This is a genomic window from Arthrobacter sp. AQ5-05, assembly GCF_003287975.1.
GTDB lineage: Bacteria > Actinomycetota > Actinomycetes > Actinomycetales > Micrococcaceae > Paeniglutamicibacter.
Genome location: NZ_QMKQ01000001.1, coordinates 1 through 56,260 on the forward strand (window position 1 = coordinate 1; position 56,260 = coordinate 56,260).

At 64.9% G+C, this 56,260-nt stretch carries 55 protein-coding genes and 2 pseudogenes (1 of these 57 cut by a window edge); 22 read left to right on the forward strand and 35 right to left on the reverse strand.

Features of this window, described 5'->3' with window-relative positions; genetic code table 11:
- Positions 1-500, reverse strand: a 500-nt coding sequence (locus tag DQ353_RS00005) for a hypothetical protein (protein ID WP_146755154.1), incomplete at its 3' end; no start/stop codon positions are given.
- Between the two features lie 6 nt (positions 501-506).
- Here DQ353_RS00005 and DQ353_RS00010 point away from each other — a divergent pair.
- From DQ353_RS00010 to DQ353_RS00055, 10 genes are all read left to right on the forward strand, one after another.
- The gene (locus DQ353_RS00010) at positions 507-1,322 is read left to right on the forward strand and encodes a tetratricopeptide repeat protein (RefSeq protein WP_113760764.1); all 816 of its coding nucleotides are present in this window, start codon (positions 507-509) and stop codon (positions 1,320-1,322) included.
- Positions 1,323-1,337: 15 nt separating this feature from the next.
- A complete protein-coding gene (locus DQ353_RS00015) occupies positions 1,338-2,330 on the forward strand; it encodes an HAD-IIA family hydrolase (RefSeq protein ID WP_181578169.1) in 993 nt (330 codons plus the stop codon).
- Between the two features lie 14 nt (positions 2,331-2,344).
- The gene (locus DQ353_RS00020; protein ID WP_146755155.1) at positions 2,345-2,554 is read left to right on the forward strand and encodes a hypothetical protein; all 210 of its coding nucleotides are present in this window, start codon (positions 2,345-2,347) and stop codon (positions 2,552-2,554) included.
- Positions 2,551-3,357, forward strand: a complete 807-nt coding sequence (locus DQ353_RS00025; protein ID WP_113760766.1) for a TlyA family RNA methyltransferase — start codon at positions 2,551-2,553, stop codon at positions 3,355-3,357. The genes DQ353_RS00020 and DQ353_RS00025 overlap by 4 nt, the downstream gene beginning before the upstream one ends.
- A gap of 54 nt (positions 3,358-3,411) precedes the next feature.
- Positions 3,412-4,446 (forward strand): NAD kinase, encoded by a 1,035-nt coding sequence (locus DQ353_RS00030; RefSeq protein ID WP_113760767.1) that lies wholly within the window; start codon positions 3,412-3,414, stop codon positions 4,444-4,446.
- Positions 4,443-6,176, forward strand: a complete 1,734-nt coding sequence (gene recN / locus DQ353_RS00035; protein ID WP_113760768.1) for a DNA repair protein RecN — start codon at positions 4,443-4,445, stop codon at positions 6,174-6,176. The genes DQ353_RS00030 and recN overlap by 4 nt, the downstream gene beginning before the upstream one ends.
- Positions 6,177-6,261: 85 nt before the next feature.
- Positions 6,262-7,950: a CTP synthase gene (gene pyrG, locus DQ353_RS00040; protein WP_113760769.1), complete on the forward strand. Its 1,689-nt coding sequence runs from the start codon at positions 6,262-6,264 to the stop codon at positions 7,948-7,950.
- Positions 7,951-7,954: 4 nt separating this feature from the next.
- The gene (locus tag DQ353_RS00045) at positions 7,955-8,620 is read left to right on the forward strand and encodes an NUDIX domain-containing protein (RefSeq protein ID WP_113760770.1); all 666 of its coding nucleotides are present in this window, start codon (positions 7,955-7,957) and stop codon (positions 8,618-8,620) included.
- A gap of 17 nt (positions 8,621-8,637) precedes the next feature.
- Positions 8,638-9,759 (forward strand): site-specific tyrosine recombinase XerD, encoded by a 1,122-nt coding sequence (gene xerD / locus DQ353_RS00050; protein WP_113760771.1) that lies wholly within the window; start codon positions 8,638-8,640, stop codon positions 9,757-9,759.
- 15 nt (positions 9,760-9,774) lie between these two features.
- Positions 9,775-10,332 (forward strand): 8-oxo-dGTP diphosphatase, encoded by a 558-nt coding sequence (locus DQ353_RS00055; protein WP_113760772.1) that lies wholly within the window; start codon positions 9,775-9,777, stop codon positions 10,330-10,332.
- A 73-nt stretch (positions 10,333-10,405) separates the two neighbouring features.
- Here the strand turns inward: DQ353_RS00055 and DQ353_RS22090 are convergent, their stop codons facing one another.
- Positions 10,406-10,705: a hypothetical protein gene (locus DQ353_RS22090; RefSeq protein WP_286166523.1), complete on the reverse strand. Its 300-nt coding sequence runs from the start codon at positions 10,703-10,705 to the stop codon at positions 10,406-10,408.
- Between DQ353_RS22090 and DQ353_RS22475 the strand changes: the two are divergent.
- The 7 genes and pseudogenes from DQ353_RS22475 to DQ353_RS00090 form a co-directional block, all read left to right on the forward strand.
- Positions 10,613-10,834, forward strand: a pseudogene (locus DQ353_RS22475) (RNA polymerase sigma factor); the annotation flags it as partial. The gene DQ353_RS22090 and the pseudogene DQ353_RS22475 sit on opposite strands and share 93 nt — an antisense overlap.
- Before the next feature lie 61 nt (positions 10,835-10,895).
- Positions 10,896-12,260, forward strand: a complete 1,365-nt coding sequence (locus tag DQ353_RS00065; protein ID WP_286166524.1) for a hypothetical protein — start codon at positions 10,896-10,898, stop codon at positions 12,258-12,260.
- 94 nt (positions 12,261-12,354) lie between these two features.
- Positions 12,355-14,400 (forward strand): caspase family protein, encoded by a 2,046-nt coding sequence (locus DQ353_RS22095; protein WP_286166525.1) that lies wholly within the window; start codon positions 12,355-12,357, stop codon positions 14,398-14,400.
- 4 nt (positions 14,401-14,404) lie between these two features.
- On the forward strand, positions 14,405-16,030 hold the full coding sequence (locus tag DQ353_RS00075) for a gluzincin family metallopeptidase (protein WP_113760775.1): 1,626 nt from the start codon (positions 14,405-14,407) through the stop codon (positions 16,028-16,030).
- 93 nt (positions 16,031-16,123) lie between these two features.
- Positions 16,124-16,879: an AfsR/SARP family transcriptional regulator gene (locus tag DQ353_RS00080; protein ID WP_113760776.1), complete on the forward strand. Its 756-nt coding sequence runs from the start codon at positions 16,124-16,126 to the stop codon at positions 16,877-16,879.
- A gap of 208 nt (positions 16,880-17,087) precedes the next feature.
- The gene (locus tag DQ353_RS00085) at positions 17,088-17,972 is read left to right on the forward strand and encodes a hypothetical protein (RefSeq protein ID WP_113760777.1); all 885 of its coding nucleotides are present in this window, start codon (positions 17,088-17,090) and stop codon (positions 17,970-17,972) included.
- Between the two features lie 98 nt (positions 17,973-18,070).
- Positions 18,071-19,096 (forward strand): M12 family metallopeptidase, encoded by a 1,026-nt coding sequence (locus DQ353_RS00090; RefSeq protein WP_113761211.1) that lies wholly within the window; start codon positions 18,071-18,073, stop codon positions 19,094-19,096.
- A gap of 94 nt (positions 19,097-19,190) precedes the next feature.
- Here DQ353_RS00090 and DQ353_RS00095 read toward each other — a convergent pair whose 3' ends face one another.
- From DQ353_RS00095 to DQ353_RS00110, 4 genes are read right to left on the reverse strand one after another with little or no spacing between them, the layout of a single operon-like run.
- The gene (locus tag DQ353_RS00095; RefSeq protein WP_113760778.1) at positions 19,191-20,330 is read right to left on the reverse strand and encodes a bifunctional 2-methylcitrate synthase/citrate synthase; all 1,140 of its coding nucleotides are present in this window, start codon (positions 20,328-20,330) and stop codon (positions 19,191-19,193) included.
- 16 nt (positions 20,331-20,346) lie between these two features.
- Positions 20,347-21,276 (reverse strand): methylisocitrate lyase, encoded by a 930-nt coding sequence (gene prpB / locus DQ353_RS00100; protein ID WP_113760779.1) that lies wholly within the window; start codon positions 21,274-21,276, stop codon positions 20,347-20,349.
- Positions 21,277-22,794 (reverse strand): MmgE/PrpD family protein, encoded by a 1,518-nt coding sequence (locus DQ353_RS00105; RefSeq protein WP_113760780.1) that lies wholly within the window; start codon positions 22,792-22,794, stop codon positions 21,277-21,279.
- Entirely contained in the window at positions 22,795-23,439 is a 645-nt protein-coding gene (locus tag DQ353_RS00110; protein WP_113760781.1) for a GntR family transcriptional regulator, read from the reverse strand.
- Positions 23,440-23,602: 163 nt separating this feature from the next.
- Here DQ353_RS00110 and DQ353_RS00115 point away from each other — a divergent pair, with 163 nt between their 5' ends.
- On the forward strand, positions 23,603-25,504 hold the full coding sequence (locus DQ353_RS00115) for an AMP-binding protein (RefSeq protein ID WP_113760782.1): 1,902 nt from the start codon (positions 23,603-23,605) through the stop codon (positions 25,502-25,504).
- Positions 25,505-25,516: 12 nt separating this feature from the next.
- Here the strand turns inward: DQ353_RS00115 and DQ353_RS00120 are convergent, their stop codons facing one another.
- Both DQ353_RS00120 and DQ353_RS00125 read right to left on the reverse strand, forming a co-directional pair.
- Positions 25,517-26,227 (reverse strand): response regulator, encoded by a 711-nt coding sequence (locus tag DQ353_RS00120; protein WP_113760783.1) that lies wholly within the window; start codon positions 26,225-26,227, stop codon positions 25,517-25,519.
- 58 nt (positions 26,228-26,285) lie between these two features.
- Positions 26,286-28,007 (reverse strand): sensor histidine kinase, encoded by a 1,722-nt coding sequence (locus DQ353_RS00125; RefSeq protein ID WP_113760784.1) that lies wholly within the window; start codon positions 28,005-28,007, stop codon positions 26,286-26,288.
- 216 nt (positions 28,008-28,223) lie between these two features.
- Here DQ353_RS00125 and DQ353_RS00130 point away from each other — a divergent pair.
- A pseudogene (locus tag DQ353_RS00130) lies at positions 28,224-28,445 on the forward strand (cation:dicarboxylate symporter family transporter); the annotation flags it as partial.
- A 25-nt stretch (positions 28,446-28,470) separates the two neighbouring features.
- On the opposite strand, the gene DQ353_RS00135 reads toward DQ353_RS00130, so the two are convergent.
- The 7 genes from DQ353_RS00135 to DQ353_RS21235 form a co-directional block, all read right to left on the reverse strand.
- The gene (locus DQ353_RS00135) at positions 28,471-28,761 is read right to left on the reverse strand and encodes a hypothetical protein (RefSeq protein ID WP_113760785.1); all 291 of its coding nucleotides are present in this window, start codon (positions 28,759-28,761) and stop codon (positions 28,471-28,473) included.
- 56 nt (positions 28,762-28,817) lie between these two features.
- Positions 28,818-29,213 carry a hypothetical protein gene (locus DQ353_RS00140; RefSeq protein WP_113760786.1) on the reverse strand — a complete coding sequence of 132 codons (396 nt, stop codon included), beginning with the start codon at positions 29,211-29,213 and terminating at the stop codon, positions 28,818-28,820.
- A gap of 9 nt (positions 29,214-29,222) precedes the next feature.
- On the reverse strand, positions 29,223-30,131 hold the full coding sequence (locus DQ353_RS00145) for a VldE C-terminal domain-containing protein (protein WP_113760787.1): 909 nt from the start codon (positions 30,129-30,131) through the stop codon (positions 29,223-29,225).
- A gap of 66 nt (positions 30,132-30,197) precedes the next feature.
- The gene (locus DQ353_RS00150; RefSeq protein WP_113760788.1) at positions 30,198-30,485 is read right to left on the reverse strand and encodes a putative phage holin; all 288 of its coding nucleotides are present in this window, start codon (positions 30,483-30,485) and stop codon (positions 30,198-30,200) included.
- Positions 30,482-30,700, reverse strand: coding sequence for a DUF7620 family protein (locus DQ353_RS00155; RefSeq protein WP_502696366.1), 219 nt, complete (start codon positions 30,698-30,700; stop codon positions 30,482-30,484). Before DQ353_RS00155 ends, DQ353_RS00150 begins: the two co-directional genes overlap by 4 nt.
- Positions 30,701-30,702: 2 nt before the next feature.
- Complete coding sequence (locus tag DQ353_RS00160; RefSeq protein ID WP_113760790.1) at positions 30,703-30,996, reverse strand: hypothetical protein; 294 nt, start codon at positions 30,994-30,996, stop codon at positions 30,703-30,705.
- Between the two features lie 276 nt (positions 30,997-31,272).
- On the reverse strand, positions 31,273-31,998 hold the full coding sequence (locus DQ353_RS21235; protein WP_146755156.1) for a DUF6270 domain-containing protein: 726 nt from the start codon (positions 31,996-31,998) through the stop codon (positions 31,273-31,275).
- A 207-nt stretch (positions 31,999-32,205) separates the two neighbouring features.
- Between DQ353_RS21235 and DQ353_RS00165 the strand changes: the two genes are divergently transcribed.
- Positions 32,206-33,477, forward strand: coding sequence for a glycosyltransferase (locus DQ353_RS00165; protein ID WP_113760791.1), 1,272 nt, complete (start codon positions 32,206-32,208; stop codon positions 33,475-33,477).
- Here the strand turns inward: DQ353_RS00165 and DQ353_RS00170 are convergent.
- The 14 genes from DQ353_RS00170 to DQ353_RS00245 all read right to left on the reverse strand — a co-directional run bounded on the left by DQ353_RS00170 (position 33,474) and on the right by DQ353_RS00245 (position 49,530).
- Entirely contained in the window at positions 33,474-35,441 is a 1,968-nt protein-coding gene (locus DQ353_RS00170; protein WP_113760792.1) for a right-handed parallel beta-helix repeat-containing protein, read from the reverse strand. The two genes, DQ353_RS00165 and DQ353_RS00170, sit on opposite strands and share 4 nt — an antisense overlap.
- A gap of 85 nt (positions 35,442-35,526) precedes the next feature.
- Positions 35,527-37,731 carry a hypothetical protein gene (locus DQ353_RS00175; RefSeq protein WP_146755157.1) on the reverse strand — a complete coding sequence of 735 codons (2,205 nt, stop codon included), beginning with the start codon at positions 37,729-37,731 and terminating at the stop codon, positions 35,527-35,529.
- Positions 37,732-37,750: 19 nt separating this feature from the next.
- A complete protein-coding gene (locus tag DQ353_RS21240; protein WP_146755158.1) occupies positions 37,751-38,227 on the reverse strand; it encodes a hypothetical protein in 477 nt (158 codons plus the stop codon).
- Between the two features lie 386 nt (positions 38,228-38,613).
- Positions 38,614-43,053: a phage tail tape measure protein gene (locus DQ353_RS00185; RefSeq protein ID WP_113760795.1), complete on the reverse strand. Its 4,440-nt coding sequence runs from the start codon at positions 43,051-43,053 to the stop codon at positions 38,614-38,616.
- Positions 43,054-43,661: 608 nt separating this feature from the next.
- Positions 43,662-44,318, reverse strand: coding sequence for a hypothetical protein (locus DQ353_RS00200; protein WP_113760798.1), 657 nt, complete (start codon positions 44,316-44,318; stop codon positions 43,662-43,664).
- 104 nt (positions 44,319-44,422) lie between these two features.
- Positions 44,423-44,944 (reverse strand): phage tail tube protein, encoded by a 522-nt coding sequence (locus DQ353_RS00205; RefSeq protein ID WP_113760799.1) that lies wholly within the window; start codon positions 44,942-44,944, stop codon positions 44,423-44,425.
- Positions 44,945-44,946: 2 nt separating this feature from the next.
- Positions 44,947-45,159, reverse strand: a complete 213-nt coding sequence (locus tag DQ353_RS00210) for a hypothetical protein (protein WP_113760800.1) — start codon at positions 45,157-45,159, stop codon at positions 44,947-44,949.
- A 10-nt stretch (positions 45,160-45,169) separates the two neighbouring features.
- Positions 45,170-45,601 carry a hypothetical protein gene (locus DQ353_RS00215; RefSeq protein WP_146755159.1) on the reverse strand — a complete coding sequence of 144 codons (432 nt, stop codon included), beginning with the start codon at positions 45,599-45,601 and terminating at the stop codon, positions 45,170-45,172.
- Positions 45,601-45,945: an HK97-gp10 family putative phage morphogenesis protein gene (locus DQ353_RS00220; protein WP_113760802.1), complete on the reverse strand. Its 345-nt coding sequence runs from the start codon at positions 45,943-45,945 to the stop codon at positions 45,601-45,603. The genes DQ353_RS00215 and DQ353_RS00220 overlap by 1 nt, the downstream gene beginning before the upstream one ends.
- Before the next feature lie 38 nt (positions 45,946-45,983).
- On the reverse strand, positions 45,984-46,412 hold the full coding sequence (locus DQ353_RS00225) for a DUF6093 family protein (RefSeq protein WP_113760803.1): 429 nt from the start codon (positions 46,410-46,412) through the stop codon (positions 45,984-45,986).
- Positions 46,409-46,792 (reverse strand): hypothetical protein, encoded by a 384-nt coding sequence (locus DQ353_RS00230; RefSeq protein ID WP_113760804.1) that lies wholly within the window; start codon positions 46,790-46,792, stop codon positions 46,409-46,411. Before DQ353_RS00230 ends, DQ353_RS00225 begins: the two co-directional genes overlap by 4 nt.
- A gap of 86 nt (positions 46,793-46,878) precedes the next feature.
- A complete protein-coding gene (locus tag DQ353_RS00235) occupies positions 46,879-47,955 on the reverse strand; it encodes a phage major capsid protein (RefSeq protein WP_113760805.1) in 1,077 nt (358 codons plus the stop codon).
- A gap of 13 nt (positions 47,956-47,968) precedes the next feature.
- Complete coding sequence (locus tag DQ353_RS00240; protein WP_113760806.1) at positions 47,969-48,319, reverse strand: DUF2190 family protein; 351 nt, start codon at positions 48,317-48,319, stop codon at positions 47,969-47,971.
- Positions 48,320-48,321: 2 nt separating this feature from the next.
- The gene (locus DQ353_RS00245; RefSeq protein WP_113760807.1) at positions 48,322-49,530 is read right to left on the reverse strand and encodes a hypothetical protein; all 1,209 of its coding nucleotides are present in this window, start codon (positions 49,528-49,530) and stop codon (positions 48,322-48,324) included.
- A gap of 23 nt (positions 49,531-49,553) precedes the next feature.
- Here DQ353_RS00245 and DQ353_RS00250 point away from each other — a divergent pair, with 23 nt between their 5' ends.
- Positions 49,554-49,721: a 3-oxoacyl-ACP reductase gene (locus tag DQ353_RS00250; RefSeq protein WP_146755160.1), complete on the forward strand. Its 168-nt coding sequence runs from the start codon at positions 49,554-49,556 to the stop codon at positions 49,719-49,721.
- On the opposite strand, the gene DQ353_RS00255 is transcribed toward DQ353_RS00250, so the two are convergent.
- The 3 genes from DQ353_RS00255 to terL are packed head-to-tail and all read right to left on the reverse strand — an operon-like array spanning position 49,701 to position 53,814.
- A complete protein-coding gene (locus tag DQ353_RS00255) occupies positions 49,701-50,753 on the reverse strand; it encodes a phage minor head protein (protein ID WP_113761212.1) in 1,053 nt (350 codons plus the stop codon). The genes DQ353_RS00250 and DQ353_RS00255 overlap by 21 nt on opposite strands.
- Before the next feature lie 15 nt (positions 50,754-50,768).
- Positions 50,769-52,331 carry a hypothetical protein gene (locus DQ353_RS00260; protein ID WP_146755161.1) on the reverse strand — a complete coding sequence of 521 codons (1,563 nt, stop codon included), beginning with the start codon at positions 52,329-52,331 and terminating at the stop codon, positions 50,769-50,771.
- Between the two features lie 16 nt (positions 52,332-52,347).
- Positions 52,348-53,814, reverse strand: a complete 1,467-nt coding sequence (terL, locus tag DQ353_RS00265) for a phage terminase large subunit (RefSeq protein WP_113760810.1) — start codon at positions 53,812-53,814, stop codon at positions 52,348-52,350.
- Positions 53,815-53,876: 62 nt separating this feature from the next.
- Between terL and DQ353_RS00270 the strand changes: the two genes are divergently transcribed.
- The gene (locus tag DQ353_RS00270) at positions 53,877-54,179 is read left to right on the forward strand and encodes a hypothetical protein (protein ID WP_113760811.1); all 303 of its coding nucleotides are present in this window, start codon (positions 53,877-53,879) and stop codon (positions 54,177-54,179) included.
- Between the two features lie 773 nt (positions 54,180-54,952).
- Here the strand turns inward: DQ353_RS00270 and DQ353_RS00275 are convergent.
- The 3 genes from DQ353_RS00275 to DQ353_RS00285 form a co-directional block, all read right to left on the reverse strand.
- The gene (locus tag DQ353_RS00275) at positions 54,953-55,537 is read right to left on the reverse strand and encodes a hypothetical protein (protein ID WP_146755162.1); all 585 of its coding nucleotides are present in this window, start codon (positions 55,535-55,537) and stop codon (positions 54,953-54,955) included.
- Between the two features lie 206 nt (positions 55,538-55,743).
- Positions 55,744-55,950, reverse strand: coding sequence for a hypothetical protein (locus DQ353_RS00280; protein WP_113760813.1), 207 nt, complete (start codon positions 55,948-55,950; stop codon positions 55,744-55,746).
- Positions 55,947-56,260 carry the 3' portion of an HNH endonuclease signature motif containing protein gene (locus DQ353_RS00285; protein WP_181578171.1) on the reverse strand. It continues 274 nt past the right edge of the window, so the window shows 314 of its 588 coding nt (coding positions 275-588); the start codon falls outside the window, past its right edge; it ends in the stop codon at positions 55,947-55,949. Before DQ353_RS00285 ends, DQ353_RS00280 begins: the two co-directional genes overlap by 4 nt.

The following is a 56,260-nucleotide window of genomic DNA, read 5'->3' on the forward strand; positions in this document are numbered from 1 at the left end:
GTGGCTTCAAGCCCCGTGAAGACCGTGGCGGATTCCAGGGTGGAGATCGCCGTGAAGGCGGCTTCAAGCCCCGTGAAGACCGTGGCGGAGACCGTCGTGAAGGTGGCTTCAAGCCCCGTGAAGACCGCGGAGGATTCCGCGGCGGCAACGACCGCGGCGGATTCCAGGGTGGAGACCGTCGTGAAGGCGGCTTCAAGCCCCGTGAAGACCGTGGCGGATTCCAGGGTGGAGATCGCCGTGAAGGCGGCTTCAAGCCCCGTGAAGACCGTGGCGGATTCAAGCCGCGCACCGAGACCAGCACTGCTGATCTCGAGGCTCTGCGCGACGAAGAGGCCGCACGCCGTAACCACAACCCGGCGGACCTGCGTAGCTCGAACAGCCCGGAACGTGGCCGTTCCCCGGAAATCGATGATGACGTAACCGGCAAGGAACTTGACCGCATCACCCGTGCGGAACTGCGCTACCTTGACGATACGAACAACGAATGGGTTTCCAAGCACCTGGTCATGGCCGGCCGCTTGATCGACATCGATCCGCAGCTTGCCTACGAGCACACCATCGCAGCCAGCCGTCGTGGCGGCCGCGTGGCAGTGGTTCGCGAAGCAGTTGGCCTGGCCGCATATGCTGCCGGCGAGTTTGCCGAAGCCCTGCGCGAGTTCCGCACGCACCGCCGCATCAGCGGTTCCAACCTGCATCTTCCACTGATTGCCGACGCCGAACGCGGTATCGGTCGCCCGGAAAAGACGCTGGAAATCGCACACAGCGAAGTCGTTGAGACCCTGGATACCAACGGCAAGGTCGAAATGGCCATGGTTGCTGCGGGTGCCCAGCACGACTTGGGCAACCTCGAGGCCGCCTTGGCGGAACTCGAGATCCCGCAGCTGGACCTGAACCGCGCGTTCAGCTACAGCCCGCGCCTGTTCTCCGCATACGCGGACGCACTGGAGAACCTGGGCCGCGACGAGGAAGCCGCAACCTGGCGCAAGCAGATCTCGGTGGCAGAGGAGGCCCTCGGCACCGGCGAATTCGCCGAACCGGATATCATCGACCTCGGTGAAGACGACGAAACCGATGCACGCCGCCCGCGTGCCCGCGACATCGTGGAGCCGGAAACCGCCAAGGCAGAAGACGACGCGGAAACCCCGTCGGACGAAGCCGGCGAATCACTGGCCGATGAAGACGCCGTCGAGGTTGTCGAAGCTGAATCGCTCAACGATCCGGCCGAGGAATCGAACCCGGAACTCGACGAAGAAGCAACTGTCGCCGAGGAACCCAACGGAGCGTCCCCGGTCATCGACCAGGACGAAAACGACGAACGCTAGGAATTCGATCCACCCATGCTGATCACAGGTTTTGACGCGCTGCTCGCCGATCTTGACGGCGTCGTCTATGCCGGCAACGGTGCAATCCCCAAGGCCATCGAGGCCTTGAATCGATTGGAAGAAAACTCGGTTTCCTTGGCGTATGTCACCAACAACGCCTCCAGGTCACCGGGTGCCGTCGCCGAGCACCTGATTCAGCTGGGTGCCCCGGCGTCTGCAGAACAAGTATTTGGTTCTGCAGACGCCGGAGCCGAACTCCTTGCACAAGAACTACCCTTGGGCTCCAAGGTCCTTGTCGTGGGAAGCGCCTACTTGCGCGACTGCGTCAGCTCCTTCGGCATGGAAATCGTCGCCAGCCATCGTGACCTGCCCCAGGGCGTCATCCAAGGCTTCGACCCTTCCCTTGGCTGGAAGGACCTCGCCGAAGCGGCATTCGCCATCAATGGCGGTGCGATCTGGGTTGCCACCAACACCGACCGGACCATCCCGCGCGCCGAGGGCATCGCACCCGGCAACGGCTCACTGGTCGAAGCCGTCAGCGCCGCCACCAATGTGCAGCCGCTGGTGGCAGGCAAACCCGAACCACTGCTCTTCCGCCGCGCGGCCGAAACCTTCGAAGCCACCCGGCCGCTGGTGGTCGGGGACCGCCTCGACACCGACATCCTCGGCGGCAACAACGCCGGCTACAACACCGTCCTGGTGCTCACCGGGGTTGACTCGGCCCGCTCGGCCCTGGCCGCCCGCACCGCGGAGCGCCCCGACTACATCATCGCGGACCTCTCCGGGCTCTACGCGGATTACCCCGTGGTCGAGGCCACCGGCTTCGGCATCCGCTGCGGCGCGGCACTGGCCTCGGTCAACGGCGATGCCATCACCGTCAACGGCGACGAATCCGACCTGGATTCCTGGCGCGCGGCATGCGCGGCCTGGTGGCTGGCACACCCGCACCAGGAACACGCCGTCGAACCGATGCTCAATTTTTCCCAAACCGTCGCCGCCAAGCCATAGGCTCAAGGGTGATGATGAGCAACAACCACACACCACCTGCCAGCAGCCTCCCGGTCCCCGGACCGCGACCCGCCTCCCCGCCGGAAACCGCCCGGGAGGCAACCGACCTCGACGTCCTGGAAACCCTGGCCGAGGTCCCCGTCGCAGAGCACCTGGCCATCTTCGAGACCCTGCAGGCATCACTGGCCGCGGACCTTGAATCGACCTCGCAGGAGCACGCATGAGCCGACTCGACCAGGAACTGGTCACCCGTTCCCTGGCCCGCTCGCGCACCGACGCGGCCCGGCTCATCGCCGAACAACGCGTAAGCGTGGACGGGACCATCGCGGCCAAGGCCGCCAAGAGCGTCTCGGGCACCTCCGAAATCACCGTCAAGGCCCCCGCGGGCGAAGAATTCGTCAGCCGGGCCGGGCACAAGCTCGCCGGTGCCCTGGAAGCTTTCTCCCGGATCGAGGTCGCCGGAAGGCGTTGCCTCGATGCCGGTGCCTCCACTGGAGGCTTCACCGACGTGCTGCTGCGCCGCGGCGCCGACCACGTCGAGGCCGTGGATGTCGGACACGGCCAACTGGTTCCCGAACTGCGCAACGACCCCCGCGTGCATGTGCACGAAGGCATGAACGTGCGCTACCTCGACCCCGCTGACATCGGGGGAGTTGTGTCCCTGGTCGTGGCCGATCTGTCCTTCATTTCGCTGACCATGGTCATGCGGGCCCTGGCCGGGGCCACCGAACCGGCCGGGGACCTGGTGCTGATGGTCAAGCCCCAATTCGAGATCGGCCGCGAACAACTTTCCCGCACAGGGGTCGTTTCCAGCCCCACCCAGCGGCGCAAGGCGGTGGATGCGGTGATGGCCTCGGCAGCGACGGCAGGGCTTGAGGTGTTGGGCCTGGCCCGGAGTCCGCTGCCGGGCCAGGACGGCAACGTCGAGTTCTTCCTGTGGCTGGGCAAGGCCGCCGGTCAAAATCCCGACGCTTCTCCACATCGCCGCGTCGGCACCGACGTGTGGCCCGGTGTTGACTATTCTTAGACTGGCGGCATCAGAACAGATGTCCTAACCTTCGGTCCGCCGAGGAAGGAACCCATGCGCAGGATTTTGGTCCTCACCCACACCGGTCGCACCGACGCCCTCATGGCGGCCGTGGACACGTGCTCACGCCTGCGCCTGGCCGGGCTCATCCCGGTGATGCGGCGACTGGAAATGCAGGCCGTCCGCAATACCCCGGAGGGCGAGAACCTCGATGTGGAGGTCCTCGACGAAGACACCAGCCTCGAGGCCATCGACCTCGGCGTGGTGCTCGGGGGAGACGGCAGTGTGCTGCGCGCCGCGGAACTAGTCCGCAACGCCAGGGTCCCGCTGCTTGGCGTGAACCTGGGACATGTGGGCTTCCTGGCCGAAAGCGAACGCGCAGCCCTGCAGGAAACCGTGCAGTGGATTGTGGAACGCCGCTACACCGTCGAGGAACGCATGACCATCGACGTGCAGGTCTGGCTGGACAACCGGCGCATCGCCCACACCTGGGCACTGAACGAGGCCGCCATCGAAAAGGCCAACCGCGAACGCATGATCGAGGTGGTCATGGAGGTCGATGGCCGTCCGCTGAGCACCTTCGGCTGCGACGGCGTGGTCATGGCAACCCCGACCGGTTCCACCGCCTACGCATTCTCCGCCGGGGGACCGGTGGTCTGGCCCGAGGTCGAGGCCCTGGTGATGGTGCCCATCAGCGCGCATGCGCTCTTCGCCAAGCCCCTGGTCGTGGCCCCCACCTCGGTGCTGGCCATCGAGATCCTCACCCGCACCGACGCCGCGGCGGTGCTGTGGTGCGACGGGCGACGCACCATCGAACTTCCGCCGGGGGCCCGCATCGAGGTCACCCGCTCCACCAAGCCGGTGCGCCTGGCCCGGGTCAACCAGACGCCGTTCTCCGAGCGGCTGGTCAACAAGTTCGAACTTCCCATCCAAGGCTGGCGCGGACCGGTTCAACCCGGTGAACGCGAGACGGCCACGACCGCTTTGCCGGTCATCACCCCGGCGATGCAGGTCATCGAGCCGCGCCACCACGCACCCAAGCCGGAGCCCGAGACGCTCTTGGGCAAGGATCATCGGAGGCAGTTGTGATTCAGGAAATCCGTATCAAGGACCTGGGCGTCATCTCCCAGGCAACGTTGCCGCTGGGCCCGGGCTTCAGCGTGGTCACCGGCGAAACCGGTGCCGGCAAGACCATGGTCATCACCGCTCTGGGGCTGTTGCTGGGCCGCCGTGCCGACGCCGGGGCGGTGCGCCACGGTGCCAAGCAGGCGGTGGCCGATGCCACGCTCGTTTTGCCGGCCACCAGCAAGGTGCTGGACCGCGCCGAGGAGGCCGGAGCCCTGGTCGAACGCTTCGATAACGAGGCCGAACTGATCATCACCCGCACCCTTTCCGCGGAGGGGCGCAGCCGCGCCTCCGTCGGCGGGCGGGCTGCGCCGGTGGGCGTGCTGGTGGAGCTGGGCGAGGACCTGATTGCGATCCACGGGCAAACCGACCAGCTGCGCCTCAAGGGAGCCGCCGCACAGCGTGACTCGCTGGACAAGTTCGCCGGCGCCCCGCTGGCCAAGGTGCTTTCCTCCTACCAGGAGACCTTCGAGAAGTGGGGCAACGCCTCGAGCGAACTCGAGGAACTGGTTGCCGCTTCCCGCGAGCGGATCCGCGAGGCCGAGTCCCTGCAGGCCGCACTGGAGGAAATCGACGCCGTCGAACCCCAGCCGGCCGAGGACATCGAGCTGAAGAACCAGTCGCTGAAGCTCACCAACGTCGAAGAACTGCGTTCCAACGCGAATCTCGCCCACGAGGCGCTGAACAGCGAGGACTATGAGACCAGCAGCGTGGTCTCGCTGGTGGAAGCCGCGCAGCACGCCCTGGAACAGGTCGCCGCCGACGATGCCGACATCAAGGCACTGGCCGAGCGGCTGGGTGAAATCGGGATCCTCGCCGCCGAGGTTTCCACCGACCTGGCCGGCTACCTCTCCGACCTCGACTCCGAGGGCCCGGACCGCCTGGCCGCGCTCGAGGAGCGCCGCGCCGATTTGAACCGGCTGATCCGCAAGTACGCCCCGGACATCGATCAGGTCATCGCCTGGGCGGATACCGCCCGGACCCGGCTGACCGAGATCCAGGGGGACGACGGGCGCATTGAGGCGCTGCGGGCCGAAACCGAGTCGCTGCGCCTGGAGGTCGCCGAGACGGCGGCCAAGCTCTCCAAGCTGCGGGCCAAGGCCGCCAAGGACCTGGCTGCCCGCGTGACCTCGGAGCTTGCCGCGCTGGCCATGCCGGACGCGAAGTTCGTTCTTGAGATTGAAAAGCTGCCCGAGCCCAACCGCTACGGCATCGACGCGATCACCATGCTGCTGCAGCCCCACGCCGGAACCACCCCGCGCCCGCTGGGCAAGGGAGCCTCGGGCGGCGAGCTCTCCCGGGTGATGCTGGCCATCGAAGTGGTGCTGGCCGCCGTGGACCCCGTGCCGACCTTCGTCTTCGACGAAGTGGACGCGGGGGTCGGCGGAAAGGCCGCAGTGGAGATCGGCAAGCGCCTGGCCATGCTGGCCAAGCACGTGCAGGTGATAGTTGTCACCCACCTGCCACAGGTGGCCGCCTACGCGGACCGCCACGTACGCGTGATCAAGTCCTCGAACGCGGCGGCCGCGGATGGTGCGGGCTTCACCGCCAGCGACGTCGTGCTGCTGGACGAGGCCGAGCGGGTGCGCGAATTGGCGCGGATGCTGGCGGGCCAAGAGGACTCCTCGACCGCCCAGGCCCACGCCGAGGAGCTGCTGGGCGAGGCCCAATTGCTCGTCAGTTCGCTTTCCTAGCCATGGATTTCCCGTGGCCCATCCCGCAAGCCTGTAGAGTCTTTCCCAACCGTCCAGCAACGAAATGGTGATAGGGTAGAACCCCGTGGTGCAACGTAATCTTTCTCGTGATTCCCGGTCGTCTGAAACGACAAAGCATATCTTCGTCACTGGTGGCGTGGCCTCTTCCCTCGGAAAGGGACTGACGGCTTCCAGCCTCGGTCATCTTCTTCGGGCACGTGGGCTCTCCGTCACCATGCAGAAGCTAGACCCGTATCTCAATGTGGATCCGGGCACAATGAACCCCTTCCAGCACGGTGAAGTCTTTGTCACCGATGACGGCGCCGAAACCGATCTCGACATCGGGCACTACGAGCGCTTCCTGGACGAAAACCTCACCGGCATGGCCAACGTGACCACCGGTCAGGTCTACTCCGAGGTCATCGAGAAGGAACGCCGCGGCGACTACCTCGGCGACACCGTGCAGGTCATCCCGCACATCACCGACGAAATCAAGCGCCGCATGCGCCTGCCGGCCACCGAGCCGGGCAAGGGCAAGAAGGCCCCCGACGTGATCATCACCGAAATCGGCGGCACCGTTGGCGACATCGAGTCCCAGCCGTTCCTCGAATCGGCCCGCCAGGTCCGCCAGGACATTGGCCGCAAGAACGTCTTCTTCGTCCATGTCTCCCTGGTGCCGTACATCGGCCCGAGCCAGGAACTGAAGACCAAGCCGACCCAGCACTCCGTGGCCGCGCTGCGCTCCATCGGCATCCAGCCCGACGCCTTGGTCATCCGCTCGGATCGGGATATCCCGGACGAGATGCGCGTGAAGATCGGCCGCACCTGCGACGTCGATCCGGAAGCGGTCATCAACTGCGCCGACGCCCCGAGCATCTACGACATCCCCGTGGTGTTGCATTCCCAGGGCCTTGACGCGTACATCGTCCAGCACCTGGGCATGAAGTTCAAGGACGTGAACTGGTCCAAGTGGAACAAGCTGCTTGACGCGGTCCACAACCCCAAGCACCACCTGGAAATCGCGCTGGTCGGAAAGTACATCGACCTGCCCGACGCCTACCTCTCGGTCACCGAGGCCCTGCGTGCAGGCGGCTTCGCCAACAAGACCAAGGTCCAGATCCGCTGGGTCCCCTCGGACGACTGCTCGACCGAAGCCGGTGCCAAGAAGGCACTGGCCGGCGTTGACGCGATCTGCGTGCCCGGCGGCTTCGGCATCCGCGGCCTTGAAGGCAAGCTTGGCGCCCTGAAGTACGCCCGTGAAACCGGCCTGCCGACCCTGGGCCTGTGCCTGGGCCTGCAGTCGATGGTCATCGAATATGCCCGCAACGTCGTCGGCCTGGTCGATGCCTCGAGCACCGAATTCGAGCCGGACACCAAGCACCCGGTCATTGCGACCATGCAGGAACAGCTCGACATCGTTGACGGCAAGGGAGACTTGGGCGGCACCATGCGGCTGGGCCTCTACGACGCAACCCTCACCGAGGGCTCGGTAGTTGCTGAGACCTACGGCAAGACAGCAGTGGCCGAGCGCCACCGCCACCGCTACGAGGTCAACAACGCCTACCGCGAGCAGATCGCCAAGGCGGGACTCGTCTTCTCCGGCACCTCGCCGGATGGCAAGCTGGTCGAGTTCGTGGAACTGCCCAAGGACGTACACCCGTACTACGTCTCCACGCAGGCCCACCCGGAGCTCTCCAGCCGCCCGACCCGCCCGCACCCGCTCTTCACGGGGCTGGTCAAGGCCGCACTGGAACACCAGAAGGCCGGCAAGTAGCATCATGGCAAAGACAGACGGCGAGGCGCTGGGCGATACGTTCAGCCCTCGCCGCCTGCTTTCGTCCGAGACCGTCTACGACGGACGCATCTGGGACGTTGTGCAGGACACCTTTGAATTTGCGCCAGACACGGCGCCGCTGGTTCGCGACTACATCGACCACCCCGGCGCCGTCGCGGTGCTCGTGCTCAATGAAGCCGACGAGGTACTGATGATCAACCAGTACCGCCACCCCGTGCGCATGACCCTGTGGGAAATCCCCGCCGGCCTCATGGACATCGAGGGCGAGGCACCGCACCTGGCCGCCGCACGCGAACTGGCCGAGGAAGCGGACCTGGTTGCCGCCGACTGGGCCGTGCTGGTCGACCTGTTCCTCTCCCCGGGCTCCTCTTCCGAGGCGATCCGCATCTACCTGGCCCGCAATGCGAGCCCGGTCCCGGAGCACGAACGCCACGAACGCACCGACGAGGAAGCGGACATGGCCCTGGCCTGGGTTCCGCTGGACGAGGCCGTCGCCGGTGTGCTGGCCGGTCGGTTCCACAATCCTTCCGCTGTGGCGGGCCTACTGGCCGCCGCCGCGGCACGCGCCGGTGGCTACGCCTCGCTGCGCCCGGTCGATGTCCCGTTCGAGGCACACCCGCGCCTGCGCTCCGCCGAGCCACGGCTCTAAGGGGCACGGAAAAGAACATGCACCCAGGAACCGACGACGCCACCTTGCGCCTTGCGGTGGTTCCCGAGACGGTCTCGCTGCCGCGCCCGGACGTGGCCCCGACGGTGCGAATCAGCCCCGTCGACGCGACACTGCGGCTGGAAACGGTACCCGACCCGGCTCCGGTTCCCGACCCGATTCCGCTGCCCGGACCGGATCCGGCGGAACTGCCCATCGGCAGGCACCTGGCCAGCTACCTGCAGCACCTGGCGGTGGAACGCGGCATGGCGCGGAACACCGTCAGCGCCTACCGACGCGACCTGTACCGCTACGCGGCCTACCTCCACGGCCAGGACGTGCATACCCCGGACCAGGTGACCTTGGGGCACCTGACCTCGTTCGCCCAGGCCGTGCGCGACGGGGCCGACGGCGCCGCACCCCTGAGCGCCCGCTCGGCAGCCCGCACCATTGTCGCGGTGCGCGGCGTGCACAAGTTCTGGGAACTCGAGGGTCTGGCACCCACCAACCCCGCCGTGGACCTGCACCCGCCGCAGGCCGGGCGCCGCCTGCCCAAGGCCATCTCCGTCGCCGAGGTCACCGCGATCCTTGACTCGGTCTCCATCGAGACCTCCGCCGGCCTGCGCGACAAGGCCATCCTGGAATTCCTGTACTCCACCGGCGCCCGCATCTCCGAGGCCGTCGGCCTGGACGTCGATGACCTGCACCTGGAACGCCCCGCCGACGGCCCCGCAGTGGTGCGCCTCTTTGGCAAGGGCTCAAAGGAACGCATCGTTCCGCTGGGTTCCTACGCGATCGACGCCCTGAACGCGTACCTGGTCCGTGGCCGGCCCGAGCTGGTCGCCAAGGGCAAGGGCACCGCCGCCCTCTTCCTGAACCAACGCGGCGGTCGGCTCTCGCGCCAATCCGCCTGGTCGGTGCTCACCAAGGCTGCCGAGCGGGCCGGCATCGAACAAGACGTTTCCCCGCACACCCTGCGCCACTCGTTCGCCACGCACCTGCTCGAGGGCGGGGCCGACGTGCGTGTGGTCCAGGAATTGCTGGGGCACGCCTCGGTCACCACCACGCAGGTCTACACGCTGGTCACCGCCGACACCCTGCGCGAAATCTACGCTGCGGCGCACCCGCGCGCGAACCTCTAAGGAAGCACCCCCACCATGGCACAGAGATTTGCGGCAACACCCACCCAAGTCGTCCTGTGCCTGCCGCTCCTGCGTGGGCTGACCGGCACCCAGGTGCTGCTGGGCCACAAGCAGCGCGGCTTCGGTGCCGGACGCGTCGTGGCCCCGGGCGGGAAGATCGAGCCGGGGGAGAGCACCGAGCAGGCCGCGGTGCGAGAGCTCTTTGAGGAAACCTCGCTCGTCGCTGAGAGCTCCTCCTTGGAACCCGCGGCGCGGGTCTTCTTCCGCTTTCCCTCCAGACCGGCCGCCGACATGGACTGCACCGTCTTCCTCACCTCCGCCTTTGCCGGCATGGCCGCAGCCTCGGAGGAATTGGTTCCTGCCTGGTACCCGGTGGGACACCTGCCGCTGGCGCGGATGTGGGACGACTCGGCACTCTGGTTGGGCCGGCTGTTGGCAGGGGAACGTTTCGACGCCCTGGTGGTGCTGGACGAAGACAACGAATCGGTGGCCCGTTTTTCCACCGTCGACTGGACGGACAACAGGATTCCTGCGACAACTGCAACCGACGCCGGCTTTCCGGAGATTACATAGCCCACAAGGGGCCCGCATGTGTGAGGCCCACGGGGTAGTGCGGGGTGAAGGGACGTCGGTGGAGACACAGGCATCAGCGGCCGTGGAGGAATTGCACCGCCTGCATTCCAAGAATGTCCACCGGTACGTCTATGGCCGGCTCCTGGACATCGAGGCCTCCCGGCAAATCGCCAACGACGCCTTCCGGCTGGCCTGGCAACGCGGCATCTCGCCGGGCGCGGATGCACTTCCGTGGCTGTTGGTGGCGGCCCGGAACCTTGTCGGCAACGAGCTGCACTCCATGGGCCGGGAAAAGAACCTCGTGTTCAAGGCCGCGGCCGCCCAGCTCTCTGAGCGCGGCGGCCGCGACTCCGGACTGGACGATCAGGTGCACGAGGTCCTGGACGCACTGCGTGCCAAGGACCGAGAGGTGCTCATCCTCGCCTACTGGGATGCGTTATCGATCGCCGAGATCGCCGCGGTGCTGGAATGCTCGCACGAATCGGCGAAATCGAGGCTGTTCCGCGCCCGGAATGCCGTTGACCGCAAGGCACCAACGAGCATGTTGAAGGGCGGCGGCTCCAATGGACAACATTCAGAAGCTCATTTCCGGCATCGATCCGGCCGAACGCGACAACATCGGCGATCCCGGTCCGCTGCAACTCCAAGACCCCGTCCCGGTCTTCAGCCAGCGGCCGGTACCGGCCAGTCCGGGAAATTCCCGGGGCAAATGGCGGATCCTCGCGGCCGGAACAGCCATCGCCGCAGCGGCCGTCGGACTCGTTATCTGGGCTCCATGGCAGGCCCCGACGGGAACCGTCCCGGCCGCGCCCACGCTTCCGACCACGGAAAATCCCACCACCGGTCCCTCGCCCAGCTCATCCGTGGATGGATCGGCGCTGCCGCGCATCGATTACGGGCTGCCCAACTTCCTGGTCCCGGCCAACCAGGACGTCTACTTCGAGGACTCGCCCTCCTGCAACACCCTTGACCTGCGGACCCTGGACCTCGTGGACGCCAACGGAATCCGGACAAAACTGCCCGACAACGCCAACGCGTACCCCGTGGTCGGCTGCGTCGATTCCCTGGCCGCGATCCTGCGGTCGGACCTGGCCGAGGCCGGCAACCCCACCGGTAACGGTTCCGGCATATGGCTTGCCCGTTGGCAGGACGGATGTTGGAGCATCAAGGCAGATGACGACACGGGCATCAACGTCGTTCACGGCATGCCCTTGTTCACTAACCCCCGGCTGCGGGCGCTGGACAATCCGTCCGATCCCATCCTCAAGACCGAACAGTTGCGACAACTCAAGGTCTTGGGCCTTGACGACACCGGCATGGGCCGGCTCCTGGGGCCCGACGTGCCGTCGTGGATGGGCGCCAAGGCAATGGAGGAAAGGCACGCCTTCGGCAACGAACTGCTGAGGACGGACCATCCCGCGTGGGAAGAACGCGAGTGGAAGACGGACGGGAACGGCACTCCCATCGACGATCCGACGATCGGCCCCAACGACGTGGACAGGTACGACCTGCTCCTCTACGACCTCCGCGGCAAAAAGGTCTTCAGCCTGGGCAGCCTGAGAAAGGGCGCGGTGCACGAACCCACCGACTGCGCCGAACCGGGATCCACCTACGCGTTCGATGGTGAACCACCCAGCGGGGTCCTCACCGACGCCGGTCCGCTGAAGCTGGCCCTGAGCACGGTCGCGGCCGCCGACGGAAGCCGCCACTCGGTGGTCGGACTCTATCCCGCGGATCTCCCGTCCACCGGGAAGACCTGCGACGTGCGCTCGGGTGTCGACATCGGGGATCGCACCTTGATGCTCACCCAATGGAACGGCCCCCTGGGTTTCAAGAACCAAGTCGAATTCAACGCCTATTGGGGCTCGGTTGAATACACCCAGGCCCGGCAAGTCGCGGCGTCACTGGTCATCCAAGACAACAGGTGATCCCGCCACGCCGGGGCGGTAATGCACCGGTAACGCACCGTCGGGCATACTCCAAGGGCGGCATCCGCCGCACTGCACCCGACAGGAGCGGACCATGGCATTGCTGACCGGCGGGGCGAACGGATCCGCAACCCGGCCCGAAGCGCTGCGCGCACTTCCCGCGGGAATCGACCTGCAAGCCCTCAAACCCCACCTGGTCAACCTCTCCGACGGCCGCTTCTCCAGCGGCGGGCAGCTGCGCACCACACCCGAGGACATCGCGGCGATCTTCAACAGCCACCTGCCGGATTTCGTCGCCGCGAACGGCGGCCGCGACGTCCCGCTGCTCTTCTGGGCCCACGGCGGCCTGGTGGACGAAACCGCCGGCATCACCGGGGCCGCCGCACAGATCCCCTGGTGGCTTGCGAACGGGGTCTACCCGGTCTTCTTCATTTGGGAAACCGGGCTCTTCGACGCCATTGGTTCACTGCTCGGGGCTCCCGCGCGCGAGGTTGCCCCCGGGATCCCGGCCGAACGCGGCTTTCTCCAGGACGCCTGGAACAAGGCCTTCGAGCTGCTCGCCCGGCCCGTGGGACCCAAGATCTGGGGCCAGATGAAACTCAGTGCCGCACAATCCGTGGCCGAAGACGGCGGGGCCCTGTCGGTCGCGCGGGCGCTGGCCGACTTCGTGGGAAACAACCCGAATGCCGTGCAGCTCCACGCCGCCGGGCATTCGGCCGGGTCGATCTTCCATTCCCGCTTCCTGCCCGCCTACGCGGACCTCGAGGCGGGCACGGGATTCTCCACCCTTCAGCTGCTTGCCCCGGCCATCACCGTGGCCGACTTCAAGAAGCGACTGTTCCCGCTGGTGGGGGCCGCCAACGGGGTGGACCACCTGGGCATGTTCTCCATGGCTGCACCCTTGGAGGAAGAGGACAACGTCATCGGCGTGTACAAGCGCTCGCTGCTGTGCCTGATCCGCGCCTCCCTGGAGATCGAGCCCAACACCCCCGTCCTGGGTCTGGCCGAGTCCGTGGCCGCCGACGGGCAGCTGACCCGGCTCTTCGGTTCCGCACAGGCCGATGCGACATGGTCGCGCTCCACCGGTGGGCCGAAGTCCGCACGCAGCAACGCGACGTCGCACGGCTCCTTCGACAACGACCCGGACACCATGACCAGCGTGCTGTGCCGGGTGCTGGGCCGCGAGGACGTCATCGGCTACGGTGCCGCCCGGCCGCTGGCGTCGCCGGCCCCCGCACCGGCGAACATTCCGGCACCGGCCCGCCCCTTTGCCCCGGCGGCCCGCGGTTCGGACCGCTACGCCCTGTGCGTGGGCATCAACGACTTCCAGAACCTGCCCAAGGGCTCCTGGCTCAATGGCTGCGTCAACGACGCCAACGACTTTGCCGCGTTGCTGGGGGAGGGGTTCGGCTTCGCTGATTCCCAGATCGAGGTGCTCACCGACGCCGCGGCGACCAAGGAAGCTGTCATGGGACGCCTCGGGCAGGCCCTGGATCGGGCCGAGGCCGACGGGCTCAGGCACCTGGTCTTCACCTTCTCCAGCCACGGGACACAGATCCCGGATGCCACCGGCGACGAATCGGACCAGGCCGACGAGGCATTTGCCACCTACGACCTGACCCAGGCCGGGGACCAATGGGACCCGGCCACGCTGGTGTCCGACGACGAACTGCACGCCCTGTTCTCCAGGGCCGGATCGGGTCTGTTGGTGGAGGTCGTCCTGGACACCTGCCACAGCGGGACCGGGCTCAAGGCGCTGGACCTGCTGCCCGGACGCCGACCGCGCTTCCTGCCCCCGCCCACCCCGATCGGCCTGGACCGCACGGCCACCGCGGACCCGCGGGCCTTCCGCGACCTGGTCTCCGGCTCCGGCCGGGGAACGCGCCCGGTGCTGCTGGCCGGCTGCCGCTCCGACCAGACCTCCGCCGATGCGGTGTTCGACGGGCGCTACAACGGGGCGTTCACCTACTACCTGCTCGAGGCGCTGCGCACCGACCCCGCACGCAGCCGCCGCACGTTGCTGGCCGCGGTCTCCAAGTCCCTGGCCGCGGGCCGCTTCGACCAGCGCGCCCAGCTCGAGGGCCCGGCCGCGGCAAAGTCCACCCCGTGGGGCAGCCCGTTTGCGAAAGCGGCGGGGTGAACCGGTGCCAGCCCTGCCGCAACACCGCGCCGGGGACCTGAGCCCGCTGACGGTGCTGGCCCAGGGCCCGCATTCGCTCGATGCCGCCGGACGGCCGATGACCCAGGTCCTGCGGGTTCCCAATGAGCGGCTGCTGACCGGCCCGGTGGGTGCCCGCCTCGAGGTGGTGGTGCTGGGACCGCGGGGGCGGCGGGAGAACCAGGCACTGGGCGACGGCAGCTGGGGCGCCGAAGACATCGCACCTCCCGCGGATCCCGCCGACCTGCCCTCGGACCGCCGTTTCCTGGCCCAACAGGCCTATGCGGTGGCCGCGCACACCCTGGCCTCCTTCGAACGGGCCCTGGGTCGGCGGATGGGCTGGGCCGGCGGGTGCCGGCTGACGCTGTTCGCCAACGACCGGATCGACTACCGCAACACCGGCTACACCCGGGCCGACTGCTCGATCAGGTTCGGCATGATCGAGGACCCGCGGCACCGGAACAAGCTCCCGCTGGTGCTCTACCGGGACCTGGTGGCCCATGAGGTGACACACGCGGTGCTCGATGGCTATCGCCCGCGCTGGGCCGACGCCCAGGCCGGGGCCGACCAGCTGGCGCTGCACGAGGCGCTCGCCGACCTCTTGGCGATGCTGGGGGTGTTCACCGCCGAACCGGTCGTGGAGAAGATCATTGCCGGGCAGCTGGCCGCCACGGGGGCGAGCCTGGACTCCATTGATTCCACGCTGCTGGCCTCGGGGCTTTTCCGCTTCGCCGACAACCTGTTCAGCCATGGCCGGGCCGCCCGCGACCCCCTCTCCGGGGTCCCGCCGCGGGATTGGCGCGACGACGTGGAGCCGCACCGGCGTGCGGCCGGGGTCATCCATGCGGTGCTGGGGACCGTGTTGCGCCTGTGGCGGGTGGAGCTGGGCCGGCCCGGGGGTCGGGCCGGCATCCACCAGGTGGCAGCTGCCGGTGCCCGGATCGGGGAGCGGGTGCTGAACATGATCCTGCGTGGGCTTTCCTACATGGCCCCGGTGGATGTGGGGTGGGAGGATCTGCTGCGCGGGATCCTGGCCGCGGACGCCGTGGTGGTCCCGCAGGACGAACGCAACTACCGCGGCACCCTGCGCGCCTGCTTCGCCGAGGTCGGCATCGTCGCCGGTCCGCCCCACGCGCTGGACGGAATCTCCGGGCTGCGGGGGCTGAACTACCCGATCCGGCTTTCGGCACTGGGTGCCGACCCGGACGAGGTGCTGCGTTTCATCTGGGACAACCCGGTGTTGATGGACGCGGCGAAAATGGATCCCGCCGCCCGGATCGCCATCGACAGGGTGCGGCCCAGCCTGCGGCTGAGCCCCGACGGGTTCGCGGTGGCGGAAATCGAGGCGTCCTTCGTCCAGGAGCTGCGGCTGGGCCGCTCCGCCGCCGTGAAGCTGGGCCTGCGTTGTTCCTCTTCGGTGCTGCTGCGCGGCGGCGGGATGCTGCGCTTTGACGAGGGCGGGCGCCTGTCCTTCGCCGCGCTGAAGCCGGTGCTCGATGTGCCGCGGCAACAAGGGATCCTCGACGGTGCCGACGCCGCCCGGGTGGCGGCCCAGCGCATCGGGGCCTCGATGTTTCATCCACCGACTGCATCGGATCCGCCCATGCCTTGACCTGCATCCGGCACAGGCGGACGATTCGATTGGTGGTGATATCGCCCAGGGGGCGATCGACGTACACGAAGTACAAAGGGGGGACGATGCGCCATGGGCTTTGAGGCGGATTTCGGGCAGGGGGCGTATGCGCTTCGCCTGATGCCCTCGTGGGGGTTGTGGAGCAACGGACGGCAGATCGAGGTTTCGCTGCGCCAGCAGCGGCTGCTGGCTTTCCTGGCGGTCCAGGGCACCAGCAGGCGCGAGCTGGTGGCCGGGGTGCTGTGGCCCGAATCGCCCGAGCACTGCTCGCTGGACAACCTGCGGGTGAGCATCCACCGGGTGACCAGCGCGCTGCCGGGCCTGCTGCGGGCCGATCGGCACGCGGTGGAGCTCTCCCCGCGGGTGCAGGTGGACCTGCACCGGGAGTGGGAGCTGATTTCGGGAACCAACGCCCAAGCCGACGGGCTGCTTCCCGGCGCCACCGGGCTGTTGCTGGGCTGGTATGAGGACTGGGTGCTGGACGAGCAGTCCCGGCTGCAGCGGGCACGCACCGCCTATTGGCGCCGGGCGGCAGGGGAGGCACTGGCCCACCGCGACTACGCCGGCGCGGTGGAATCGGCAACCCAGGTGCTGCACCTGGATGTGCTGGACGAGGCGGCCCTGGAAATCATGGTGGTGGCACAGCTGGGATTGGGCCAATGCATCTCGGCGCTGCAGGCGATCGTCGGATTCCGCCGGCGGGCCAGCAGCGAGCTCGGGATCGCAGGTTCCCCGACCCTGGACCGGCTCGAGGCCCGGGTGCGCCATGCTGCGAACACGTCGTTTGCCGGGTTCCCGGGCGGCAGACCCGGCCGCTGGTTCGCCTGAGGTCCCCGGAGGATTTTCCCGCATCCGTGCCGACACCGGGGCATCACGCAATGTCATGGCGGGGTAACGGCCGGGTAATTTTCCGGTCATGGCCCCGCGCCTACGCTGGAGCACCACCGCGGCCGGCGGGTGGGGGCCGCCAGGGGCAAGAGGGCGGTTCAGACACCGTGGGCGCCGACGCGGCGGGGTCCAAAAATGGGAGAGAACCATGGATAACATCCAAGCGGGCACCGACGTCGTCTTCGAGCGGCTGCTGGCCGCCCGGCGCGAGCAGGTCGTTGCCCTCCAGCAGGCGCAGACCAAGGAACTGGCGGACATCGAGGCCCGCGGGCAGGGCAGGCTGGCCGGCCTGCGCAAGTCGCTGCCCAAGGAATTGGCGGCCTACCTGGCCAAGTCCGAAGAGGCGGAGTCCACGGTGGCGGCCGCCGCGGCCAAGGACACCGAAGCGGCGGCCGCGCGCCTGGCAGAGGCAGACCCGACCGAGTCCACCGCGCTTCAGCTGGTTCTGGGCAATGGCCCGGCCGCCGCCGCGGTGGGCTGGCTCAGCCCGTACTACGGAACCCTGCACGGTTCCGACGGATCGGTGTACTGGCAGGGATACAACCCTGGGAACATCGACGCCTCGTGCTACGCCAACGGTGCCGGATCGGGCATCTTCGGCACCGGTGCCGGGTCGTTCACCGTGTACATGGACTGGTGGTTCACGTTCAACGCACCGGAAAACCGGAACTACGCCCAGACCGTGTACGTGCCGTTCAACGGCTTCCACATCGTGCGCGCCGACGACGGCTGGTTCGATTCGAAGCAGGCCAACGTGAACATCTCGCTCTCGGCCACCGGCTACCAGTACAACTACAAGCCCACGTCCACCGCCAACGTGCTGGCCGTCGGGAACGACAACATCAACGTCAACGACCGCTTCGACGGCTGGCGCACGATGTACTACTCGGACCTGTTGGGTGCCGACCGGGCCTACCTGCTGGTAACGGCGAAGTTGTACGTGTACGCACGCGGCGGCGGCTCCACCGCCCAGCTGGACTTCGCCAGCGGCAACGCCAACTACCTGGGCGTGCCGCTGGTCTACGTCAGCTGAACCCGAAACGGCAGCCCGTGCCGTGGGCGGAGCTCGCCCTCCCGCGGCACCGGCTGCCGATCCGCCATTCCCGCACCACCGGTTCGGAAGGAACCACCATGAAGTACGAGAACCAACCCCTCTGCGTCCCGCGGAACCCGGCGCCCCGCCCGCTGCCCCCCGGAATGCCGTTCGAACGCGACCGCCTGCTGCGGGTCCTGGCCAACGTCTGGGTCAACGGCACCGAGCTGCACTACTTCCTCATCCAGGGTCCCGAGCCCCAGCGCCAGGCCGTGCGCGACGCCTTCACGCAATGGAAGGGGCTGCCGCTGGGCCTGGAGTTCACCGAGACGACCAACCGCGCGGCCTCGGAGGTGCGCATCTCCTTCGATGCGGCCGACGGTTCCTGGTCCTACGTGGGCAGGGACGTGCTGGGCATCCCCAACACCCAGGCCACCATGAACTTCGGCTGGGATTTGACCGACGACTACGGGCACACCACCGCGCTGCACGAGATCGGGCACACCCTGGGATTGCCGCACGAGCACCAGAACCCGTTCTCCGGCATCCAGTGGGACGTGGAGAAGGTCTACGCCTATTTCACCGGTTCCCCGAACAACTGGTCCCGGGCACAGACCGAGTCCAACGTCTTGCACAAGTTCTCCACCACCGAGGTCGACGGTTCGGCCTGGGACCCGAACTCGGTGATGGAGTACTGGTTCCCCGCCGGGTTGATCATCGAACCGGCACAGTATGCCGCCGGGCTCATGCCCGCCGGCGGCCTGTCGGCACAGGACATCGAGTGGGCCAAGAAGTTCTATCCCGGGCAGGCGCCGGGGCCGGAGGTGCTTGATCCGTTCACCTCCCGCCCGCTGAGCCTGGGGCCGGGGGAGCAGGCCGACTTCGCCCTGGAACCGGAGGACTCGCGCCCCTACACGATCTCCACCTTCGGCACCTCGGACGTGGTGATGGTGCTCTTCGAGGACGACGCCGGGACGCTGCGCTACCTGGGCGGGGACGACGACGGCGGGACCGGCCTGAATGCCAGGTTGCACCTGCGGCTGCTGGCCGGGCGACGCTACGTGGTGCGACTGCGCCTGTACTGGGCCGGCGGCACCGGCTCGAGCGCGATCATGTACTGGTGAGATTGCCGGCCAGCGGCGCAACACACGAAAAACGGGGGGTGCCGGGACCTCAAAATGGTCCCGGCACCCCCCGCTGCGGTACTCCGGCGTGCGCCTACAGGGCGCGCTGGTCCGGGCCGTTGTAAGCCGAAAGCGGGCGGATCAACGCGTTGTTGGCGCGCTGTTCGGCAATGTGCGCGGTCCAGCCCACGATGCGCGAGGCAATGAAGATGGGCGTGAACATGTCGGTGTCGAAGCCCATCAGGTGGTAGGTCGGGCCCGCCGGGTAGTCGAGGTTCGGCTTGATGGCCTTGGCCTCGTCCATGGCGGCCTCCAGCCCGTCATACAGGCCCAGCAGCTCGCCGCGGTCGTAGTACGCGACCATCTTGTCCAACGCTGCCTTCATGGTCGGGACCCGGGAATCGCCGTGCTTGTAGACGCGGTGCCCGAAGCCCATGACCTTCTTCTTCGCCGCCAGGGCCCGCTCCATCCAGGCCTTGGCACGCGCCGCGGCGTCCTCGCGGGATTCGTTCTTGTCGATCCCGATCTCCTGGAAGGTGTGCATGACCGCTTCGTTGGCGCCTCCGTGCAGCGGGCCCTTCAGTGCACCGATGGCGGCGGTGACGGCCGAATGCAGGTCCGATAACGTGGAGGTGACCACGCGGGCGGTGAACGTGGAGGCGTTAAAGGAGTGCTCCGCATAGAGCACCATCGAGACCCGGAACGCGTCGGCCACCTCGGGGGCGGCCTCCTCGCCGAAGGTCATCCACAGGAAGTTCTGCGAATAGTCCAGGTCTTCCCGCGGCTCCACGACGCCCAGGCCGCGGCGGCGGCGCTGGTCGTAGGCGACCACCGCGGGGAACGCGGCAAACAGTTCCTTGGCCTTGATGAATTCCGCCTCGGGGGAGGAATCCTCGGCCAGCGCGTGGTTGGCGCCCAGGACCGAGACCGCGGTGCGGCCCACGTCCATCGGGTGGCAATCCAGCGGCAGCAGGTCGATCGCCGCCTTCACGTTGGAGGCCAGGGCGCGCCCGGCACGCTCGGCGGCGATGAAGTCGGTCAGCTCGATCTGCGTCGGCAGCTCGCCGGTCCACAGGAGCAGTGCCACCTCTTCGAAGCTCTTCGTGGCGGCCAGGTCCTGGACCGGGTAGCCGCGGTAGAGCAGCGAATTGGTCTCCGGGTTGACCTTGGAGATGGCGGTGTAGTCGACGACCACCCCGGCCAAGCCCTTCTTGATCTCTGTTGTTTCAGTCATCACTCGCTCCTGTTTCCTACAGATCCGCGTTGTTTGAGTGGATATCCAGATCCGGAACCTGGAAGTTGAAGATCCCGGTGTCGAAGCGGTTGTACGCCTCGTAGTCAACCAGCTCGTACAGACGAGCACGCGTCAACATTGAATCTACCCGAGACTCCTGCGTTCCGTGGGCGGCAATCGCGTCCAGGACGCGCTCCGCCTCGCCCATGGCACTGCGCAGCAAGGTCACCGGGTAGATGACCATTGCCACCCCGACATCGGCCAGCTGCTGCCGGGTGAAGAGCTCGGATTTCCCGAACTCCGTCATGTTCGCCAGCACCGGCACATCCACGGCCTTGCAGACCGCCTCGAACTCCGAAAGGTCCTTCATGGCCTCGGGGAAGATCGCATCGGCTCCGGCATCCACCAGCGCCTTGGCCCGCTCGATGACTGCACCCAGGCCCTCGACGCCGCGCACGTCGGTGCGCGCCATGATCAGGAAGTTTGCATCCCGGCGTGCGTCGGCCGCGGCGGCGATGCGCCTGACCATGGTGTCCAGGTCGACGACGTTCTTGCCGTCCAGGTGGCCGCAGCGCTTGGGGTTGAACTGGTCCTCGATGTGGCAGCCGGCCAGGCCCGCGTGCTCGAGTTCCTGGATGGTGCGGGCCACATTCATCGGCTCGCCGAAGCCGGTGTCGGCATCCACCAGGGTCGGCAGGTCGGTCATCCGGGCGATCTGCCCGGCACGGGTGGCGACCTCGGTCAGCGTGGTCAGCCCGATGTCCGGAAGGCCCAGGTCGTTGGCCAGCACGGCACCGGAGACATAGACCCCGTCAAAGCCCTTCTCCTGGATCAGCCTTGCCGAGAGCGGGTTGAAGGCTCCGGGGAGCTGGCGTGCCGCCCCGGGAACGAGCATCTCGCGCAGGTCCTTGCGCTTCTGCTCCGGGGTGATGGTTGAGTACAGCATTTAGAACAGGCCCTTGGGTGCGGCGGCGAGGTCGATGACACCGGGTGCCGCGACGATGTTCAACTGGTCCAGGTCCCCGGCACCCAGGTTTTCAAGGTCCTGCGCGGCGGCGATGAAGCGCTTGATCTCGGCTTCCTCGACCAGGCCGGCGGCCAGGGTGCGGAACTTGTTGATGTACTGCTCGCGGGCGAACGGGCGCGCCCCCAACGGGTGCGCGTCGGCCACCGCAATCTGGTCGGTGATCACGGTGCCGTCGGCCAGGGTGATGACCACGGTGCCACCGAAGGCCTTTTCGCTGATGTCCAGCGAGTGGTAGCGGCGGGTCCACTCCGCGTCTTCCTCGGTGGTGATCTTGTTCCACAGTTCCACGGTGTCGGGCCGGCCGGCACGCTCGGGGGCGTAGGAATCCACGTGGTGCCAGGAGCCGTCCTGCAGGGCGACGGCGAAGATGTACGGGATCGAGTGGTCCAGGGTTTCGCGCGAGGCGGTCGGGTCGTACTTCTGCGGGTCGTTGGCGCCCGAGCCGATCACGTAGTGGGTGTGGTGGGAGGTCTGGATCAGGATCGAGGCGACGTTCTTCGGGTCGGTGGCCTCGGGGTGTTCGCGGTTGAGCTTGCGGGCCAAATCGATCCAGGCCTGCGCCTGGTATTCGGCCGAGTGCTCCTTGGTGTAGGTGTCAAGGATGGCGCGCTTGGCCTCGCCGGCCTCCGGCAGCGGAACGGTGTAGGCGGCGTCCGGGCCGTCCAGCAGCCAGGCGATGACGCCGTCCTCGCCCTCGTAGATCGGCACCGGGGAGGTCTGCCCGCGCATCGCGCGGTCGGCGGCCTCCACGGCCATCTTGCCGGCGAATGCCGGGGCGTGGGCCTTCCAGGTGGAGATCTCGCCCTTGCGCGACTGGCGGGTGGCGGTGGTGGTGTGCAGGCCCTGGCCGACGGCCTGGAAGATGGTCTCGACATCCAGGCCCAGCAGGGTGCCGATGCCGGCGGCGGCCGAGGGGCCCAGGTGCGCGACGTGGTCGATCTTGTGCTCGTGCAGGCAGATGGACTTGACCAGGTCGACCTGGATCTCGTATCCGGTGGCCAGGCCGCGGATCAGGTCCTTGCCGCTGGCACCGGTGTGCTGGGCTACGGCCAGGATCGGGGGGATGTTGTCGCCCGGGTGGGAGTAGTCGGCGGACAGGAAGGTGTCGTGGTAGTCGAGCTCGCGCACCGCCACGCCGTTGGCCCAGGCCGCCCACTCGGGGGAGACCTTCTCGGAAATCCCGAAGACCGAGGCGCCCTTGCCGCCGGTGGACGGGGCGTGGGCCAGCGCCTGGGCGCGCGCCGCAACGATCGGGCCGCGGTTCAGCGAGGCAATGGCCACCGAAGCGTTGTCGATGACGCGGTTGATGATCATCTCGGTGACGTCCGCGGGGACCTCGACGGGGTCGGCGGCGACAACGGCGATCTTGTGCGCTAACTGGTCCTCGTGGGCCAGGTTTTCTTCACTGCGGTACACGCGTACTGGGTGGTTGATCATTTAGGTGTCCTCTCGGGTGCCGGAATGGGCTTTGATGTGTTCAAGACTGTGGTGCAGGTGCAACTGGGTCGCTGCGGCGGCGATGTCGGGATTTCGGGCGGCAATGCCCTCGGCGATCGCTGCGTGCTCGAGCGCCGAGACGGCCAGACGCGCGGGGTCGTCCTGGGCCAGGCGGCGGACCCGGGCCAGGTGCACGCGCAGGGAACGCAACGATTGCTGGATGTAGGGGTTGGCCACCGCGGCGTCGATGCGGCGATCGAGCTCGGCGGCCAGGTGGTAGAAGGATTCCCGGGATTCCCGATCGGCACCCTTCCCCGCCTCCAGGAAGCGGGTGCGCAGCTCGGTGAAGATCGCCGGGTCCGCGCGGCGGGCGGCAATGCGGGCGGATTCAATCTCCAAGGCGCGGCGCAAGGCAAAGAGGTCATCGATGTGTTCGAGCGAGACGTCCGAGACGACGGCGCCGCGTCCGCGCTGCTGCACGGCCAGCCCGTCGGCCACCAGCCGCGCAAGGGCCTCGCGCAACGGGGTGCGTGAGACGCCCAGGCGTTCGGCCTGCTCGACCTCGCCCAGGACGGCACCGGGACGCAACCGCCATTCGACGATGTCCGTCCGCAGCTCATCGTAGGCCTTGTCGCTTGCTCTCATGACATCAACTGTATACAGAAATTGCCAAATGTCACGTCGCAATCGGAATAATCCGGCTAAATTTTCGTAAACTGTATACAGAGCCCTTGAAATTCCGTGGTGCTGGTCATAGGCTCGAGTCCACCCGAACAAACCCCCAGACCCGAACGGATGGACGGTTCGCATGGCACTTTCCTACGCGCAGACCTTTGCCGAATCAACCAGGGACCCGGCGGCCTTCTGGCTCGAGGCCGCCACCTCGATCGACTGGGAACGGGAGCCGGCCATCGGACTCGATTCCAGCCGCGCCCCGATCAACGCCTGGTTCCCCGACGGGATGCTCAACATCTGCCACAACGCTCTGGACCGCCACGTGGCCGCCGGCCGCGGGGATGCCACTGCCCTGGTCTACGACTCCGCACTCCTGGGAATCCAGGAGCGCTACAGCTATGCGGAATTGCTGGAGCGGGTCGCACGCTTCGCCGGTGCGCTGCGCGACCAGGGGATAGGGACCGGGGACCGGGTACTGATCTACCTGCCGATGATTCCGCAGGCCCACATCGCGATGCTCGCCTGCGCCCGGCTCGGGGCCATCCACTCGGTGGTCTTCGGCGGCTTCGCGCCCAAGGAACTTGCCGCCCGCATCGACGACGCGACCCCGGTGGCAATCATCACCGCCACCGGCGGCATCGAGCCCGCCCGCCGCATCGAGTACCTGCCGGCGGTTGCCGAGGCCATCGCCTTGGCCGCGCACAGGATCCGCACCGTCATCGTCGCCCACCGCGACGGTTTCGAGCACACCCCGGCCGAGTTCTCCGGGGCCGGCGCCGCCTGGCACAACTGGGACGAGCTCGCCTCCACGGCCACCGCGGCCGAGGCGGTCCCGGTGCCCTCGACCCACCCGCTGTACATCCTGTACACCTCGGGCACCACCGGATCGCCCAAGGGCGTGGTGCGGGACTCGGGCGGCTACGCGGTGGCCATGGACTACTCGATGCGCACCGTCTACGGGGTGGGGCCCGGCTCCATCATGCTCACCGCCTCGGATGTGGGCTGGGTCGTGGGCCATTCCTACATCGTCTACGGGCCGCTGATTGCCGGGGCCACCACGGTGCTCTATGAGGGCAAGCCCGTGGGCACCCCCGATGCCGGGGCCTTTTGGCGGCTCATCGAGGACCACAAGGTCGACACCTTCTTCACCGCCCCCACCGCGCTGCGGGCCATCCGCAAGGCCGACCCGGAGGCGGCGCTGCTGGCCGGGCACGACATCTCTTCGCTGCGCAACTTCTTCGTGGCCGGTGAACGCCTGGACCCGGACACCTACGCCTGGGCGCGGGAGAAGCTCGGGGTGCCGGTGATCGACAACTGGTGGCAGACCGAGACCGGGTGGCCCATCGCCTCGAACTGCGTGGGCCTGGAAACCCTCGAACCCAAGGCCGGCTCTCCCACGGTCCCGGTGCCCGGCTACGACGTGCGGATCCTCGACGGGTTCGGCGCCGAGCTGGGGCCGGGCCAGGAGGGGAACATCGCCATCAGGCTGCCGCTGCCCCCGGGCACCCTGGCCACGCTGTGGGGCAACGACGCCCGCTACATCGCCACCTACCTGGAACAGTTCCCCGGCCACTACGCCACGGGGGACTCCGGGTACCTGGACGCGGACGGCTACCTCTTCGTGATGGGACGGACCGACGACGTCATCAACGTCTCGGGCCACCGGTTGTCCACCGGAGCCATGGAGCAGGTGCTCGGTTCCCACCCGGCGGTCGCCGAGTGCGCCGTGATCGGCGTGGCGGACGAGCTCAAGGGGCAGCGCCCCAGCGGCTACGTGGTGCTCAAGAGCGGCACCCGGATCACCGAGGAACAGCTGCGCGGTGAGCTGGTGTCCATGGTGCGCGCGCACATCGGACCGGTCGCGGACTTCCGCGAGGTGCGCATTGTCGCGGCGCTGCCCAAGACCCGCTCGGGAAAGATCCTGCGCAAGACCATGCGGCAGATCGCCGACGGCAAGCCGTACACGGTGCCCTCCACCATCGAGGACCCGGGCGTCATCGAGGACCTGCTCCCGTTCCTGCGCCCCGCCTGGTAACCAGGTGGCCGGTCAGCCTTTGGAGACCCAGCGGTACTCGTACTCGGGCCGGCCGCGGGTCCCGTGGCGCGGGGCCTTGGCAGCGTCCCCGGTGTCGGCCAGGTGCTCCAGGTAGCGCCTCGCGGTGACCCGGGACAGGTCTAGGAGCTCGGAGACCTCGGTGGCCGAGAGCGCGGCGCTCGCCGAGCGCAACGCCTCCGAGATCGAGCCAAGCGTCTCGGTGATCAGCCCCTTGGGCAGGGGAGCGGCGCCCACCGAGCGCAGCGCGGCAAACGCGTTGTCGATCGATGACTGGGATGCGGCCTGCCCCGCGTTGCCCAGGTTGAAGCGGAACTGCCGGTAGTTCTCCAGCTTCCCGGCAAACGCGGCGAAACCGAAGGGCTTGATCAGGTACTGGGTCACCCCGGCGGAGATCGCGGTGCGCACCACGTTCAGGTCCCGGATTGCGGTGATGGCGATGATGTCGACGGTGTTCCCGCGCCCGCGCACCCGCCGGGCCACGTCCAGGCCGTGCAGGTCCGGCAGGTTCATGTCCAGCAGCACCAGGTCGATCGGGGTGCCCGCCTCCTGCGCCGCATCCAGGGCAGCGAAGACCTCGTTGCCGCTGTGCGCGATCGAATGCACGCTGAAGCCCGGCACGCGGGCCACAAACTTCGCGTGCGCGGCGGCAGTGGTCGGTTCGTCGTCCACGACCAGGACGCGGAGGCTTCTGTGCGTATCCATGGACCGGTGATTCCTTTGGCTGGTGAGGGCTTCGAAACTGTGGCGGGCGCCGGCGGGGTCAGCGCCCGCTGCATCCCGGGGGTCCGCTGCGCGGGGACATCGGCAGGGTCACGGTGAAGATCGCCCCGGCATCATTATCCACTTCCAGGGACCCGCCCAGGCGCGCGACCGCCTGGCGCACCAGTGCCAGGCCCAGCCCGCGCGAACCGGAGCCGGGGACCACCGGCTTGGAGGAGACCCCCAGCCGAAAGAACTCGTCGAGCAGATCCGGGTCCACGCCGGGGCCCGAATCGGCGATCGAGATCACCACGGATTCCGCGTCGGCGGCGAAGTCCGCCCACACCCGGCGCAGCTCGGAGCCGGCCGCCGCGTCGAACGCGTTGTCCAGCAGGTTCCCGGTGATGGTGACCAGGTCCCGGGCGTCCAGGGCGCCGGTGGGCAGCTGCCCGGAGGCGGTCATGGTCAGGGTGATGCCGCGCTCGTGGGCCTGGGCGGCCTTGCCCACCAGCAGCGAGGTCAGGTACGGCTCGTCGACCGCAAGCACGAACTCGTCGGTCAGCCGCTGGGATTCCTGCCGGTCGGCCACCGCGAATTCGAGGGCCTCGCGCTCGCGGCCCAGCTCGATCAGTGTCGCCACGGTGTGCAGCCGGTTGGCGTGCTCGTGGGTCTGGGCGCGCAGCGCCTCGGTGAGCGTGCGCATCGATTCCAGCTGCCCGGTCAGCGCCTGGACCTCGGTGTGGTCGCGCAGCGTTGCCACGGTCCCCAGCTTGCTTTCCACCTGCCGCCGGCGCAGCGGCCAGGGCACGCGGGCGGCGGGAGCGGAATCGGGCTGCTCGGCGTTCTGCTGGGAGATCACCAGCACCCGGTGGTTGGTCAGGTGGATCTCGTCGGTGGCGCGCCGGCCCGAGGCAAAGAGTTCGGCCACGGTCTCGGGCAACCCGACCTTGTCCACCGGCAGCGGGCGCAGCGAACCGGCGGGCGGCAGTCCCAGCAGTCCCGCGGCCTGGTCGTTGTAGAGCACCAGGCGCCCCTTCGCATCGACCAGCACCAGGCCCTCGCGCACCGAATGCAGGGCGGAGAAGTAGTACGCGTAGAGCCGGCGCAGTTCCTCGGGTCCGTAGCCCAGGGTGGCGCGGCGCAGGTACCTGGACAGCGCATAGGTGAACACCGCGCCCAGCCCCACCGCCAGCAGGCCCACGGCCAGGGTCGCCGGAACCAGTGCGGCCTGCGTGGCGCCCAGGGACTGCAGCGTGACGCCCACGGCCACCATCGCGGTGATGTTTCCGCCCGCGTCCCGGATCGGGGCGATGGCACGCACCGAGGGGCCCAGGGTGCCGCGGTAGTCCTCGACCTGGCTGTGTCCGGCCAGCGCCTGCTCGACGCTGCCGACGTATTTCCGGCCGATCTCGCTGGCTGTGGGATGGGTGTAGCGGGTGCGGTCGGTGTCCATGATGGTCACGAAGTCCACCGCCGCGTGGGACACGATGTTGCCGGCAAAGGGCACCAGCGCACCGGAGGGGTCCGCTTGCTGCACCGCGTCGATGACGAAGGGGTCGTGGGACAGCGTCTCGGCGACGGAGAGCACGCGCTTGGCGGCGAATTCGTGGGCCTGGGTCCGGGCGTTGAGGTAGCTGGCCGTGCTGACCACCAGCACCACCAGGGCCACCAGGGCAAGCTGCGCGACGAAGATGCGGGTCGCCAGCGAGTAGGAGGAACGCGCCCGGTTCGCGCTGCGTTCCTTGGATGCGGGGGCGGAAGTGCCGCCCGGGAGCCGTGGCATCGATGCCCCCCTTCCGTCTGAGGTGCCCGGTGCCGGGTGCCCGGGCGCTGCCTTCAAGGGTGGCACGCGGGCAAGCGCGCCATGACCATTATGAACACAAGAGAGATATCGATCACGTTCGCCCCCACCATGGATGAAGAAGCCCGGGCACCCCAAGCGCCACCGCCCCTGCACGCACCCCCCAGCAGCAGACATTCATTCAGAAGGAGCCACCCCATGGCAACGACGCCAACATCGACAGGAGTCCTGGACCGGGACCCGATCGAGAACCAGGAAGCACCCGTCAAGAAGGACCGCACCCACTGGCTCTACATCATGGTGATCATTGCCGTGGTCGCCGGTGCCGCGATCGGCCTGATGGCCCCCGACGTGGGCAAGGCACTGAAGCCCCTTGGCACCGGGTTCGTCGCGCTGATCAAGATGATCATCGCGCCGGTGAATGTTGTTGTCACACCATGAGTGCTTAGAGTTCGCCTTGTTCGATCCTCCACGGGATGTCTTCGGCGCTGGGGGAGTCATGCCACCGAGATTCCCGATACGGGATCCGCACGGCGTGCTTGGTGTCCATCCACAGGTCGTGGGAGTTTCGGGCCTCGTCGAACCAAACGGCGAGGAACTTGTCACCCTGCCATGCGCTGGCCTTCCCGTCGACGATAGACCCGTCGGGCAGCGTGATCCGGACGTATGGTTGGCGACCGTAGGGGTAGCGCTGGCAGGTGCCAGGGGCGGGGATGAAGTCGGGGTAGTAGGACACGACCCCATCTTAACCACGAATAGCGCCCCACCCGGGAATGGGTGGGGCGCTCGTGTTTACTGTTGGTCGCGGTCCGGTGACCTCGTCGGCTCGTGTGCGTCAGCCACGGGAAAGCCCTCGTACGGGCCGTCAGCGATGAACTCACCGGCGATGGGCTCCGGCTCCTGCTCCACGCCGGTGCCGAGGCCGATCTTCGCGAGGAAGTCCTGCGCCTTGGCCAGCGCCATGAGTCGGGTGATCAGCGTGGATAGGGCCACGAGGAATGCGACGGCGCCGGTGAGCCATGCGACCCATGATTCCGGCAGGTAGTCGCCGAGGTACTCCTGCAGCAGCGGGATCGCCGCGGCCAGGAACAGGACGGCGGCACCGAAGTAGGCGACGCCGGTGCGGAGCGCCGCCCGGGCGGGGTGGGCTACTTGCGTGGGTGTTCCTGTTGCGATGTGCTTTGCCATGGGTGCTCCTTATGCTCGTTTGTTGACTGCGGCGCGGACCTTGGCATAGGTCGCGTTGTCCACGCCGAGGGACTTCTGCCGGGCCACGTGCCCGTTGCCGTGCATGCCCTGGATGACTTCGGTGGCCATCTGGGCGATGCTCTTGCTCGTGCCGTTCACGGCGGCGCGGACCTTGGCATACTCGGCGGCGCTGATCCCGAGGGACTTGCGGCGCACGTCGTGGCCGTTGCCGTGCTTGCCGGCGCGGACCTCCGCGGCCATCTGTGCGATGGACCTTGCCGCGGGCTTCGGCTTGGCCGGTGCGGGCTTAGGCTTCACGGCGGGGGCGGACGCTCCGGCCTTGAGCTTGGCCAGCAGCGCGGTGTTCTGCGCTGCGGTGCCCGAGTACCCCTTGATGCCGCACTGGGCAGCCAGCCGGGCGCGTGCAGCGTAGGACGAATCCCGGCCCTTGGAGGCGAGCCAATCCACGACCGACCCACTACCCGCGGACGGCTTCGGCTGGGCAGGCGTGCTCGGGGTTGCAACTGGGCCGACCGCACCTGCGCCGAGCTTCCATGCACCACCAGCAGCGGCGGCCGTGGTGTGGCGAATGGAGATGTGCACGTGCGCGGTGTGGCCGTTCGGGCCGCTGTACGGCTGCCAGCCCTTCGCGTGGGTCCAGATGCGGCGATTCCAGATGACGTAGGCGACGCGGCGCTCACCAATGACGGCCTTGAGCAGCACCTCAACGTCAATGCCGTCCTTGTCCACGTCGAGGGCGCGCACGATCCCGTCTGGCCAGTCCGGATTGTGGTCAGACGGTCGGGCCTGGTGTGACGGGTCCCCGATCCAGCCGTCAGAACCCTTATCGCGGTTGGGCCATCGGCTGTTGATCTGGTCGCGCAACGTGCGCAGGGACGGGGCGAGGAAATAAGACATGCGGGCCTGCCTTTCGGGCAAAGGGAAAGGCCCACCAGTTGGTGAGCCTTGAATGTGTGGTGCTGGTCAGTCGCCGTGGGGGCCGATCTTGAGCTGGAAGAACAGGACCGCCAGCCGGACCCCAGCCACAAGGACCGCACCGTAGACGATGTACCGGACGACTTCCCGGCCCGGGTACGCACCGAACATCCCGGACGTAGCGATCATCAGGAACGCGGCCGCCGTGGATGCCAGGAGCATCATCATGGCCCGCCCCGTACTGGACTTATGCCAGTCGGGATTCACGGCCCAGTTGATGAACGGCAGGCACGCATAAACGGATGCGGCGATGTATCCGAGGTAGATTGCTTTCACCCGGTTCCTTTCGGTCGAAACTGCGCCTCGAATGCGGGCGCGAAATGGTTGCGGAGTCGGGTCTGTCGTGAGGAGTTCACCGTGACAGCGACCTCGAAGGCTTGCCGTTTTGCTGCCCGAAGCTCGGCATCGGATTCCGTGAGCGCATGCTCCACCGGGCCCGTGTCGATGGGCGGCAATTCGGGCGCGACGGGCTTCCGGTGACGGAAGAACATGATCACTCACCAGCCCTCTCTTGGAGGGCGGTCATCACGTGGTTGGAGAACTTCGCCGACTCCATCAGCTCATGGTTCGAATTGGTTAGGACGGCGATGGTTTCGCCTTTGCGGTCGGACGTCGACCTCCACGCGTCACGGTCCTTGAGAGCATCGGCGTTCCGAGCCTCCATGAGCCGCACGATGGTGTTGTGCTGGGCGAGGGTGACCAGCTTGCCGGTGAAGATCAGGTACAGCATCGCCAGCGCTGTTGCTACCGGCGATGCCAATCCCACCAGCGCGGGAATCTCATCCATCGGTCACCGCCTTGGGGTTTGGCATGGTTGCCTTTCGGGAGGCCCGACTAGCGGGCGTTGATGTAGTCATAGTGGCCGGGTGACGATTCGAGCCACGCGACCGTTCCCGAGTCGTGTTCGCCTTCATGGTTGCGCGGTTTTATGCAGACTGGATTTTTACCGTTCGTGCGTATGGCAGAGAGCGTTTCTGAGCATTTCTTTTTACTGCCGAACATGAGGTGCCTTTCGGGTACGACGAAGGCCCCCACCTTTTGGTGAGGGCCTTATTTGAACTTCTTAGTTCTGAGATTCGAGAGCATCAAGAATCACATCTGATGCCCAGCCCATGGCCGCTGGACCAAAGTGGTACGGGCCGCTACCCCATTCATGCTCAACCGGCGCGGTTGCCACTTTCTTAGGCATTCGTTCGACCCTCACGCCAAGACCGGACAGGATGCCTGTCAGATGACTAATGCTGGCACTAACCTCGCGGATCGGCATGCCGTGACGCTCGCCAAATGGGACGCCGCCTTCGTCTTCTTCGGCCCATGGCGCATCGATGACGAGAGCCTTATCCTTGAGGCCGTATTCCTCTAATCGCTTCACAAAGCGCTTGGCGGCGTTCTCCCAGAACCTCGTATGACGCTCGGTTCCGAGGGGTACATGAACATGGCCAGATATCTCCCGGAGCAATCCCGACATTTTTAGTTCCGCAGAGGGGGTGAGGAATGCACCGTCCCGAAGTCGGTATACACCACCTCGCTCCACGTGACAGTCCATCACGAACAGGTCTGTTATCGAAGCCGCCCTCCGCAGCGTGTGCAGGAGGGTGGAGCTAATATCACCGTTGAGCATGCGCGATTGAAACGGAGATTCTAGGGTTACTTCTCGAAGTTTGGCCGGAGGATTGATAGCGCTAATCAGAGATTGTCTCGCGACGTATCCAGACAGCCCGACGTGTTCCTGAACGGTTTTGTACGAGTCACGGATTACGCATCCGCCATAGAGAAAAATATTCGGCATAGGACCACCTTACGGCGCTCCAGATGCAGAACCATCACGGAGAGAGGCGTCGGGAACCCCTATGAGTCAGCGTCTTCAGTCTCACCGCACCCAGTATCGTCCTACCTACATGTACGTTCCGAAACTAACCATCACTGCATTGGATTAGTTTGTTATCCTTTCATGAGACTAAAGTTGGGCTGAAAATCTCTAAAATAGGATGGAAAATTGCTTTTTATCGGGCACACGCGATTCAGTGTTTACCAGCCGCAGTCCGGAGCTTGGAAAGCCACTAATGGCACTCGCTTTAAATCCGAACAGGACTACCGCAACTACCTGTTCTCAGACGAGAGATTGGCCAGTCGAGCCGACATTTTCTTTGGCCTCTCTCTCCCGCAGCTGGCTGAGGCCGCAAAGAACCACGCAGTAATTCATCTCATCTCCTATTCGCACCATCTGCCTACGAAGTACGAGACAAGGCTTATCGAAGCGGCCGATAAACATGACTTCCTGGTCCTCGACAAGATGTTCCCAAGTTCCGCCGCTGCCACCACTGAAAGTGTTGCCCGAGAAGCGCTATTCTCAAAATTCTCGGCTGACCCTTACCAGCCTTTTGGCGTGTACCGGCTGGATGACGATGACCTATTACCGGCTGACTACTTTGACCGCCACGAAAAGTACATCAAGGAACCATTCGTGGGCATGCAGGTGTCGCTTGGTACAGGCATCACGGCGATCTATTCGGAGGGAAAGTTTGTCAACGCTCGACGCTGTTACCATCCAATGCTAGCCATCGGCTTCATGAGCATCCAAAGGTTCACGCCAGATGGCTTGGTGCGCCCGGAGAGAAACATTGCTCATAACCTGTCTGACCGCCATTTCCCAGTCATCATGGATTCGTCGGGGCTTGGTTATGTGTGGACCCGGCAGGTAGAGCAGGATACCTCTCTGGGGCTCGCCTCAACGAACCGTGAAGGAATCCTGACAAGTATCCGGAATCACATCAACGCCAACCCGCCCATCGATGGTTCGGATCAGTTTGAGAAGTACTTCCCAATACTGAAGGGAAAATTGACCGCTGCTGAAGATGCCCGGTCCACTCATGAACAGCTGATTGAGCGCAGGGTTGAAATGAAAAGCACTGTAGAAAATTTCACGTGCCAACCTGTCTCAGGGGATCTTTCCATAACGGTCAAGATGGTTTGCGACATGTCAGCAGTGGAGAAGAACTCTCTGTTAAGCTTCAGCCTCGTTGACGCGTCTGGAAAGCCTGTTCCCGTTGAAAGGGTAGCTGCCCATATGGCGGAACAGGGAGTTACGTTATCCGGCAACCCAACCATTGGATGGTTCCGTTACCTGAATACACGACCGGGGCAGAACAGAACCAAGGCCGAGTTCAGCCTCCCCCAGGGGGTATTTCTGAGCGCTGTAACGGTGAGGAAATGGAAGAAAACTGATACGTCTATTACCCTGCATTCCCTCACCGTTGAATCTAGTTAGGTGGCTACGCCGTAGTCCAGAACTTTCGCCCCGGCAACGCTGGTGTTCGAGCGTTGTACAGTGACGGTGTTGCCGGGTGACCTGAAATCGTTCGGGCCCAATGTCCAGGCGGAAGCTTCGCCCGTGGTTGGGACCGAGCCTGAGCTGTTGTCTAGCACGTAACAGGTGCGTGGAAGGTTGGTGTCCATGAACATTCCGCGGTTGTTGGCGATATACATTTCCCCGCGGTGCAACATGTGCATGCGCACGATTGCCGTCCTGAGTTCTGCTTCATTTCCTGTTACCACCAGCTGCCCACGCCGAATTCCGGACGGTGGGTTTGATTGCCAGGTGTCGTACACGGTAACGATCGTGTCGGCTCGCATGCCGTCGATATTTGGTCCGCCAAAATTGCCCGAGGGTTTCAACGACCAGTACCCGGCGATGATTCGGTTATTCGTTACGTACAGGTTCGTGCCAAGGTATGCGCGGACCACGCCGCCACTCGTTCTGCCCATGACCAGATTGTCGTGAATGTACGTGTTCCGTCCCCGAATGCCGAAGGGAGACCACACATCAATGACCGTGTTGAATCGGTAGGTGGTGTTGTCTGCTGCCCCATGGTTTCCGTAGCCTGACTGCTGTGTGCCAAACGAGCCGTCTGGATTCCAGCCGTAGTGCTCGCCACGGGAGTTTCTTCCTCCGCCGAACGTCTTGCAGTTCTGGACAATGGTGTGGCGGCTGATGCAGTTGAAGCCGGTGACATCAACGCCCTTGTTTGATTCGTGGGTGTGCCGCCCGTCTACAAGGCCATGAGCGCAGCCTCGAATGGAAACGCCGTACCCGTTGTAGAAGTTGTTCGCCTTGCGGGTGTAGCCGCCCAGCACGCGTGGCGCCCATGATCGGGAAACTGCAATGCCGGTGCGGGCGCAGTTCTCCGCGTTCACATCGATCAGAAGCGGCTGGTCAGCCCCTTGTACCACGATGCCTTCGACAGCTTTTGTTTCCTCCCCGACCGCTGGCAGGGTTCCTCTCACAGTGATGTTCTCAAGTCGTACACGGATCGGCTTGTAAAAACGTAGTTCGATGGTCTCTTTGGTCAAGTCGTATCCGTCATTGGCGGGGTCATCCATCCAGACGCGGCCGTCGAATGTGTCCTGAACGCGATGCAGTTCGGACTTTCGGGCATCGAGTGGGGCCGACTCTGGGCGCGGATCGTGGTACCAAGGAGCGCTGGATACTACCTCACATAGCATTCCCTTCTGGATTCCAGTGGTGCTGTTGACCATCCAGCCGCGGGAGTTAATTCCAGTGCTTACAGTGAGTGTCTTGACCGTCACAGGCTCGCCGGCGTCGAAGCGAATGGCCGGATACGACTGTCCATCGGATCCGAGATCCAGGACTGCTGGTTTGGATCCGACTGCTCGGATCGACACTGAGTCCTGCCCGTCCGGCACAACCAGGGTTCCGCTCATCTTGTAAACGGTGCCCCCTTTCAGGATGACATCGTTGCCATTCGCGGCACGGAGAGCAGCACTGATCCCATACCAATCATTGAACACGCCGTCGCCCACGGCCCCGTGGTCCTCTGCGACCACTCCGAAGTCGCCTCGACCCACTGCGGTGCGCCCTTTGCTGGGGAGCCGTGCGGCATCGGCAACGCGTCCCTGTTGCACGGCGCGGTCAACGGCGGCGTCTAGCTGGGCATCGGTGGCACCTCCGGGGCCGGATGCGCTGAAGGCGTTGTCGGTGTATTCAAGCGCCTGCCGCAAGATTGCAGAGTCTGCGGATCCCCAAGCGTTGCGACTTGCTGAGTCAAGCGTGTTTGCATGCTCTCGGGACCGCCCCTCAGAGTTGCTTATTGCCGAATTTGTGCTGACTGCAATGCGCATGAGGTCAACCGCGAGCTTTGCTGTGGAGTTCGGGTCCTTGATGAGGTCTGCGGCCTGGGGGTAGTGAATGGAATGTGGGACGGTGGTGGCCATTGCTGGACCGCCTTTCAAAAGGGTTCCGGACGCACGAACGCCACAAGCCGTGACATTGGCTTGTGGCGTTCGTGCGGGGACACTGCTAGGGGGTGTTGAATTGCGTGTAAGAAAGGGGTGGCACCGGGCCCTGTTGCTGCCATTCGGCATAGGTGACCTGACTGCCGCTCATATTTGCGCTGAATTCCGCATACGTTTCCGTGAGCTTGACGGCTTCCACGACCCGCACATCAAGGGACTGCGAAAAGCCTGACGAGTCATGGGATCGGCCCATGCCCACAATCAACGCCTTCAGCTCAATGCCCAGATACCGTGTTGAACGAATGTTGATCATGTCGCCCAACATCAGTCGCAGGTTGGGTTCGATGCCCATACCGGTAATTACGGGTTGCGGTGTGGCGGTCTGCCCTGCCAGATAGTCGAATACATTGGGGACTGTTGACTCTGGAACCCATACGCCGGTTTCGTGAACGAGCTCAGGGCCTGCACCCCCTACTTGAGATGGCGAATACGTTTGGTCGGTCCACTTGACCTGCGCATGCGCTCCGATATCCGGCAGGGGCTTGCCCTTGCGGTTATCCCACAGGAGCGTATGGATGGGAGAGGTAGATTGGTTTGCCACGACGTCGGCCGGGTAAGTTCCGGCAGTGTGCCTTATCAAGTACTTGTTCGGCCCAAGCTTGGACATCGTAATGTCAGTGACGAGCCCCGCAGCCGATGACGTTTGCCCATCCGCGGAGTAGTACACCCCAACGAACGAGCCACGCAGCTTGTTATACGCATCCCAGTTGGAACCTCCCAGTCTGGTGGGCGTTTCCGCTACGCCAACCCATGCTTCATCTGCCCCAGGTTCTGCGAAGTCTTCGGTTACGTCACCGGATTCCAGCTGGTTCGCCGACCCTTGCCACACGCGCACGGCGGGCCACTTAGACAGCTTCACCGCATGCTTCTTGTACTTGATGCTGACGCGTGCAGCTGAGCTGAGAAGATCCTCCTCCCAGTTCAGTTCAAGGATGTCATCGGCGGTTGTAATGGTCCGGTTCGCGTTCCTGCTCCGAATCGCGGCTGCCGGCCACCATTGTGCCTTTCCAGTCTCATCGATCCATAGGCAACTCAAGGTAGCGCTACTGATCTCATCGAGCAGCGCCGCCGCCGTTTGGCCAGCGATTGCGGGCGAGGCACGCAGGATTCCCATGAGCGACACGTTCGAAACGTTGATGTGTGCATTTGGCTGGAACCCAACGGACCGGAATTCATCAAAGCTGGTCGTAGGGTTGCTTACCTGCATCCCTGCAACTCGTGCATCCGGGTCCGCGCCGAGGGTGATCGTCGTAATGATGGACTGGCCGCCGAATGCCACCACTCCTGTCGCTTCCCCTCCGGATCGTGAGCGCAGTTTGAAGGTATAGCCTTTAATGAGGACTTGCACCACGTCATCCCCCGGTGGGAGCTGCACGGAAGCGACAATGGTTTCACCCAGCATGATGGACGCCTTGCGGTCCACGTTGACGGCCAGCTGCACCCAGGTCCCCTCGTACCCGACTCGAAGGTATGCGAATCCTGCGTGCTCTGCCCCTACGACCATGGTCATTTGGATATTGTCATTTGCGGTTATAGTCGCGCCTTCAGGCAGATACGTTGCTTGCGCGTTCGAAACCGCAAACCCCCATGATGCGTATGAGTTCGTTGGGTACGAAGCCGATCCCGAACGTACGCCCGCGGTCACGCACCGCCCCCGGTGGGGCCAAATGGTCCCCTGCGCGGGAACGTGGAGCAGGCAGTTGGGTTCCTGTTTTGGCGTCACGAAGAATCCGGCTGCCCGGAATGCCACATCTACGAAATAGGTGTGGGTCAGCCCGGTGCCTCGAAAGTCCCCGCCACCCGACGCCGGCGGCATCACGTTCAGCAGCGGTTCATGGGATACCGGGGCGGAGAAGCGGTCGTATGCATCGATGATTGTGGATCGCATTTGGCCGCCCACGGAACCCGTGGTCTTGTCGATGACGCCCGTGAACACTACCCAGTCTTGGGTTCCGTCTGATTCTGTGATTACCACGGAATCGCCACGACGCGGACGCCATGAGCCCTTCATGTTCCACGGGGTTTCCGACCCGTCGGAAACATTTTCGCCAGATGCCCAGACAATCGATCCGGTTGCTTGGGTTATCCCGGATCCGGCCACGACCTGCGCCGGTAAGTCGCCACTGATTTCACGGTCATCGGACCATGATTCGTGTGCTCGGATGGTTCCATTCACGCTCACACGCGCAGTGAAACTCTTGACACTCACGGCAGGTCCACCTCCATGTTCAGCCGAGCTCCGTAACGGTGAAGCTCAGGTTGGAATACGTTCGGCCGGGGCCGGTGAGCACAAGGTCACTTGAAGGCGCGTGTGGAACGGCTTCCAGGCACCCGCGGCCAGTCGTCCATGGCGCGGGACTGTCACCCCAAACCAATGTCGGGGCCGTGCACAGCAGGGCAGTGAACGCGCCCACACCTACGCCGACGGCACCGGCTGGCGGGATCCCCGTCACCCGGGACACCGTCAGCCCGCCGGCAGTCCCAGCCGTGGTGCTCGTCGTGGATCCGAGGTATGCCTTTTGGGCGTCGTACCAATTGAGCCGTGCGCGGGCGGTGTCGCCTTGGACGACGACCGAGGCGGTGACGGGGCCGCCGGTGGGCGGCACGGGGTAGATGCCGCGCCCGAAAAGGTACGTCGTGGGCGCGGCCGAAGCGTAGGCAGAAGGCACCATGCGCCCGTCCGGGAGCATTACGGGGCCAGCCATGACCACGTCCGTCTGCCATTGGTCCTCCGGGGCGCACAGGGATGCCGAAGGCACTAGCATGTTCGTGTACTGGGCTTCTGCCGACACAAAAATGAATGGCCCCGGCCCCCACGCGCCTTGCACGAACGCCATGATGGCGGCTACCTGCTCAGGGGTCGCAGCGTCGGAGGTCTGTAAATCCCATACCCTGCGGGAAGTTGGGCGAGCCTGAGCCTTGCGGCGTCCTTCAATCGTGGTCGTGAACGTGTATCGGTCCTCCGAAGTTGACCGCTGCGAGGCCGGGCACTTGAGTTCGACCATACGCCCGAGTTGGCCCAAGTAAATCGACAATGAAGCCTCCTAGGGCATGAGTGTGGCGGGCCACGAATGGCCCGCCACGCGGTTAGTTAGCGCCTACGCGCCTGCTGGTTAGCTGCCTGCATCACGCCGTAGAACTTCCGGCCGTCGATGCTGACGATGGGCTGGTAGCTGGCAATGGCTCCGGCCACCGCATTGGCGATGGCCTGGGTGTCCACGCCGCCACCATGTGCGGGCTGTGCGGCGTACCGTGCGACCTCAGCCGATGGCGGCACCGAGAACGCGGGAGCCTCGGCAAGCATGCCCATGGCACCCTGCACGTCGCCGACCTTGGACAGGATGCCCAGCTCGGCACCCTCGCCCACGTTCACGCCAGCACCGAACATCACCCGCGAAGGTGACTTGATGCCGAGCGAGCGCTTGAAAGCCTTCTCAGCGTTCTTGCCCAGCTTGTAGAACGCCGACTCGACGCCCTTCGTCTTGGACTCAAGGCCGCGCACCAGCCCATCAGCAGCGTCTAGGCCACCCTTGTACATGGATTCAGTGACGTACTGCCCGGCCTTGCCAGATGCGCTATCCAATCGCTTGTACGCGCCATTGATGTTCTGCTTCTCCTTGCCCGATGCAGACAACAGAACCGACGCAACTTGCAACCCCTCGTCAACGCCTAGACCAGCAACCTCCTGGATGATCGCCTCCCCGTACCCCATTTTTCGGAGCAGCTTCAACCGCCATGCGAAGTTTTCAATCCGTTTAGCCATTTTGTTGGCGGACACAGAAATGCTCTTCGCGGTGAACGGGTTCGACCCAAGGTCCTGCTTGGTGTTCGACAGCATCCCCGACAAGCTGAACTCACCACGTAGCCCGCCTGCCACCGAATCGCGCACAGAGCGCAGCTCGTCGGCCTTCGACTTTGCGTTGTCCAGAGCTGTGGTGAGCTCGTCGGAATACTTCGTCAGCCGTGTGAGTGACTTCTCTAGGGCATTCGCATCACGGGCTAGACCGCGACGCTTGCCCATCGAGTAGTCCTTGTTTCGTGACGCATCCCAGAGCCTGTCAACCTGCCCCAGCCCCGAACCACTGGTGAACGCGTCCGTGATGTTTCCACGGCGCAGGTCGGTGCGCAGATCCCGGCGTGACTCGGCAAGACGCTGCCGTGCCTCGGCGTCCTTCTTCGCCGCATCAGTGGAAGCCTTTGAAGACTTCTTGACCGCAGCAAGCTCAGCCTTCGCCGCATCGTACTGGTCCTTTGCTGCCAGCTTACGGAGACGATTGGCTTTGTCGCCCGAGATGCGATCGTAAGCACGCTTCGTGCTCGTGACCTTCTTCTCAGCAGCACCAACACGACCACCGTCGGCAAGGCCATCCAGGCGCACAGTCGCACCATCGTTGATCGCCTTGAGCAGAGGGTAGTTCTCGCTAGTGGCTTTCTCGTTGACGACCATCTCACCCGAGCGCAACCCGAACGGTTTCCCGCCAACTGTCGCCAGCACGTTGTCACCCTGCGAGTTCAACGGGACCTGGCCAGGCACCAACCCGCCGCCGGCAAGCCCGTTGATCAACTGACCAACAAGCCCGCCAGTGTAACCGCCACGAGTTGGCCCACCCCGGCCGCCCGGCAAAGCTGGTGGCCGGTCGCCTGAGTAGACGGACTTGATGTGGATCTGCGCGTAGCCATCCTTGACGCTGTTGATAGCCTGCTGCACCCAGGAGAGCCCCGACTCGGTCACGTTGACGTTGGCCGCTCCATCCTTGACGTTGTTGATGCCGCCTTGAATGATGCTGATTGTGCCGTCGTCGCGCACAAGGATCTTTGCGTCCCCATCGGTGACGCCGTCGATCTTGCCTTGCGTGGTGAGGACGGTTCCCTCGTCAGTGACTTCGATGCCGACGGTCTGGCCCTTGATGGCAGCGATCTGCTCCTTAGTGAGCTTCGCGGTGCCATCGTCAGTAACCAAGGCCTTAATTTTCAGGTCCTTGGGCATCTGCAGGAGCTGCCCGGTGATCCGCTCGGCGGCGGCTGTTGCCTGGTCGTCGACCCACGCGGCAATGGTGACATCCTTGGGAATGTCCAGTGCCTTGCGGACCAGCGCGTCGGCTTTCTCGCCCATGATCCCGAAGCCTTCAGCGGACTTGATGCCCGCATCGTAGGTGGCCTGGTACTGGGCGACCACATCCTTCTGTGACTTGGAGGTGTCGGCTGCGTACGTTTGGGCGACTGCGATGCCTTCTTGCAGTTTGCCTTGGAAGAGCTGCAGGCCCTCGTAGCCGGCGTCGGTATTCTTGTTGAAGTCGGTCTTGCCCTTGTTGAGTACGGCTCCCATCTTGCCTTGCGAGTCCGTGATCTTCTTGATTTCACCGTCCATGTCCCGCAGGCCCTTGGCCCACTGGAACGCGGCATCCTTGGACGACATCATGGCGAGGCCAGAGTTGAACAGGTAGTCGGTGAAAGCACCCAAGCTTGCAACGGAACCGTCCGCGGCCACGCCAATGTCAGCGAGGGCTTCGGCCATTTCCTTGGACGGGGCAAAGGCACCCGAAGCACCAGCGCCGAGGGCTTCGAGCCCGCCGCCAGCGTTGGCTGCCTCAGCAGCAACACCACTGAGCGCGTCAGCATAGCCGGGGAACATGGCCTTGGCCTCTTCGACCGTGCGGCCCTGCTCCACGAACTTAGCCGCGATCCCATCAAACGCGGTCTTGGCACCTTCAACGTTCCCGGATCCGACAAGGTCAGCGAGGGACTGGTCGATGCGCCCGAAAGCGTCTTGGGTCATCGCGAGGGAGCCCTTGATGCCAGTGAAGAAAGTGACCGCACCTTCGCCCCAGTCGTTGAACTTCTGTCCGGAGGTCTTGTTGAATGTCCGATCGATGGCTGTTCCTAGGCTGTCGATGTCGTCGGTTAGCCCGGCACCATCCTTGTTCTTGAACAGGTCATCGAGCGCATCCGTTGCATCCGGTGCATTGTTGATGATCTTCGCCATAGCCAGGTCGACGCGGCCCATGCCCTCGTCGATCTTGGACATGTAGGAGGCTTCGGCCAGCTTTGCAATGGCCACAGTGACGGCACCGATGGCTACAGCGGCGCCGGCGAACTTCGCGAACTTCTTCGCGACACCGGGCGCAGCGTTCCCGAACTTCTCCATCTTGCCGGTCAGCCCCGGGAACTCGAGACCAAGGGCCTTAAGTCCACCAATGGTGGACGTGAACGAGCCAACCATTTTCATTCCGACGCCAGCGACGAGCGCGCCGACACCAACGAATCCGGTCAAGACGGTCAGGGCCCCGGCGATGGGTGCGGGGATCTTCGCGAATGCTGTAGCGATCCCTGCGCCAGCCTCAGCGACACCAGCGACTACGGGCAGCATGACGCCACCGAATGTGATGGCAGAGTCTTGGATGCTGGAGAAAGCGGCCTTGATCTTCGACTCGGTCGTGCTGTACCGCTGGTCGGCTTCCTTCATCAGGGCAGAGTTCTCGCCCCAAGCCTCAGCGCCAAGGTTCAAGGAATCCGTGAGCAGGTCACCAGAGCTGGCCAGAGCCAACATGACCTGAGTTTCCTCAGTGCCCTTGATGCCCATGTCCTTGAGCGTCTTGGTGACGTTGCCGCCGGACTGGTTCACACCATCGATACCCTTGGACACCAGTGCTAGGGCAGCTACCGGGTCTTCGCGGAACTTGGCTGAGAACTCGTCCGCTGTTACGCCAGCGGTTTCGGCAAAGGTTTCGAGTGAGTCTCCGCCTTCATCGACAGCGGAACGCATCTTGAGCAGGACGCGGGACGCCACGCCGCCGCCCATCTCGGCACGGATGCCCATGGACGCGAGCGTGCTGGACAGTGCGAGCACGTCGGTCTCGGATGCCTTGATGGTGGCACCGGCGCCGGCGATGCGCTGCGCCATGGACAAGATTTCAGCTTCGGTGGATGCGCCGTTGTTGCCCAGGGCGACCAGTGCGGAGCCGAACCGTTCGACACCTTCGGTGCCTTCTCGCTTCATGGTGCCCATGACGTTGGAAATTTGGGCGATGTTTGTTGCTGCTTCCTCAGCGGTCAGGTTCGTGGTTTCGCCGAGGTCAATCATGGTCTTCGTGAAGCCGACGACGTCACCGGTCTTGACGCCCAGCTGTCCGGCAGCCTCGGCTACGGCAGCGATCTCGGTGTGGGTGGACGGGAGGGTGCGCGCAAGGTTGCGCAGGCCTCCTTCAACCTCTGCCAGCTGCTTCGGGGTGCCGTCAACGGTCTTCTTGACACCGGTCCAGGCAGACTCCCAGTCGATCGCAGCCTTCGTCACCAAGGCGACGCCACCAGCTGCAGCAACACCACCAGCGACAAGGCCGGTGGAGACCTGCCCCCACGCCTTTTCGTGCATGCCAGCGACGCGGCCAAGCTTGCCAATGCTGGAGCTGGCCTTCGTGCTGGCTGCTTCGGTTTCCGCTGCGGCCTTGCGTGCGGCGCCAGCGGCGACCATCATGTCACGCTTGAACGAACCGATCTCGGCCTTGATGCGTACTGTAACGTCACGAGTTGCCAACGCATGGCCTCCAATATTCAGTTTTCAGCACCCGACATGGGATGCTTGCGGAATGACAAACACGAGCGGGAATGTGCAGCGCAAGCGCGGCCACAACACGATAATGACCGGACTCGCGATGCTCGTTATGGGCATCGCTGTAGCGCTAGTTGGCGGCTATAGTGATGCGCCAGGCCTGCAGGGGTTCGCGATCCTTGTAGCCATCGCCGGACTCGTCACCTTGCTCGTGGGTGTTGGCCGACGCCGGGAAACCCCTGCCAGCTAATCCGCGTAGGTGTCCACCGAGTACATGATCTGACCCGGGTACGTCGTGCGTCCGGTGTCGTTTCGAGCAGACTCAAAAGCGGCACACCCATGACAGATCGCGTCATCACGAATTTCGATGCGACCCACGTTCTCGTCACCCCGAACCATTGAGTGCGGCAACCCGCACCCCTTGCATAGGCTGTTCAGGTACCCCGTGTACGCGATCTGCATGATCCGGTCACGGTCGTTGTACTTCCCGTCTTGCTCCCGCACGCCCAAAAGCACGGTCACGGGAATGACGCACGCCCGCGCTGTCTCCACCAAATCCAGCAGGTGACGCCAGCGCGGACGAGCAAGGGCCTCTACGATTTTGGGACGGTCACCAACGGCACATCATCGGAGGATGCGATTACGGCGTCAGCAATGAGACCCATCTGAGCATCACCAAGGACGGTGAGCATGCGCTCCACCTGATCCCGGTTGATCGATGCCCACTCACCGCTGATGCGGGTCTTCGCGGCCATCGCGATCTTCCGGACGCGTAGTTCTCGGGAGATGACCGCATTGGTTTTCTCGTTGGCACCGGTTCGCGCCAACTGGTTGATGTCGGCGGGCGCGGTGATGTCCATGAGCTTCGCGGTGATCTTCGCTTCGCGGCGCCCTTCGGCTGCGGCTGCCTCAATCTCCGGGGCGAGGTCCTTGCGGATCTGGTCCAGGATTTCCTGCTCTTCGTTGTAGGTGATGGCGGAGACCCGGAACTCACGCTTGGACGCGTAGATCTGTGCTTCGAACTCTGCGATCTTTGCGTCGAGTTCCGTGTTCGGGTCTGTGTCGCCGCCCAGGGATGCGTCTGCTTCGTCCGGCGCCTTGTAGGGGATCCGCTGCTTTTCGAGCTGTTCGATTTCGGCCATGAGGTCGAGGCGGGCGAAGAGGGTGACGTGGTGGGTGGTGCGTTCGCCGCCGGCCAGCCATGCGTCGAAGTCGAGTTCGCTGGTGGGGGTGTTCTGGTTTTCAGTCATGGTCAGACTCCATTGCTTTGGGGGTCGTCAGACTCGGTGGTGGTGGTGCCGTGGCGGGGCGGAGTCTGACGTACGCCCCGCCACGGGGTCTTGGGGTGGGCAGGCTAGACGCCTGCGGACACCTTGGCGCGGGGCTCGAAAGCGCCCGGCGCAAAGCCCTGCGTGAACTTCTCGTAGCCCGCAGTGGACGGCGACATCGGCACCGGCGACAAGGTCAGGCCCTGCATAATGGCGACCTCGTCGCCCGCCTTGTACGGCATGTCCTCAGGGTTCTCGCCTTCCAGCACCTGGCCGATGCGCTCCACGAGGTGGCCGGGGATGCCCTTCTCGGTGAAGGTCGTCCAAGCGAGGTCGTCGATGGTGTCCTTGAATCGGAACATGTCGAACTTCGCTTCGAAGGTGTCCATGCCCGGGACGCCGGCCTCGATGCGGTCGCATGGGGACGGGTCGGTGACGATGTTGGTGCCAGTGACACCGAACTGGTAGTTCGCGACGGTGACGCGGCAGGTCAGGTTGACGCCCGCGTTCAGTTCGGAGGCCTTCGGGTTCTTGAGGTCTGCGATGGTCGGCACCCAATCAAGGCGGCGGTTCGCGGTGTTCAGCATCTTGGGGCCAAGGGCTACCATGATCAGTTACCTGCTTTCTGGGAAGGGGTTTCTACGAGGTTGGGAAAGCGGCCGTCGAGCCACGTCTCGGGGACGGTGCGGCGGACGACCTGCTTGGTCTTGGCGTCCATGACGCGGACCTTCTTGCGCGGGTCGTAGACGCGGTCGGGCTTGGCGGGTTCGGTCACAGGGTCCACCGGCTTGGCGGGCTCGGTGACCTGTTTCTGGGTTGCCACGGTGGGCCTCCTAATTGGTGATGAGCCGCCACGGGAGCGGCAGGTAAGCCCGGGCCGGAGTGACCTGGGTGTCGGTGAGGGGTCGAGCGACCCGGAATGCATCAGGGTCGGGCATGAGGTAGCCGCCACCGATGCGCAGGTTGGTGAGCGCTGCGGTGACTTGCTGGGCAGCGAGGCGACACGTGCGTGCGTCGGGGCCGACCACCGTTGTCTGTGGGGACCAATCAGCGACCGTGAGGTCCACCAGCCCGGTTAGGTCGCGTTCGGCTGGCAGATCAGCGCCCAGCCCCGCGAAGAACGCAATGTAGGGGCGGATGTAGATGCCGCCTGCATCCGTTGGAACCTTCGTCGGGACGATGCCGTCATAAACGCGGGCGCCGATGTCCGGCAGGGACCGCAGCTTGGCCAGCAAAAGATCCGCGAGAACGTTTGGGTCAACCACTAGAGCGCACCACCAATGATTTGAGCCATCGCGTCAGAGAACGCGGGCGTGTGCTTGTCCGCAGCCGGGCCCATGAACGGTTGCGCGGCCATGCGGCTGGTCCCCACCTCGAGGTAGACCGCATAGTTTGCGGTGGCCCTGACCTCAGCCTCGAGCGGGCCCACGTCCTGGGTGCCTATGCTGCTCTTCAAGTTGCCGGTATCCACCGGCGCCAACACCTTGGCGGTGCCCTCGATGTCCTTGGCGGTCTTGCGGACCACCTTTGATGCGAGCGGGATCGCCTTGGACGGAACCTTTTGCAGGTCCGCGGCCAGCTGGAACATCTGGGATGCATCAAATTCCATGACGACCTCCGGGGCAGAAGAAAAGCCCCGCCGGTCGGCTAGGGCTGTTGCTGGGTTTGGTTTTCCCAGGCGATGAAGTCGTTTTCCCAGAGCAGGGATCCGGCCATGGATTGTTTGAGGTTGAACGTGCGGCCGGTGGTGGCCACGATGTCGCCGCGTTCCCCGGTGTAGAGCTGGGGGAGTGGGACGCCTTCACGGTTCTCGAAAGGCAGGGCCAGTAGGTATTGGCGGAGCTCGGTCGGCTGGTCGCCAGGGATTACGCTGTTTTCGCGTTTGAGTTCCTGCAGGCGGCACATGCCCGTCCACACGATGACCTCATTCGACCAGCCGTCGGGCAGCGGGTACGGGGCCGGGCCCTCCTGAATGCGCCGGATCGTGCACGCGGCCGTCATCGTTTGCACGGCGACGGGGCGGTGATGCTCGGCCCAGTTCGATGGGAAGACCATGGCGTTGGGGAGGGGGCTCATAGCCGCCATTCCTCGGCCTCGGCGCTACGGGATCCGCAGAAAGGGATGATTTCGAAGAAGCTGTCCGCTTCGGCATCGGCCTGGTCGGCCTTGCCGCGGAGGGTTGCGGCTTGCTTGCGCAGCTCCGCGGCGACTGCCGGCCCGTCGGTGGAAAGGTCCTGTGTGCGGATCTTCTTCGACGTGAGCACTTCGCTGGTCGCGATCGCATCCAAGGCGTCGGCGGCGGCCCGCCAGATGCCGGGGCGGGTGATGCTTTCCGGGGTGCCGTCGTAGTCGTGGAGGCTGAGGTAGCCCTCGAGTACGGGATCGGACATGAGCGGTGGATCGCCTAGGTCGGCGATCAGGAGGCGCGTCTGGCCTACGGGCGTGGTGTAGTCCATGCGGACCTCCTATGAAGTTTGGGGGTGGCGCGCCCGGCCAACCATTAACCGAGAGTTAAGAGTTGGACAGGCGCGCCGGGGTTGGGCTAGGCGCCCTTGGAGCCGTACACTGCCTCGGTGAAGCCCTTGGCCGCGCCGGTGACGTGGCGGCCACGGAACTGGATCGTGTCGTCCTGGATCGAGCCCTCGGTGACAGCGACAGCGCCTCCGCCGACGCGTTCGCCCTGGTCACGCTTCACGCGGATGTCCACGTTCTCGTGGCCGATCAGGCCGGTCTTCACGACGGCCGGGTTCGACGTGCTCTTACCCGGGAGCAGGGCCCAGCTGGTGTTCTTCGTCGCGGCACCGTTCTGATTCACGAACTCGCGGGACACCTGCAGCTCGATCTGGCCGCGGAACGGATTCGACTCTTCGGTCTCCGTGATGTTGCCGGCGCCGTCGTCGACCTTGCGCACGATCTTCTCCGCGTTCAGGATCTGACGAGCGCGGATGGCCAGGCCGGGACCCACGACCAGAACGATGGTGCTGATGTCCACCAGTTCCTTGCGGTGGTTCTCCTTGACCGACAGGCCTTCGATGGCTGCGATCAGGTTTTCGGAGGTCAGCGGCTTGGTGTCGACCGAGCCGAAGAAGCTGGTGTTCAGGCCGGACTTGCCGACGAGCACCTCGTAGACCTTCTTGTTCTCCGTGTTGACCGCGGCGTTGCCGAGGACCTTCGGGAAGTCGGCAAGGTCGGAGAAGTCGCGGGACAGCTGCAGCTCCCAGGTGAGGTTGAAGAACTTGCCGGTCTTGCCGGTCTTGATCTCAACATCGGTTTCGGCCAGCTTGCCGCCCTTGTACTCTTCGCCTTCCTTCACGTCCTCGAAGTACTCGTTGCCGAACAGGTCGACGAGCTTCTTGGGGCGGAAGTCGGAGAGGTTCTTCGGGAGGGCGAAGAGCTCGTATTCCTTGACTGCGTCCTTCTGGGCAGTCATGGCCTCCTTCTCGAAAGCGGCGCCGAGCAGCTTCGGGAAGTCGCTGGTGGTGAGCGCTTCCATGAGGACGGTCTGGCGGGCGAAGTTGGCCGGGTTGCGACCTTCGCCGAACAGTAGTGCGGCTTCGTAGACGCGCTCGTCCAGGGTGGGTGCAGCGCGGAAACCTTCAGTTGCGAGAGTTGTTGCCATGGTGGTGGTCTCCTTACGCGCCGACGGCGGTCTGAGTGGTGTAGCCGATGGGGGCTACTTCTACGGGGCCCGCAGCGGCGGTCTTGGTGCCCAGCGCGATGCCGAACAGGTAGTTGCCGGCGGCGGTGGTGTTCAGCACCCCTGCGTCGGTGATGTACACGGGCAGGCCTTCGGTGGCCAGGGCACCGGTGACGGTGAGGTCCCACGATGCGTCGAGCCAGATGGTGACCTTCTCACCGGATTTGGCGGCGATCTGTGCGACGCCGCAGATGCTGCCGACGCGGACCGGGGCACCGGATGCCACGTCGTAGGGTGCGGTGACGCTGATGTGCAGGGCGTTGGTGTAGCGCTGGTTCGTGGCCATGGTTAGGCAGCCTTCCCGTGAAGTGCGGAGACGATGCTCTCGCTGGTGATGGTCTTACCGGATTCGGTGACCTTCGCGGTTTCGCCGAGGCCGCGGGGGGTGCCGGCGCCCTGGTCGACTGCGATCTTGGCCGCGGCTTCGGTCGCGTCGGTGCGCAGCTTCTCCGGGTCAAACTCAGCCGACTCAGCGAGCAGGGCCGCGGACGTGAGGAAGAATGCCGGGGCGTCAGCACCGAATGCTTCCTTGACGATGCTTTCGGCGTTGGTCTTGCGGGCGGTCTTGGCTTCCTCGGCGCGGGCTGCGCGTTCGGTGGCCAGTTCAGCTTCGGCCGTGGTGGCCCGGCTGGCGGCCTCGCGGAGGTCCGCGAGTTCCTTGTCATCAATGGTTGCCATGGTGGCTTCCTCCTGATTTTTGGTTTCCCCAGCCGGGACCGGCGGGGTGGTCTTGGATTCCGCCGCGGGTGCGGCGGTGATGGGGACGTACTTGGTTTCGATGCGGACCTCGATGGGCTCACCGGTCAGCGCAGCGGTGTTACCGGAGAGCGTGTAGCCCTGCTCGTAGGTGCGCATGGTGTCATCGTCGCCGTCGGCCTCGAACCAGACGTTGGTGTCGTCGAAGTCGCGGACCCAGGCCCACCGGTCTTTGTCTGCTCGCACGGCGGCCTGCAGCCATTCGCGGGTGTCGTTGGAGGTCGCCTCGGACACGATGGACCGCGCCGCCACGACCCGGGCAGCCTCGAGCACTTCGCTGATCTTCCCGCCCCGCCCGGCAACCGTCACCAGGTCAACACGGTTGAACGGCGAGGGATGAAGCTTCTCGACGATGCGGCCCGATTTGGACTCAGTGATTTCGGCGCTGGCCACAATGGACGACCCAATGAATTCCTTGAACTCTTCGATGAAGTCGCGCCAGGCGGAACTGATCAGCGCCTCGGCGACGAGTGCCCCCTCGTCGTCGACGTAGGCGTCCTCGAGCAGGACCCCGACGAGGTTGCGCAGGTTGCCTTCGGGGCGTTCCATGCGTTCGAGGGGAGTGTCGTGGTTGATGTGGGACTGGGTGCCGCGGGGGAACACCTTGTCGGCTGCGGCCTCGGCGAGGACCTCGGGGGAGTAGGTGCCGCTGGCCCCTTCGCCTGGGGTGATGAGCGTGAGCAGGATGCGGCCGGGGCCGGTGCGGGTCGCGGTGGCTGCTTCTTTGATCAGAGTCGACATCGCGACCTCCTATGATGTGGGGTATGGCTATTGATGACGCGAACGACAACGCGGGCGTGCCTGGGGAGTGCCCGGAGCACGAGTGGAAGGTCCACGGCATCTACCTGCGCGGTACTGGCGCGTCCATGTCCGTGGAATGCAAGTGGTGCGGGGCGATCCAGTACGAGCCGTCACTGTCCGACGGGACGTAGGTCTTTCACGGGGACGTTCGTCATGGAGTCCCGCCACCCGGGGGTTTCAACCCGCCGGGTGAGGTCATCCCATCCAATTTCCCCGTCTCGGAGCATCTGAGCTTTCGCCTTGCCCATGATCTGGTCTTGGGAGTCGTCGGTGAGGTTGTCGAACCAGGCGCGAGCGTCTGGCGTGGCGTCCTCGGGTTCCTCGATGCCGTCAAAGCCGAGCTCTTTCCACGACAAGGTCTTGTCCACGCGTGCGCAGCGGCCTTGGTGGTGGTCGATGGGTCCGAACTCGTCCACGGGGTGGAAGCTGCCGTGGTTCGATAGGCAGGATGGGCACGTGCGGGCGTCCAGGGACGCGGACCAGACCCATCCGGTGAGTAAGTCCTTGTTCTGCTGCGCGGCGGTCAGAGCGCCTTGCCTGTGCGCGTCGAGCAATTCCGTCCTGGCGATGGTGGCCGCCCGGGTGAGCCCACCATTGAACTCGCCCTCGGCGCCGCGGAGGATGCGGCGGGCCGTGGTGCGCGGGTTGTCGCCCACGGCGATGGCCCTTACCAACTCCCGCTTCATCATTCGCTCAACGTCCGCGGGGATCGGCAGGGATGAGGCGTGGATCTGCTCTGTGGAGCGCAGCACGATGCCGTCCAGTGCGGTCTTGGACACCGCATCGAAGTTGACGGCCACGCCGGCAGCGGCCGGCGGCATTTGCGACCGGGCCACAGCAAGGTGCGTGTCCGCGGCATCAAGCACAGCGGATGCCAGGTCGTTGGTGACGGTGACACGTGTCTGTGCGGCGAGTTCGTCCAGTGTGGTTCGAGCCTGCCGTAATGCATCCTTGAGACGCTTCGCCTTGGCGACCTTGGCGTAGGGGACGCGGGTCTTGCCGTCACCGATGACCTCGAGCAGGGCTTCGTGGAACTCCGGCCCGAGGGAGTCCCAGGCGTCTACCCATGCGCGGGTGATCACGACGATCTGTTCGTCGGACATGGCGCGCAGGCGGCGTTTGGTGTCGGCGGCGATCAGCAGGGTTTCATCCGTGATCGCCACCAAGCACCTCTTTTCCTACTGCAGCACGCTTGCCGGGTCTTCGCCGCGCCGGAATGCGTCCGCGGCAGCTTGGCCCGCGGTCACGGTCGGGTCGATGAAGTTGCCGTCGTCGTCCTTCATTTCCTCGAGCCATTCGTCGACGTCGCGGACCTTGAGGGCCCGCATTATCAGTTCGGCGATGAGCAGCGGCGGGACATGCCCGTTAGCCGCGGTGAGGGCGTCCATGATGACGTCGAGCGGGATCTCTTCAAGGTCCGGGTACGTGATCGTCAGTGTGCGGTCCTGCGGCCGTGGAAGCTTGACGCGGATCCGGTCCCCGTCGCGCTCCAAGCTGCCCTTGAGCGGGCCACGGGGCGCGAGGACGGCTTGGTCGATGACGTAGCCGAGGATCTGCCGGCGCGCTTCCCGCCACACTTCCTGCCGGGACTGCATTTCGAGCCGTGTAGGCCGGTCCAGGGTCTCAGCAACCGCCCGCGCCCCAGTAGATCCTGGGTCGGACAGCAGCATCGTCACCGGCAAGCCCAGCGCGGAGGCGACCATCGCGGCCAGCGGCTTCGCGGATTCCGAATTGATCGTCACACCGGACTTCGGCATGGCTTCAAGTTTGCTGTCCGCGGTGCTGTTCACGATGGACCCGGCAGGCATGTTGCCCAGAGCGGCGAGCTGCTGCCGCTTCGCCTGGGCGTCGGACTTCTTGCCGCTCACACTCTGCCATGCGATCCGCGATACGGACTTCATGTGCAGGGCCCAGTCCTCAAGGAATTCCTTGAAACCCCTCGCCCACGGCAGGGCGGCGTAAGCGTCACCGATGCCGAACTTCCACCCGTTCAAGGCGTTCACCTTGACGTGGAAGATCGGGGCATCCCACATGACCTCGATGCGTTCCGTTGATCCAGCGTGCTGGATGAACTTGGGGCGCGCCAAAGGCCGGTACGTGATGTCCGGGTAGTACGCCTTCCGCTGCACTTCGCGGCCGCTGCCGTCAACTTCCACCCACGCCCGCAGGTAGTACCAGGTGGTGGTCTTGTCGCCCGGCTTCGTGACCTTGTCCTCTACCTCGTCAAAGTCGATCAGGCGAGGATTCACACGGCCCGTGAGCGGATTGGTGAAGAGGGAGAAGAATACGTTGCCGTCGGTGGTCAGTGACGTTTCGTTCCGTTCCTGCGCTTGAGCGCCGGCGAAAACCTCGCGGACCTCGGGATCGTCCAGCCACTCTTGGATCAGCCCGTTGACGTCCTGAGATCCTTCGGCGCCGTCTCCGGTCGCTGTCGTCCCGACACCCTGCCCGTGCACGTAGGCGACGCGCAGGGCGTTGCCGCGCTTGAGCAAAGGGTTCGCGATAACAAACACCCGGGAGAGTTCCGCGGACGTCTTCAAGCCTTGGCGGGAGAACTCCTGGGCCGCGTCCTGGGTGATTTTCTGCCACCCGACGTCTTCCCGCGCCATGATCAGCGCGGAATACGATTCCGTCAGTTCCTCGAGGCGATGCCCCAGCGTCTCCACCGTGCCCGCAACGACCAGTTCCTTGCCTTCCGGCACCGCGGCCTCGCGGAGGCCCATGCGTTCAAGTAATCCCACAAGGGCCTCCAAAGCGTTAGTAGGGGGAAAGGCTCCACCCTTGTTCGTCGATCAGGTCGTACTCCGTCGGCTGCACGATCGTGTCCCCGGCGGCGAGCAGCGGCATGAGCAACAGCCGGTTGATCGCCTGGCTGAATGCGTCGAGCTGGTCGTCGTTCGCGCCGGATGGGAAGGACAACGCTTCTTGCAGGAACGTTTCCACCCACGGACACAGGCGGGTGGAGGGTAGCTGCACGTTGCCAGCCCATGCCAAGGGGGACACCGCGCTGATGCGGGCGTACTTGCTGCCTTCGGGCTCAATGGGCACGAGCCCGACAACCTTGCCTTGCAGGGCATTCATGATTGCAGGACCATTGGCCTTGTCCTCGCAGAATTTCGCGATCGCTTGCGGCCACTTCGCGGACATGGCGATCAACGCTTCGCATGATTCGTTGAAGTTCATCCGGCGCCGCACCTGATCCAAAAGGTAGGCTGTGTTCCCCACGCGCAGCCACACTTGCCCGACGACGTAGTCGCTCGTGTTCTCGCCCTTGAATGCGAAGTCCCACGACTGCACGAGCTCGTGGTCATCGCGGCCAATGCCAGGTACCGTGTGGACGCCAGAATGGTCGACGAGCCAGAGGGGTTGGTCGTAGTGGGTCCATTCGGTGGGGAGGACGCCGCCTTCGTCGAGGGTCGGATTCCCTTGGTAGAGGGACTGCCAGACCTTCGGGCCGACGGAGACTTTGATCTGCTCCCACTGTGCGGGTGTGCGTTGCCGGGCTGATTCGAGCCATTCCCCGGGCTGCCGGTTGAGCGGGTCGTCTTCGACGGCTTCGGCAGGGATGTTCAGGACCGTCCACCGGTGCGCGTCTTCCCCGGCCAGCAGGCGGCCGGCCAGGTCGTCGGCGTGCCAGCGGGTGAGTACGAGGATGACGGGAGCGCCGGGAGCAAGACGGGTGATACCGACGGACTGCCAGAACCCCCAGGCTTGTTCGCGGTAGGTTTTGGAGTTCGCTTGCTCAAGGTTGCTGATGGGGTCATCGATGAAGAGGGCGTCTACGGCACGGCCGGTGAGGCCACCGCGGATGCCGACAGAGCGGACACCGCCCTTGTTGCCTTCGAGCTTCCACCGTCGGGCGGCACCGTTGTCGCGTGCCACCTGCAGGCCAAGATCCAGGCTGCCGTCGTCGCCGTCATTGTTGGCGATGTGGTTGCGGATGTTCCGGCCGAATTCGTCGGCGAGGTCTTGGGCGTAGGAGACGATGGCGATGCGGCGGTCAGGGTTTCGGGTGAGGAACCAGAGCGGGCCGATGGTCGTTACCCGGGTGCTCTTTCCTTCCTGCGGGGGCAGGTTGATGATCAGCCGGTCAATCTCACCGGCCTCTACCTTGACCAGGTACTCGTCTATGAGGTCAAGGGCCGGGGTCTGCAGGGTCGTCGGCTCGATAGCCTTGGCGAGCTGGCCAGGGGTTTCCCAGTCGTGCTCGGCGACCTCAAACATGCGGGCTGCGTATTCCGCCCAGTCCACTACCAAGTCGTGCCCCCTCAGGCTAGGGTGTGCCCATGGATGCAAACACGAGATTTTGGAGCGTTGTCCACGTCAGCAGAGATTTATACGCTCTGCAGCACGACGGGGGCAGTGCGGCCCACGACATCGATGTGACATTGAGCGGCCATGCGGTGATCAACGGCAGGAGGGACTGGTCCCACTCGCTTTCGGAAATGAATCCCGGCGACAGGTTGCAATTCAAGCTTGTCAGAGCGATGGGAGTGGCACAGGACCCTCCTGTGATTCATGTCGAATGGCGGACTGTTGTCGACGGGACGGCCTATTTCTCTCGTGCGGACATGCCGGTTCCACGCTGATTGATTTTGACGGCGGCGGGGTCCGCGGTGTGCGCGTGGCATAGCCCGGCGCTTTGTGTTGTGTCGGCTTGTCGCCGCCGTCAATTCTTGAACGGCAGGTTTTTGCCGATTCGTCCGGATCGAACGCCCTGGGGGCTCGCAACCGGAGGGATCGGCAGGATCTTGCCGCAAAGGGTTCGGCGCAGGTGGAAGGCACTGCGCCAAGTTTGAGCCCACGCATTGGGTTTATGTAGGAGTCATGTACCGGTCAACTTGATGCGTGGGCTTTGTCGGCTTGCGGGATTTGAACCCGTATCTCCACCCCGGTGGGTGGTGTTCTGAACCCGTCCAGTAATTTCCAAGCTGTCCCGCTGCAGCAGCGCTTGCGAATATGTGGGGCTCACCAGATTGAACTATCAGCCGTTGATGCCCCGTGCCGGCTCATGTTCCTGCGCGGGGCTATTCAGTTTTTACTGCGGTGCGCTGCCTGGCGGTGCATCAGAAGATCCGGGCAGTGCGTTTCCCTCGGGTGTTCGCGAATGGTTGTTCGATCCGAGGAATTCCGTGGGTGGGGGTTGGCCCTTTACCGGGTCATGGCGTCTTGCCTCGCTTGGATGGGCGGGGTTCGCTCTCCGGCCGGAGTCTGTGCAGCAGACACCAACCCCCACGTGGGGAAGGTCGCCAGTACTTGGGGGTGGCTGGCGGCCTCTTGGGTGAACTCTTAGTTATAGGAGTTCGACCTTGATTTCATCTTAGGTGCACTTACGTAGTTTTGGCAACTGACAATAGGTATGTTACCGCGTGAGGGCAGGTGTTTTGGGCATGGCTTCGAGTACGGCGGCGGGGGATACTCCCTCGGTTCGGGTGTGGAGGTCGCAGACTGGGGCTAGTTTGCCGCGGCGTACCCATGATTTGGCGGTGTCGTATCGGATGTGGATTCCGTAGGCTTTGAGTGCTCGGATGACTTGGGGGAGTGGGGCGATGATGTTCCAGGCGCGGCTGATCTTCTGCTCGATGCGGTCGCGGGCACTGTGGGGTGTGCGGCAGGTGTCGCATCGAGCGTGGTCGTCGCCTTCGCGGCCGATGATCTGGCCGGCACATGGTTCGATCCGGTCGTCTACCCATTGGAGGGTGCCGCACTCTCCCAGCAGCAGTTTGGGCGCTTGGCGGTCGGCAGCGTTGATGACACTGCGTTCCGCGGCTCGGAGTTCCTGCAAGATGGTGTTGGCGTGCTCGTTCCCACGGATGAGGCCGAGGTGAGCGCGGAGGAACATGGCCGCGGTGATCGTGTCCACCGGGGCCGGCTTGCCCTGCGCTTCGCCGATCATCTTCGCCCAGTACCGGATGGTCTCTTGGTATTCCCGCACGTGCCCGCTCATGTCCACCGAGTACGGCAAGCCAGGGGCCTCTTGGCCGCCTCCACCGCCACCGATGGGCGCCGGGGCTACAGCAGTGTTCGTGAGGGTGCCCCCTGCTGTGTTCAGGGTGTCGCGGACCCGGGACAGGATCCGGCGTAAGTCATCGGCCCCCTGATTGCATAGCGTGAGACCCTCCGGCAGCTCGGCCTCACAGTGAGAACAGGGGGTCACTTCTTTTCCTCCCAGTAGACGATGATGTGGTCGTCGTTCGCGGTGACGATTGACGCGTCGTCAAAAGTGTTATCCACTCCCACTTCCTTCATGTCGCGGTCCGCCCATTGCAGAGCTTCGTAAATGTCCTTGCGGTATGCGGGCATTTCTATCCGGTACTCGTGGCGGACGGTGGTCACGGTCTTCATTTCAACACGGCTCATGCTGCCATCCTGTCGATGTCGTTGTGGGTGAAGAGTTCGTTGCGCTTAGCGATGACGGCCTTCTCGGCTTCGCGAATATCGGCGTAGTTCCCGACATAGACAACCCGCCTGTTGTGCGTTATCTGAGCGCGCCAACTATTTCGGCGCGCTTCCCATCTCACGCCTCGGACTCCCGATGTATTGTTTCCCCTCAGCCCCCGCTGATTCTCGGAGTTCTGCTTGCCGGTCGCCATGCGCAGGTGGGAGGGATTCACGCAAAGCGTGTTGTGGCATCGGTGGTCAATCTCCATGCCGACGGGGATGGGCGCAT

Excerpts from the sequence above, each read along its gene's own strand:
- DQ353_RS00280 (WP_113760813.1), bottom strand. The coding sequence starts at position 55,950 with ATGAGCCGTGTTGAAATGAAGACCGTGACCACCGTCCGCCACGAGTAC.
- DQ353_RS00030 (WP_113760767.1), top strand. The coding sequence starts at position 3,412 with ATGCGCAGGATTTTGGTCCTCACCCACACCGGTCGCACCGACGCCCTC.
- DQ353_RS00120 (WP_113760783.1), bottom strand. The coding sequence starts at position 26,227 with ATGGATACGCACAGAAGCCTCCGCGTCCTGGTCGTGGACGACGAACCG.
- DQ353_RS22095 (WP_286166525.1), top strand. The coding sequence starts at position 12,355 with ATGGCATTGCTGACCGGCGGGGCGAACGGATCCGCAACCCGGCCCGAA.
- DQ353_RS00110 (WP_113760781.1), bottom strand. The coding sequence starts at position 23,439 with ATGAGAGCAAGCGACAAGGCCTACGATGAGCTGCGGACGGACATCGTC.
- DQ353_RS00230 (WP_113760804.1), bottom strand. The coding sequence starts at position 46,792 with ATGGACTACACCACGCCCGTAGGCCAGACGCGCCTCCTGATCGCCGAC.
- DQ353_RS00160 (WP_113760790.1), bottom strand. The coding sequence starts at position 30,996 with ATGGATGAGATTCCCGCGCTGGTGGGATTGGCATCGCCGGTAGCAACA.
- DQ353_RS00125 (WP_113760784.1), bottom strand. The coding sequence starts at position 28,007 with ATGCCACGGCTCCCGGGCGGCACTTCCGCCCCCGCATCCAAGGAACGC.
- DQ353_RS00145 (WP_113760787.1), bottom strand. The coding sequence starts at position 30,131 with ATGTCTTATTTCCTCGCCCCGTCCCTGCGCACGTTGCGCGACCAGATC.
- DQ353_RS00245 (WP_113760807.1), bottom strand. The coding sequence starts at position 49,530 with ATGTCGACTCTGATCAAAGAAGCAGCCACCGCGACCCGCACCGGCCCC.
- DQ353_RS00115 (WP_113760782.1), top strand. The coding sequence starts at position 23,603 with ATGGCACTTTCCTACGCGCAGACCTTTGCCGAATCAACCAGGGACCCG.
- DQ353_RS00225 (WP_113760803.1), bottom strand. The coding sequence starts at position 46,412 with ATGAGCCCCCTCCCCAACGCCATGGTCTTCCCATCGAACTGGGCCGAG.
- DQ353_RS00240 (WP_113760806.1), bottom strand. The coding sequence starts at position 48,319 with ATGGCCACGAACCAGCGCTACACCAACGCCCTGCACATCAGCGTCACC.
- DQ353_RS00015 (WP_181578169.1), top strand. The coding sequence starts at position 1,338 with ATGCTGATCACAGGTTTTGACGCGCTGCTCGCCGATCTTGACGGCGTC.
- DQ353_RS00025 (WP_113760766.1), top strand. The coding sequence starts at position 2,551 with ATGAGCCGACTCGACCAGGAACTGGTCACCCGTTCCCTGGCCCGCTCG.
- prpB (WP_113760779.1), bottom strand. The coding sequence starts at position 21,276 with ATGCTGTACTCAACCATCACCCCGGAGCAGAAGCGCAAGGACCTGCGC.
- DQ353_RS00140 (WP_113760786.1), bottom strand. The coding sequence starts at position 29,213 with ATGGCAAAGCACATCGCAACAGGAACACCCACGCAAGTAGCCCACCCC.
- DQ353_RS00105 (WP_113760780.1), bottom strand. The coding sequence starts at position 22,794 with ATGATCAACCACCCAGTACGCGTGTACCGCAGTGAAGAAAACCTGGCC.
- DQ353_RS00200 (WP_113760798.1), bottom strand. The coding sequence starts at position 44,318 with ATGACTGAAAACCAGAACACCCCCACCAGCGAACTCGACTTCGACGCA.
- DQ353_RS00155 (WP_502696366.1), bottom strand. The coding sequence starts at position 30,700 with ATGTTCTTCCGTCACCGGAAGCCCGTCGCGCCCGAATTGCCGCCCATC.
- DQ353_RS00085 (WP_113760777.1), top strand. The coding sequence starts at position 17,088 with ATGGATAACATCCAAGCGGGCACCGACGTCGTCTTCGAGCGGCTGCTG.
- DQ353_RS00275 (WP_146755162.1), bottom strand. The coding sequence starts at position 55,537 with ATGAGCGGGCACGTGCGGGAATACCAAGAGACCATCCGGTACTGGGCG.
- DQ353_RS00095 (WP_113760778.1), bottom strand. The coding sequence starts at position 20,330 with ATGACTGAAACAACAGAGATCAAGAAGGGCTTGGCCGGGGTGGTCGTC.
- xerD (WP_113760771.1), top strand. The coding sequence starts at position 8,638 with ATGCACCCAGGAACCGACGACGCCACCTTGCGCCTTGCGGTGGTTCCC.
- DQ353_RS00010 (WP_113760764.1), top strand. The coding sequence starts at position 507 with ATGGCCGGCCGCTTGATCGACATCGATCCGCAGCTTGCCTACGAGCAC.
- DQ353_RS00270 (WP_113760811.1), top strand. The coding sequence starts at position 53,877 with ATGGATGCAAACACGAGATTTTGGAGCGTTGTCCACGTCAGCAGAGAT.
- DQ353_RS21235 (WP_146755156.1), bottom strand. The coding sequence starts at position 31,998 with ATGCCGAATATTTTTCTCTATGGCGGATGCGTAATCCGTGACTCGTAC.
- DQ353_RS00090 (WP_113761211.1), top strand. The coding sequence starts at position 18,071 with ATGAAGTACGAGAACCAACCCCTCTGCGTCCCGCGGAACCCGGCGCCC.
- DQ353_RS00055 (WP_113760772.1), top strand. The coding sequence starts at position 9,775 with ATGGCACAGAGATTTGCGGCAACACCCACCCAAGTCGTCCTGTGCCTG.
- DQ353_RS00235 (WP_113760805.1), bottom strand. The coding sequence starts at position 47,955 with ATGGCAACAACTCTCGCAACTGAAGGTTTCCGCGCTGCACCCACCCTG.
- DQ353_RS00065 (WP_286166524.1), top strand. The coding sequence starts at position 10,896 with ATGGACAACATTCAGAAGCTCATTTCCGGCATCGATCCGGCCGAACGC.
- DQ353_RS21240 (WP_146755158.1), bottom strand. The coding sequence starts at position 38,227 with ATGGCTGGCCCCGTAATGCTCCCGGACGGGCGCATGGTGCCTTCTGCC.
- DQ353_RS00020 (WP_146755155.1), top strand. The coding sequence starts at position 2,345 with ATGAGCAACAACCACACACCACCTGCCAGCAGCCTCCCGGTCCCCGGA.
- terL (WP_113760810.1), bottom strand. The coding sequence starts at position 53,814 with ATGTTTGAGGTCGCCGAGCACGACTGGGAAACCCCTGGCCAGCTCGCC.
- DQ353_RS00250 (WP_146755160.1), top strand. The coding sequence starts at position 49,554 with ATGGCTATTGATGACGCGAACGACAACGCGGGCGTGCCTGGGGAGTGC.
- DQ353_RS00220 (WP_113760802.1), bottom strand. The coding sequence starts at position 45,945 with ATGGAATTTGATGCATCCCAGATGTTCCAGCTGGCCGCGGACCTGCAA.
- DQ353_RS00205 (WP_113760799.1), bottom strand. The coding sequence starts at position 44,944 with ATGGTAGCCCTTGGCCCCAAGATGCTGAACACCGCGAACCGCCGCCTT.
- DQ353_RS00045 (WP_113760770.1), top strand. The coding sequence starts at position 7,955 with ATGGCAAAGACAGACGGCGAGGCGCTGGGCGATACGTTCAGCCCTCGC.
- DQ353_RS00170 (WP_113760792.1), bottom strand. The coding sequence starts at position 35,441 with ATGGCCACCACCGTCCCACATTCCATTCACTACCCCCAGGCCGCAGAC.
- DQ353_RS00080 (WP_113760776.1), top strand. The coding sequence starts at position 16,124 with ATGGGCTTTGAGGCGGATTTCGGGCAGGGGGCGTATGCGCTTCGCCTG.